Source organism: Mesorhizobium sp. M4B.F.Ca.ET.089.01.1.1 (assembly GCF_004022605.1).
In the GTDB taxonomy this organism is placed as follows: domain Bacteria; phylum Pseudomonadota; class Alphaproteobacteria; order Rhizobiales; family Rhizobiaceae; genus Mesorhizobium; species Mesorhizobium abyssinicae.
The window spans coordinates 1-47,234 of the sequence record NZ_RZOS01000005.1 but is presented as its reverse complement, the minus strand read 5'-3'; the positions used below and the strand labels follow the sequence as shown (position 1 = coordinate 47,234).

Below are 47,234 nucleotides of genomic sequence, written 5' to 3'. Positions count from 1 at the left end.
ATCCTGGGCGCGGCGCTGAAGAAGCAGGGCAACTAAAGCATTCCAGGAAAACCGCGCAGCGGTTTTCCGTCCGGAATTGCTTGAGCCTCTTCGCCCAAGCCAAACAAAAACCCCGCCGGAGCGATCCGGCGGGGTTTTTCTTTTGGCCGCTCGACCGATATCAGGCCCTGCCGTAGAGCGGCACCAGCGTGCCACTCATGGCCATATTGGTGGGCGAGGCGAGATAGGCGATCGCCTCGGCGGCGGCTTCGAGGCTCACCCATTTGGTGAAATCGGCGTCCGGCATGTCGGCACGGTTGGCCGGCGTGTCGAGCGTCGAAGGCGCCACCGCGTTGACCAGTATGCCCTTGTGCTTCAGCTCCTCGGCCATCGCCACCGTCATCGCCGCGACCGCCGCCTTGCTGGCGGCATAGGCGACCATGCCCGAACCGCGCCGCGGATCGAGCCCGGCTCGCGCCGTGACGTTGACGATGCGCCCGGCCGTGCCCGAAGTCAGCATCGAGCGGATCGCGGCACGGCAACAGAGAAAGGTGGTGCGGGCGTTGGTGTCCATCATCTCGGCGAAGGAGGCCGATTCGATCTTCTCCACTGGCGCCATGGCAAAGCCGCCGGCGAGGTGAATCGATCCCCACAGGTCCGCCACCTGGTTGTAGAACGCCTCGACCTTGGTCGAATCCGACAGGTCGACATTGTGCGCCAGCCTGACGCGATCATGGGCGGCGAACGGAAAGTGCGGCGGCGCCGCGGCATGGGCGTTGGGGACATGGCAGACCGCGCCCTGCTCCAGGAGCTTGCCGACAACCGCGCCACCCAGCGCCCCCGTGCCGCCGGTCACCACGATATGCCTGCCGTCCAGTGTTTCCGTCATATTCGACTGCTCCAGTCCATTTCACGCTTGCGCCACGCCGGCGCCGAACCTCGCGCCTTTCGCGCCGTCACTCAACTGAAATTTCGTTGACGCTAATTCACCGTTTCAGTTCGCCGGCCAACCGTCGAGGATCGCATCCCAGAGCAGGCGTTTCTCGGTCGGCGGACGCTCGGCCTTGTGCGTCAGCTTGTGCAGCCAGAAACGATCATGGACCGCGCGATGCGCCGCCTCGTCGAGCGGCTCGAAGAGCAGCCATTGCAGCTCGTGCGGCCGGACGGCGCCGACCTGCGGCCTGGCCAGGAACTCACGCCGAAGCCGCCGATGCAGGAGAAGCGCAGCCTCGAAATGGTAGGGGAACATGAAGTAGTCATGGAGCCCGTCATGGGCCTTCCAGTAGTCGGCCAGGCCGCAAAGAACGGTCTCGACCAACGGGTGCCCCTTGCGGGCGTGAATGAACCAGGTCTCCACGAGCCGGGGATGGCGACCGGTCTCGCGCAGGATGTAGAAATCCTCGCGCTCGATCTCCGGCGGCACAGGCTGCCGCAGCAGGATCGTGGCATCGAGCCATGTCCCGCCATGCCGGGCAAGCAGATCCAATCGGATGAAGTTGGAAAAATGCTGGCTGTTCATCAGCCCACGCCGCCGCTTGTCCCAGATATGGCCGGGCAGGTCGACATGGTCCTCGACGGTCCTGTCGTCGAGGATGACGAGCTGGCGCTCGCCCCTGTGGCGGGCGACCGAGCGCAGGCATGCCTTGACCACCAGCGGCGCCGCCTCGACGCCTTGCGCCCAGTATTGCCAGATCGGACCAAGATCGCCGGGCGCGCCGGAGGAGCACCACCGCGAATGATCGACGGCGATGTGCCGCACCCGATGCAGCCGCTTGCGGGACCAGGTCATGCACAGCTTGGCGGCGCGCTTGCGCAGCGGCCAGGGCAAGAGGCGCGAAGACGCTGCCAGGCGCAGCGGCGCAAGATAGGGAAGCCTGAGCGGGTCGCGGAACGGCACTGCCTCGCTGAAGAACGAGCCCGCCGGGCCATCGCCTGACATCACGGCGCTCAATCCACCGTGACTTCGATGACCCGTGGCTTGCCTGCCGCGCGGGCGCGCCTTAGCGCATCCGCCAGGCCTTCCGTGCCGGCAAGCCGCTCGGCGACGATGCCATAGGCCTCGGCCAGCTTGCAGAAATCCGGCGGCGCGGGAGACACGCCGACCGGCTCGACGCCGACGTCGAGCATCGAGGTCTCGATCTCGCGATAGCCGCGATTGTTCCAGACGACGAAGATGACAGGCGCATCGGCATCGAGCGCCGCGCCGAGTTCCGGCAGGGTGAACTGGAAGCCGCCGTCGCCGGTCAAGCAGACGATGGAGGCCTCGGGCACGGCGAGCGCCGCGCCGATCGCCGCCCCCGGCCCGTAGCCCAGCGCGCCGAAGCCGGTCGCGGCGTTGAACCAGCCGCCCGGCCGGTCATGGTCGTAATAGAGGTTGGCGGCATAGATCGGCTGCGTCGAGTCGCCGACGATGATCGCGCCGGGCAAGGTGTCGCGGATCGTCTCCACGGCGTGCATCTGGCCGGTCAGGGCCGGGCTCAGTTCGGCGAGCGCGGCCTTTCGCACGGCAGCCGCTCGGGCATCGCCGTCCTTTGCGGCGACATGAGCGGTACCGAGCTCGCCCAGCAGGGCACGAAGAGCCTCGGCGCAGTCGGCCTGAATCCCAACCGTCACCGGGCGGCGCACGATCTGGTCGGCGCCGATGTCGATGCGGATCAGATTGGCGGGCAGGACAAAGCCGCCATCGCCATAGCCGTCATAGTCGGTCGGGCCGAACTCGGTGCCGGCGGCAATGACCAGATCGGCGTCCGCCATCAGCGCGCGCACCGGCTTGAGGCTGGGGCTCGCCGGCACGCACAGCGCGTGGCCGTGCAGCAGGCCGCGTGCGTTGGTCGTCTCGACGACCGGGGCGCCGAGCCTCTCGGCCAGCAGCCGCAAGGGCGCCTCGGCCCATTTGGCGCCGCCGCCGGCCAGGATCAGCGGACGGCTTGCGGCCTTGCAGAGCCCTGCTGCCTGCTCGATCGCCGCCGCATCGGGCGACGGCGGCGGCGCATTGCTGAGCGAGGCGACGATGCCATTGCCGGGCTTGACCATGACGTTGGTCGGGATCTCGATATGGACCGGACCGGGACGAGATGACGAGAACAGCGCGAAGGCGCGCTCCAGCACGCCGGGAAGCTCCTCGGCTTCGGTGATCCGGTACGAGAACAGCGCCACCTTCTCCATCATGCCGCGCTGGTCGGGCAGTTCGTGCAGGAAGCCGAGGCCCTTGCCAAGCGTGTCGGTGGCATTGACGCCCGAGATCACCAGCATCGGCACCGAATCGGCGCGCGCCTGGCCCATGGCGGTGATGGTGTTGGTCAGCCCCGGACCGGTGATGACGAAGGCGACGCCCGGCCGGCCACTGGCGCGGGCATAGCCGTCGGCCATGAAGCCGGCGCCCTGCTCGTGGCGCGGCGTGACATGGCGGATCCGCGAACGCGCCAGGCCGCGATAGAGCTCGACGGTGTGGACCCCCGGAATGCCGAAGACCGTGTCGACGCCATGCGCCTCGAGCAGTGTGATGAGCGCTTCGCCGATGGTGGTCATTGTTCTCCTCTTTCCGGCGCAAGGCCGAGTTCGGCCTCGACAGCCCTGATGCCAATCGCCGCCAATTCGTCGGGCGCGAACATCTCGCCCGCCAGGCAGCCTTCGATCCAGAGCCCGTCGATGAGCGCGTTGATCGCGATGGCATGGTGGCGCAGCTGGCTTGCGTCCGGTTTGCGCTGTTCTGCAGCGAGCACTTCGGCCACAACCGCTTCCACCTCGTTGCGAAAACCAAGATAGCCCTCGCGGTGGGCATGGGCCAAGGTCGGATCCGCATTGGCGCGGCCGATGAAGGTTGCCCAGAGCGAAAACACCCGCGCGTCGATGATCGGCGTGCTGAGGTTGGCGGTGACGAAAGCCGCAAGACGCCGGCGCGGCGAGGCGCCTTCCATGGCCAATGCTGCTTTGGCCTGCTCGGTCATGCGGCCGACCAGTGCTGCATATGCCGCCTGCAGCAATTCTTCCTTGCCGGGAAAATAATGCCGGATCAGCCCGGCAGTGACGCCGGCACGCAACGCGATGGTGCGCAAGGTGGCGCCCTGCAGGCCATATTCCGCCACGCTGTCCAGGGTCGCTTCGATCAAATCCTGCCGCCGCCGGTCCTCGCCTTCGCGACGGAACTTGCGGCGGGATGGCGCATTCATTGGCGCAGGATCGGCCGCGTCAGGCATGTCGGCCCGCCTTCGCAAGCGATGCAGAGCGCGTCCGCCTCGAATATCTCAACCGTGCAGCCGGCGGCTTCCATCGCGGCCTTGGTCTTGGGAAAGCCGGCAACGGCAATGACTTTGAGCGGGCTGGTCGGCAGCACGTTCAAGCTGAGGCCGTTCGACGCGGCGAACTCTTCGGCGTCGCCTTCGACCAGCCGGATGCCTCGCGCCTTCAGCATCTGATAGAACGGGGCCGGCAAAAGCGGTGAATAGACCAGTGCGAGGTCGTCGGCCAGCGGACTGATCACCGACATCAGATGCAAGCAAGCCTCTTCGCCCTGCCACAGCGGCAGATCAAAACCGTAGACGGAAATGCCAAGCGGCGTCAGCAGGTTTGAAACCTGCTGGATGCCTTCCTGGTTGGAGCGCACGCCGCGCCCGATCGCGAGCGTGCGGCTGTCCACCCATACGCAATCACCGCCTTCGACCTGGCCAGGGGCCTCGACGCGGCCCAGGATCGGAATGCCCAGTCTGCTGTAGGTTTCCTCATGCAAAGAGGGCTCGCTGGCGCGCAATGACTTGCCCATGGACAGGATCAGCGCGCCGCGGTCGGTCATCAGCGACGGGTCGTGCGTGAACACCGAATCCGACAGGCCGTCGGGCTTGTCCTCTATCCATTCGATTTCGGCGCCGGAAGCCGCCACAAGTTTAGCAAGGACCGCGTGCTGCAAGGCCGCTTTCGCAGGGTTGAAGCCCGCGCCATAGTGCCAGGCAGCCCTGTTGGCGTCACGCATGGCGTTGGCCGCCGACCGCATCAGCACGCGCCGCAGCGGCGCCGCCATGGACTGGGATCCGAAAGCGCTCATCGATGACCTTCTAAGATGAAAAAAACCGAGAAAATTTCATGAAAGGCTATTTATACACTTGCGCAACAAGGCCGCAAGTGCCGTAATGAGCGGGATTGACGGGCTCGCGCTGTTGGGTCCATGCTGAAGTCTGGAGCGGGACAGTGCAGCGTATGTTGATTAGCCGGATGGACGTTCGACGACCTGCCGTAGCCCCTGCAGAGGCCACCTGGTGAGCGCGGTGGAAGCTGCCGCAGCGCGATCCGGCGAGGCGCAGAGCGGCGCCGCCGAAGCCATCCATGTCGAAAACCTGCATAAGAAATTCGGCCAGCTGCATGTGCTGAAGGGCGTGTCGCTGTCGGCGCGCGACGGCGAGGTGATCGCCATCATCGGCGGCTCGGGCTCGGGCAAGTCAACGCTCTTGCGCTGCATCAACTGCCTGGAGAACCCGACCAGCGGCATCATCCGCGTCAATGGCGAGGAGATCAAGCTGAAGGCCGACAGCCACGGCCACACTGTTCCCGCCGACCGCAAGCAGATCGAGCGCATCCGCTCCAGGCTGGGCATGGTGTTCCAGAACTTCAACCTGTGGAGCCACATGACGCTGATCGAGAACGTCATCGAGGTTCCGGTGCATGTGCTGGGCGTCAAGCGCGACGAGGCGATCGCCCAGGCCGAGAAGCTGCTCGCCCGCGTCGGGCTGGCCGAGAAGCGCGACGTCTATCCTGCCTATCTGTCGGGCGGCCAGCAGCAGCGCGCGGCGATCGCCCGGGCGCTGGCGATCAATCCGCGCGTCATGCTGTTCGACGAGCCGACCTCGGCGCTCGACCCGGAACTGGTCGGCGAGGTGCTGAAGGTGATCGGCGACCTGGCCCGCGAAGGCCGCACCATGGTGCTGGTCACCCACGAAATGAAGTTTGCCCGCGAGGTCGCGACGCATGTCGTCTATCTCTACAACGGGCTGGTCGAGGAGGAAGGACCGCCAGAACAGCTGTTCGGCGCGCCAAAATCCGAAAGGCTCAAGCAATTCCTCCGCAACGTCGGCTAGTGCTGGCGTGAGGCGGGGCGAAAACCGGGAACACAACAAAATGGGAGTCCTGAAATGAAGACTGTTCTGAAAGCATTTGCCGCGGCGCTGCTTCTCGGCGTCGCCGCGATGGGCGTGGCCAAGGCCGATCCGGTCAAGATCGGCGTCGCCGCCGAGCCCTATCCGCCTTTCACCTCGCCGGATGCGTCGGGCAAATGGGTCGGCTGGGAGATCGACTTCATCGACGCCGTCTGCGCCGAGGAGAAGCTCGAATGTGTCATCACGCCCGTTGCCTGGGACGGCATCATCCCGGCGCTGACGACCAAGAAAATCGACGTCATCGCCAGCTCCATGTCGATCACCGAAGAACGCAAGAAGACGATCGACTTCTCGGACAAGTACTATAACACGCCGACCGCCATCATCGGCCCGAAGGACCAGAAGTTCGGCGCCGGGCCGGACGATCTCAAGGGCAAGGTCATCGGCGTGCAGGTCTCGACCGTGCATGCCGTCTACGCCAAGAAGCACTTCACCGGGGCGGCGGAAATCAAGGAATACCAGACCCAGGACGAGGCCAACCAGGATCTCGCCGCCGGCCGTCTCGACGCCGTCCAGGCCGATTCGATCGCGCTCGGCGAATTCCTCAAGACGGACCAGGGCAAGGCCTGCTGCGACCTGAAGGGCATGGTGGCCCAGGACGACGAGGTGCTTGGACCGGGCGTCGGCGCAGGCGTGCGCAAGGAGGACACCGACCTGAAGGAAAAGATCAACGCCGGCATCAAGGCGATCCGCGCCAACGGCAAGTACGACGAGATTTCGAAGAAGTACTTCGATTTCGACATTTACGGCGGCGCCGCGCAGTCGAACTGACCGCTGATGAGCGAATGACCACGCGGCGCCTTTGCGCGCCGCGTGGGTTCGCCGCAACCTGTCCATGCAGGCTTTCCGCAGGTGCATCCACCGGGCGGTCCTGGCTCCAGCAATCCGGGGGCGAAGCTGATCGACGCATTTCTTCCGGCCTCGGCGGCCGGCATCATGGAACTCCTCTCACCCGTGCCGCCGGGCTGGGGCGGAACCCTGTTGGTCGGGCTGCTGCATTCGATCGAGATCGCGGTCGGCGCCACCTGCCTCGGGCTTCTGATCGGCACCGGCGGCGCCTATGGCAAGCTCTATGGCGGTCCGGTGGTGCGCGATCTGCTCGCCGTCTATACGACGGTGGTGCGCGCCGTGCCGGAACTGGTGCTGATCCTGCTGCTCTATTATGCCGGCACGGACCTGATCAACCAGGTGCTGACCGCGATGGGCTATCAGCGCGTCGACATCAGCGGCCTTGCGGCCGGCATTTTCGTGCTCGGCTTCGTGCAGGGCGCCTATTCGACCGAGGTCATCCGCGGCGCCATCCTGTCCATTCCGCAGGGTCAAATCGAAGCCGCCCGCGCATATGGCATGCCGCCAAGCCTGCTTTTGCGACGCATAACGCTGCCGGCGATGCTGCCGTTTGCCATTCCCGGCCTTGCCAATCTGTGGCTGATCGCCACCAAGGACACGGCGCTGCTGGCAGTCGTCGGCTTCTTCGAGCTGACGCTTGCCACGCGGCAGGCCGCGGGCGTCACCAAGGCCTATCTCACCTTCTATGTCGCGGCGGGCGCTCTCTACCTTATGCTGTCGCTGTTCTCCAACTTGATCATCGGCCGCGTCGAGGCGTGGGCGCGGCGCGGCATGCCTTCGGTCAAGGAGGCGCGCTGATGGCCAACGAAGCCGTCGTCATCAACGCCGTGGCACGCGCCTCGCTGTGGCTGCAGCCGCATCGCGTCGTGCTGATCCTGATCGCGCTGGGCCTGGTCCTCGGCGCCGCCTTCTTCATGCGCTGGGACTGGCTGCCGCAATATTGGGAAATGGGTCTCATCGGCATCTGGCGGGCGCTGTGGATCCTGGCCGTCACCTGCACGCTGGGCTTCCTGCTGGCGGCGCCGCTCGGCCTGGCGCAGGCCGGCGGCCCGTTCTGGTTCGCCATGCCGGCCAAGGTGTTCTGCACCATCATCCGGGGCACGCCGCTGTTGCTGCAGCTCTGGCTGCTCTACTACGGCCTCGGTTCGCTGTTTCCGCAATATCCATGGATTCGCGACTCCTGGATGTGGCCCTATCTCAGGCAGGCTTGGCCCTATGGCGTGTTGGCGCTGACCTTGTCCTTCGCCGGCTATGAGGGCGAGGTCATGCGCGGCGCCTTCGCCGGCGTGCCGAAGGGGCAACTGGAAGCGGCACGCGCCTTCGGCATGAGCCGCTGGAAGATCTTCCGCCGCATCTGGCTGCCGCAGGCCTTCTACAGGGCGCTGCCGACGCTGACCGGCGAAACGGTGCTGCAGTTGAAGTCGACGCCGCTGGTGGCGACGATCAGCGTCATCGACATCTTCGCCGTCTCGTCCAAGGTGCGGCAGGATACCTACCTCACCTATGAACCCTTGCTGCTGCTGGCGTTGATCTATATGGCCATCACCGGCATTCTCGTCTTCGCCTTCAGCCGGATCGAGGCGCGGATTCCGGTCAAGATCGGGTAGGAATTAGTGAGTAGTCATTAGGGAGTAGGACACAGGCGCTCGCTTCCACTACTCACTAATCCCTACTCGCTACTCACTAAAGGCACTGCAATGCAACTCAGTCTCGACCAGGCAACAGGACTGTGCCGGATGGCGGCGCTCGGCGCCGGCGCCAATGAGGAAAACGCACAGTCGCTCGCCGCCTCGATCGTCGCGGCCGAGGCGGAAGGGCTTGTCGCGGTCGGACTGTCGCATTTCATCGATTATCTCGAAGCGATCGAAGCCGGTCGTATCGACGGCAATGCCGATCCGGTCATCACCAGGCCGGCGCTCGCGGTCTATCTTTCCGACGCGCGCGGCGGCCTCGCCCATACCGGCTTTGACCGCACGGTCGAGGATCTCGCCAAGGCGGCAAAACTGTTCGGCGTCGCCATCTTCTCGCAGAAGAACGCTTACACCTGCGGCGCGCTCGGCTATTTCACCGGGCGGCTGGCGGCACAGGGGCTGGTGTCTTTCGCCGCCACCAACGGGCCGGCGGTGCTGGCCGGCTCCGGCTCGGTGAAACCGGTCTACTGCACCAATCCGATGTCGTTTGCCGCTCCGTCCGCCGACGGATCGCCGCTCGTCATCGACCAGTCGTCAAGCGCCACCGCCTTCGTCAACATCCGCAAGGCGGCCGAGGAGGGCAGGAAAATCCCCGAAGGCTGGGCGCTGGACGCCACCGGCAACCCGACCACAGACCCGGCGGCCGCCATGAAAGGCGCCATGCTTGCCTTCGGCGGCCAGCGCGGCGCCAACATCGCGCTGATGGTCGAAGTCCTGGCGGCGGGCCTTTCCGGCGCCAACTGGTCGCTTGACGCGCCCTGGTTCACCGGCGGCCCGGACAGCCCGGGAACGGGCTTGTTCGTGCTCGCCGTCGAGCCCAAGCTGCTCGACCCCGATTTCGAGCAGCGCATGCGTGACCAGCTCGACCGCCTGCGCCGCCGCTATGGCGTGCATGTGCCGGGCCGCGCCCGGGCGGAGGCGGCGGAGAAGGCCGTGGCGCGCGGCATCAATGCGCCCAAGGCGGTGATCCAGCGCATCTCCGAATTCGCCGAGCGCTATTCGGCTTGAGCAAGTCATCAAACGGCCCAGGCCTGCCGGCGATAGGCACCCTTGCAGCGGGTTCGGTCTGTGCCTAACATAAGCACAGACAGAAAAGACTGTTTCCATGAATACCCGCTTTGCCGTTGCCGTCCATATTTTGACGTTCCTTGAGAGCCAGGCCGGCGCGCCGGCTACGTCGGAATTGATCGCGTCCAGCGTCAACACCAACCCAACCCTGATCCGTCGGCTTCTGTCGCAGTTGGCCAAGGCGGGACTGACAACATCGCAGATGGGGTCCGGCGGCGGGGCGCTGCTTGCCCGACCGGCGAGTTCCATCACACTTCTCGATGTCTGGCGCGCAATGGATGCGGCGCAGGAGGTGTTTGCCATGCATGAGGCGCCGAACCCGATGTGTCCTGTCGGCAGAAACATCAAAAGGACGCTCGGACTAAGAATCGCGAGGGTCCGCTCGGCAATCGATGCCGAACTGGCCAAAACCACGATCGCCGCGATGGCCAGCGATGTTTCCCTGAACGCAGAAGAGCGCCTCACAGCGCTGCCCTGACCCGGCCGTCACGCTGAGAAATCGGCTTGACGCCAATATGTATCCATATTAGTCACATAAATGTGCAACTAATTTGGATACATATATGACTCCTTCAGCTCGCCGACACATGGCCGCCCTGGCGCTCGGCATCACCGCACTTGCCACGCTTTCGGCCGTCATACCCGCAAACATCGCCCTTGCTCAAACGGAGACCGCTATGTCGATTCAGAAGAAGCAGGTCGTGGACCTGCTCAAAGCCATTGAAACCGCGGCCGCCGAGACGGTCGGCGTGATCAATCCCGACAAGTACATCCAGCACAATCTCGGCGCGGCCGACGGCCTTGTTGGCTTCGGCGCCCTGCTTGCGGCGCTGCCTCCGGGCTCGGCGAAAGTGAACACGGTACGTGTGTTCCAGGACGGCGATCTGGTCTTTGCCCACACCGCGTACGACTTTTTCGGTCCGAAGATCGGCTTCGACATCTTCCGCTTCGAGAACGGCAGGATCGTCGAGCATTGGGACAATTTGCAGGAGACCGCCGGTCCCAATCCGAGCGGCCGTACGATGATCGACGGGCCGACCGAATTGAAGGATCTCGACAAAACCGAAGCCAACAAGGCGCTCGTCAGCGCATTCGCCTATGACATTCTTGTCAATGGCCGCATGGACAGGCTTGCCGGCTATTTCGATGGCAACGGCGAAAGCTACCGCCAACATAATCCGCAGATCGCCGACGGCCTTTCGGGGCTTGCCGCGGGGTTCGCGGCCTTGGCGGAAGCCGGAATTGCAATCAAATACGATCGCATCCACAAGGTGCTTGGAGAAGGCAATTTCGTCCTGGTCGTGAGCGAAGGCTCTCTCGGCGGAAAGCCGACTTCCTACTACGACCTGTTCCGCGTCGAGAATGGCAAGATTGCTGAGCATTGGGACACGATCGAGGCGATCCCGCCGAAGGCTGAATGGAAGAATGGCAACGGCAAATTCTGAGATCGCCTAGCGTTGAACCTTTTTGCCCGACGCCACGACCCATGCATGCCGGGGTGGGTGCCCGGCCGGTGGCATACAGTCGAATGTGTCCAGGGCTGAGGCGGGGCGTGTTTGCTTCACGCCAAACTTGATGCCGTCTCAGGTCAGGCCGTCTCGTCAGACCCTGTTTCGGCGCGTTCGTCACCCGGAAAACCCCGCTTCGGCGGGGTTTTCTGCGTTTCGGGCCTGACGCTTCTTCGTCATCCGCGGCGGCAACGGCCAATCGGTCGACGCGCGTATCGGCAGGGCGTTCTGACGAGGGCCGAAACAAGCTCGTGATTGGCTCCGCCTGGCCTTTGCCTTTGACGCGAAACCGACTATGAAACGGCTTCAGCCAGCCTGAGTATTGGGCTCAAGACCATCGGGAAAGCGCGCCGGAGCCAGCCATGACCGAAATCCTGCAGATCCCAAAGCTCGTCGTCGTCTTCGGCGGCTCCGGCTTTGTCGGCCGTCATGTCGTGCGGGCGCTGGCCAAGCGCGGCTATCGCATCCGGGTGGCGTGCCGCCGTCCCGACCTGGCCGGCCATCTGCAGCCGCTCGGCAATGTCGGCCAGATCCAGCCGGTGCAGGCCAATGTGCGGGTGCGCTGGTCGATCGACCGCGCCGTGCAGGACGCCGACCATGTCGTCAACCTGGTCGCCATACTGCATGAGAGCGGACGGCAGAAATTCGGCGCCGTGCACGAATTCGGCGCCCGCGCCGTGGCCGAGGCCGCGCGCTCGGTCGGGGCCGGCCTCACCCATATCTCGGCGCTGGGCGCCGACCTCAATTCGGCATCCGTCTACGCGCGCACCAAGGCGCTCGGCGAGAAGGCGGTGCTGGAGACGATCAGCGACGCCGTGATCTTCCGGCCCTCGATCAATTTCGGCCCCGAGGACAGCTTCTTCAACCGCTTCGCCAACATGGCGCGCTACTCGCCGGTGTTGCCGCTGCTCGGCGGCGGCCAGACCAAGTTCCAGCCGGTCTATGTCGGCGATGTCGCCGAAGCCATCGCGCGCTCCGTTGACGGCAAGGTCGAGGGCGGCCGCGTCTATGAACTCGGCGGGCCGCAGGTGCTCACCTTCAAGCAGTGCATGGAAGAACTGCTCACCGTGATCGACCGCAGGCGGATCCTGGCGCCGGTGCCGTGGTGGGTGGCGAACCTGCAAGCCTCGATCCTCGGCCTGCTGCCCAACCCGCTGCTGACCAAGGACCAGGTGCTGCAGCTTCGCGAGCACAACATCGTGTCCGATCAGGCCGCTAGGGAAAACAGGACGCTTGCGGGCCTTGCCATCCAGCCGCAGTCGATCGGAACCATATTGCCGAGCTATCTCTGGCGCTTCCGCGCCGCCGGCCAGTTCCAGCGCAAACCCGCGGCCTGACCACAAGTCTGGACGGCTACGAGCCTCGCGCGGTGACCTGCATCGGCAGGCCGCCCTGCGGCTGCGTCGTCAGCTTCTGCACCGGCCATGGCCTGGTTTCGGCGGTGCTGTCGAAACGGAAGCGCGACAACAGGATGGCGAGCGCGATGATCGCTTCCTGCATGGCGAAGCTGGCGCCGATGCAGACGCGCGGGCCGGCGCCGAACGGCAGATACTGGAAGCGGTCGATCCGGTCGCGGTTTCCGGGATGGAAGCGCTCCGGCATGAAGGCGTCCGGCCTGCCCCACAGCTTGCGGTGCCGATGGACGACCCAGGGCATCACCAGCACGGCGGCGTATTTGGGTATGTGCAGGTCGTTCCAGGTCTCCGGCTCGATCGGCTCGCGGTTGATCGACGGCGCCGGTGGATAGAGCCTGAGCGCCTCCTCGAAGGCGGCGCGGGTGAGCGGCATGGCGTCCAGCCATTTCGTCGGATCGGGCTCGCGCGCCAGCACGTCGTCGATCTCGCGCTCGATCTTGTCGCGCTCCCAGGGCGCCTCGGCCAGGCAATAGAGCGTCCAGCCGAGCGCGCGGGCCGTCGTCTCGTGGCCGGCGCCGATGAAGGTGATGATGTTGTCCTCGACTTCGGCGCGGGTCAGCCCGTCCGGCCCCTCGGCCCTGAGCAGAAGCGTCAGGAAATCCTGCGGCGCATGATCGGGGTCGCGCTTCAATCGCTCCTCTCGCATCCTGACGGTGCCGGCGACGATGTCGCGGAAGTAGGCCATGGTCCTGCGGCCGCGGATCCGGGTGAGGCGCGGCAGCCATAGCGGAGCGCGCAAGAGGTCGAGCGGATCGACGCGGCCCATGGTCTCGAACAGGCGGTCGATCTCCTTGGCGAAGCTGCCTGGCTCGCCGGCGATCTCGCCGGAAAACAGCGTCTCGGCGAGGATGTCGAAGGTGAGCAGCGTCATGTCATGGGCGACGTCGGTGGTGCCGCCCGCCTCGTAGCGGGCGACGAACTCCAGCGTGCGCTTCAGCATCGGCTGGGCGAAGCCGAAAATGTGACGCGGCGTGAACACCGGCGCCATCGCCTTGCGCGAGCGCTTCCACACCTCGCCCTCGGCGGTGAGCAGGCCGTCGCGCAGGATCGGGCGCAGGATCATCTGGCGCACCGTCGCCATCTTGTAGTTGCGGGCATTGTCGACCAGCACATGGCGGATGAGGCCGGGGTCGTTGGCGATGACCAGCGGCCCGCCGACGCCGTTCACCGAGATCCAGGGTTCGTTGTAGGTCGGCTCGCCCCACAGTTCGAGCGGGTTGCGGTAGACGATGCGCATCATCTGCAGCGTCGAGGGCGGCGAGGTGCGCGGCTTCGGCGCCGGCGGCACGAAGGGGGCGGGCTGGGTGTCCATCGGCTTGCTCCGCTTGTCGCCTCGAATGTAGTGCCTGCCCCGCCCGGCGTCCATGCGGCCGAAGGGCCAGCCGTGATCGCCCTCGCCTCCGCAATGTCCGCTCTCCGGAATGTGACCGTCCGCTCGCCACGGCTTCTTGCCGCCCGCCGCCGCATGCCTTAGGGGGCAGTCACCGACAGATACCTGGCCGCAGGAGCCCGCCTTGAAACACCGGTTGAACATCATCATCGGCAGCACGCGACCGGGCCGGGCCGGGCCGGTCTTCGCCCATTGGCTGGACGGCTTCGCGCGCGAGCATGGCAAGTTCGAGCCGGTGCTGACCGACATCGCCGCATTCGACCTGCCGATACTGGATGAGCCGCACCACCCGAGGCTTGCCAAATACGAGAAGGACCACACCAAGGCATGGTCGAAGGCGATCGATGCCGCCGACGCTTTTGTCTTCGTGGCGCCGGAGTACAACTATTTCGTTGCGCCGGCGATCGTGAATGCGGTCGACTATCTCTCGCGCGAGTGGAAGTACAAGCCCGCCGCCATCTTCAGCTATGGCGGCGTCTCCGGCGGCCTGCGCGCGGCGCAAGCCGTCAAGCCGCTGCTGACATCGGTGGGCGTAATGCCGATTCCCGAGGGCGTTGCCCTGCCGCTCTACCAGAAGCTGCTCGAGAGCGACGGCTCTTTCCGGCCGAGCGAGCAGGTGCAGGGCGGCGCCAAGGCCATGCTGGACGAGCTGTTGCGCTGGAGCGAGGCGCTGAAGCCGCTGCGCGCCGGCTGAGGCTCATTCAAGGCCGAACTACCCGGCTTGTTCGCGCCATAAAGAGATGAAATGCTCCGGCAGATGACCGGCCGGGGCGGTTTGGACTTTGCGTTTTCTTCTTGCGCTATTGCTGATCCTTTGGACGAGCGCCGCCGCCCTGGCGGAGCGGCGCGTGGCGCTGGTCATCGCCGATGACGACTACCGGCTGATCCGGCCGCTCGCCAACCCCGTCAATGACGGCGAGGCGATGGAAGGCGCGCTGAAGAAGCTCGGCTTCGAGGTGGTGCTCGAGACCAACCGGGACCTGCGCCGCACGCGCCGCGCGCTCGACGATTTCCGCGAGGACGCCAGGGGCGCCGACGTGGCGCTGGTCTATTTCTCCGGCCATGGCGTCGAGATCTCCGGCGACAACCGCCTGCTGCCCGTCGATGCCGATGCCTCCTCGCTCGACGCGCTGGAGAAGACCAGCCTGCCGCTGGAGGAGGTGCGCGAAGCGGTCGCCGCCACGGCCAAGGTCGGGCTGATCGTGCTCGACGCCTGCCGCAGCGATCCCTTCGCAGGCGCGGGCAGCGAGGGGCGTGGCGCGACGTCGCTGGCCAAGGACGCAGCCGACAAGGTCCGGCCGGGCCTCGGCCGCGTCGGCCGGGCGGAGAACATCCTGTTCGCCTTTGCCGCCGCCCCCGGCGAGACGGCCGCCGACGGAACCGGCCAGAATTCGCCCTTCACCGCGGCGCTGACGAAATACCTCGGCACCGACGGGCTCGAAATCCGCTCGGTGCTGACGCTCGTGCAACAGGAAGTCTACGACCTCAGCCGCGGCAAGCAGCTTCCCTATGTCGAAAGCGGCCTGCCACAGCTCTTCTTCGCCGCCTCGACCAAGGAGCAGTTGCCGGAGCGCGAGCGGCTGCTGCTGGCCATGGCCGACGTGACGCCGCAGATGCGCGGCGAGGTCGAGCAGATCGCCAGCGACGCCGACATGCCGCTAGCGCCGCTCTATGGCGCGCTGATCAGCACCGACACCAGCCACCTTTCCGCCGAAAGCCTGAACGCCAGGCTGCGCGAGGCGGCGGATGCCTTCGTCAAGGTGCGCGGCGAGATGAAGACGCTCGCCTCGGACGACCCGCAGGTGACGGCGCTGCGCCGGCAGGCCGAGGAGCAGCTCTCGCTCGGCGCGTTCGACGCGGCGCGTGAAAAACTCGCGGCGGCGGCCGAGATCGACAGCACCTCGCGCAAGGCGCTGAAAGCCAATTTCGTCAGCCGCACGCTGTCTGAAGCCGCAACGCGCTATCTGTCGGCGGGCGCGGCGCGCGCCGACCTCGACTACACCGCGGCGATCAGGGACTACGAGGAGGTGCTGTCGCTTTTTGGCGAGGCCGGGCAGTCGGCGCTCAAGCTCGACGATGCCGACCGCCAGATCCGCACGCTGGACGAGCTCGGCAAGCTCTACATCACTGTCGGCAACACTGCCGCCGCGGGTCGCGCTTACGAGGCGCTGCTGGCCAATCTCGAGCAGCGCGTGCGCCAGGAGACCGACCCCAGCGTGCGGCGCGACCTCGCCGTCAGCCACACCAAGCTCGGCAATGTCAGGATGACGCAGGGCGACCTGCCGGGGGCGCTGGAGAACTACCAAACGGCGCGAACGATGCTGTCGGAACTGACGGCGGCCGATCCCGGCCGTCTGGATTGGTTCGGCGACCTTGCCATGAACGACGACAAGATCGGCAATGTGCTGGTGACGCAGGGCAATCTGGCCAGTGCCGCGCAAGTCTATCAGGAAAGCCTGTCGATCAAGAAGGAACTGGCCGGCCATGAGCCGGAGCGCGACGACCTGCAGCGCGAGCTGACGATCTCCTATGACGAAATCGCCGGCCTTGCCCGTAGCGCCGGCCGGCTGGACGATGCGCAGACGTCCTATGAGGAAAGCCTGCGGATCCGGCTGGCACTGGCCGCGAAGCAGCCGGACGACGCCGAGCGGCAGCGCGACGTCTCGGTCAGCCATGACACGATCGGCGACTTGAAGCGCGAGCGCGACGATGCCGCCGGCGCGCTCGCCGCCTACCGGGACAGCCTGGAGATCGTCGAGCGGCTGGCAAGCCGCGACCCCGACAATACCGAACTGCAACGCGACCTGTCGGTCGGCAACACCAAGGTCGGCAATGCGCTGAAGGACCAGGAGAACTGGCCGGCGGCGCTTTCTGCCTACCGGCAGGCGCTGGCTCAGGCCCAGGCGCTGGCCGACAGCGATCCGGACAATACGGAGTGGCAGCGCGACCTATCGGTCAGCCTGGAAAAGGTCGCCGGCGTGCTCGCCATCCAGGGCGACCGCAAGGGCGCGCTGAAACTCTATCTCGACAGTTTCACCATCGTCGACAGGCTGGCCAGGCTCGATCCCGCCAATTCCGACTGGCAGCGCGACCTGTCGATAACGCTGTCCGAGATCGGCATGCTGAAGGCCAAGCAGCGCGACATCAAGGGTGCGCGCAAGGCCTTCGAGGACAGCCTGGATATCCGCCAGCAGCTTGCCCAATCCGACCCCGAAAACGCCACCTGGCAGCGCGACCTGGTGGTCGCGATGATCGACTATTCTCAGGTCGCGACGAACCCGAAGGCCGTGCTTTCCGAGGCGCTCGAGCGGACGCTGGAGCTCGATCGCAGCGGCCGGCTGGCGCCGCGATACAAGTTCATGATCAAGTTTCTCCAGGATCGGCTGGCCAGGACAAAATAGCCTGCGGCGGGGCTAGCTCCGGACAGCCGGCTTTCCCGCCCGGAAATGCCGGCAAACCTTGGAAAAACCGGCATTTGCGCCTATATCTAGGACATCAAAACGGCGCGATTCGGAGCCAGTTTCCAGCGCTGGACCAGCAGCCATCAATCAGACAGGTTTTCATGAGCGATCAGACTGAAAGCGCCAATGGCGCGGAAGCCGAGTACGGCGCCGATTCCATCAAGGTTTTGAAGGGGTTGGATGCCGTCCGCAAGCGGCCGGGCATGTATATTGGCGACACCGACGATGGCTCTGGCCTGCATCACATGGTCTATGAGGTGGTGGACAACGCCATCGACGAGGCGCTGGCCGGCCATGCCGACCTGGTCTCGGTGACGCTCAACCCCGACGGTTCGGTCACCGTCATCGACAATGGCCGCGGCATTCCGACCGACATCCACCCCAGCGAAGGCGTCTCGGCGGCCGAAGTGATCATGACGCAGCTGCATGCCGGCGGCAAATTCGACCAGAACTCCTACAAGGTATCTGGCGGCCTGCACGGCGTCGGCGTCTCGGTGGTCAACGCGCTCTCGGCCTGGCTGAAGCTCAAGATCCGCCGCAATGGCGAGATCTTCGAGATGGGCTTCACCCACGGCAATGCCGACGCGCCGCTGAAGGTCACCGGCAGCTACGCGCAGGACAAGCAGCCGGGTACCTATGAGGGCCGCAGCGGCAGCGAGATCACCTTCTTCCCGTCGGCCGAGACCTTCACCATGGTCGAGTTCGACTATGGCACGCTGGAGCACCGGCTGCGCGAGCTCGCCTTCCTCAATTCAGGTGTACGCATCGTGCTGACCGACGCCCGCCATGCCGACCTGGTCCGTCACGAGTTGCACTATGACGGAGGCCTCGAAGAGTTCGTCAAATATCTCGACCGGGTCAAGAAGCCGCTGATCCAGACGCCGATCGCGATCCGCGCCGAGCGCGACGGCATCACCGTCGAGGTGGCGATGTGGTGGAACGACAGCTACCACGAGAATGTGCTGGCCTTCACCAACAACATCCCGCAGCGCGACGGCGGCACCCATCTGGCCGGCTTCCGCGCCGCGCTGACCCGGCAGATCACCGGCTATGGCGAATCCTCCGGCCAGACCAAGAAGGAAAAGGTTTCGCTCACCGGCGACGACTGCCGCGAGGGCCTGACCGCCGTTCTCTCGGTCAAGGTTCCGGATCCGAAATTCTCCTCGCAGACCAAGGACAAGCTGGTCTCCTCCGAAGTCCGTCCGGTCGTCGAAAGCCTGGTCAACGAAGCGCTGGGCACCTGGCTCGAAGAGCATCCGAGCGAAGGCAAGGTGGTGGTCGAGAAGGTGATCCAGGCGGCGGCTGCCCGCGAGGCGGCGCGCAAGGCACGCGACATCACCCGCAAGAGCACGCTCGGCGTCACCTCGCTGCCCGGCAAGCTTGCCGACTGCCAGGAACGCGATCCGGCGAAGTCCGAGATCTTCATCGTCGAGGGCGACTCGGCCGGCGGCTCGGCCAAGGGCGGCCGCTCGCGCCAGAACCAGGCGATCCTGCCGCTGCGCGGCAAGATCCTCAACGTCGAGCGGGCCCGCTTCGACCGCATGCTCTCGTCCGACATGATCGGCACGCTGATCACCGCGCTCGGCACCTCGATCGGCAAGGACGAGTTCAACGCCGACAAGCTGCGCTACCACAAGATCATCCTGATGACCGACGCCGACGTCGACGGCGCGCACATCCGCACGCTGCTGCTCACCTTCTTCTTCCGCCAGATGCCGGAGCTGATCGAGCGCGGCCATCTCTACATCGCCCAGCCGCCGCTCTACAAAGTGACGCGGGGAAAGAGCTCGCAATACCTCAAGGACGAAAGCGCCTATGAGGAATACCTGATCGATTCCGGGCTGGAGGAAGCCTCGCTGACGCTGGGCTCGGGCGAGGTGCGGACCGGCCAGGACCTGCACAGCGCCATCGACGATGCGCTGGCGGTGCGCCAGCTGATCAACGGCCTGCACACGCGCTATAACCGCAGCGTGGTCGAGCAGGCGGCGATAGCGGGCGCGCTGAATGCCGATGTGCTTGCCGATCTCGGCCGCGCCAACGCCATGGCCGAGCGCGTCGCCAAGCGCCTCGACCTGATCGCCGAGGACACCGAGCGCGGCTGGACCGGCCGGCTGTCGACTTCCAATGACGGCGTCGGCGGCTATGTGTTCGAGCGCACGGTGCGCGGTGTGAAGGAATTCGTGCAGCTCGACGCCGGGCTGATCAATTCGGCCGACGCGCGCCAGCTCGACCGCTATGCCTCGCGCCTTACCGAGGTCTACAGCGAGCCGCCGGTGCTGCGCCGCAAGGAGGTCTCCGAGACCATTGCCGGGCCGCTGGCGCTGCTCAACGCGGTGTTCGCGACCGGCCGCAAGGGCCTGACCATGCAGCGCTACAAGGGCCTGGGCGAGATGAACGCCGAGCAGCTGTGGGAAACCACGCTGGACCCGAACGTCCGCTCGCTGCTGCAGGTCAAGGTCACCGACGCCACCGACGCCGACTCGCTGTTCTCGCGACTGATGGGCGACGAGGTGGAACCGAGGCGCGAGTTCATCCAGGACAATGCGCTGTCGGTCGCCAATCTGGACATCTGAAGCCGGCTTATCTTCGTGCCTCGGCGAAGCAAATTGCTCGCCGAGGTACCGATTTAACTAACGGGTCGACTTCTCGATTGCGCTCAAGGTGGAGAGTCGGCCGGCCGGTCTACCAGCCCTATCCTGCATCGACGCCGAACATCTCCCTCGCCTGCTCGGCCGTATAGTAGCCCAGCCTGACATCCTCGGCGACCAGCTTCGGGTCACGCTCGCCCGGATCGCCATAGCCGCCGCCTCCCGGCGTGCCGACGCGCACGCGATCGCCAGCCTTGAGGGAAATGTCCTGCTCCTTGGACAGATGCGGCGGCACATGCGCCTCGCCGCCTCGGAACACGGTCACCGTATTGGGCGCGCCGTCCTTGCCGCCGAGCGCGCCTTGCGGGCCGAAGCGGCCATGGTCCATGACGAAGGAGGCGCGGGCATCGCCGCGCAGGATCTCGACCTCGTAGGCCAGACCGAAGCCGCCACGCTGCTTGCCGGCGCCGCCCGAACCTTCGCGCAGCGCATAGTGGCGGTAAAGCACCGGAAAAGCCTGCTCCATGATCTCGACCGGCGGCGATTTGGAGATGCCGATCGTCGAGCAGCCATTGGTGAGGCCGTCATGGCCGGCATTGCCGCCATAGCCGCCGCCGGAGATCTGGTACATGACATAGTCGCGACCGCGCGCCGGATCGTTGCCGCCGAGCGCGAAATTGCCGCTGGAGCCGGCGGGAGCCGCCGTCACCTTGTCGGGCAGCGCCTGCACCATGGCCGCGAACACGGCCTCGGCGATGCGCTGTGAGACCTCCGCCGCGCAGCCCGAGACCGGACGCGGATAGCGGGCGTCGAGGAAGGTCCCCTCCGGCCGCTTGACGTCGAGCGGCTCGAAGGCGCCGGCGCTGATCGGCACATCCGGGAAGATATGGCGCATGGCGAGATAGACCGACGACAGCGTCGTCGCCAGCACGCTGTTCATCGGCCCGGCGCAGGGTTTCGAGGAGCCGGCGAAGTCGAAGGTGAGCGTGTCGCCCTTTTTCTCGACGGCGAGCGCAATCGTCAGCGGCTCGTTTACCACGCCGTCGGAATCGACGAAGGCCTTGGAGCGGTAGACGCCGTCCGGAATGGCGGCGATGTTGGCGCGCATCTGGTCGGCGGCGCGGCGGCGCAGCTCGGCGATCGCCTCGACAACCGTTTCATCACCGTAACGATCGAGGATTCCGTTGAGCCTATCCTGCCCGATCAGCAGTGCCGCGGCCTGGGCGCGGATATCGCCGATGCGCTGGTCGGCGACGCGGATGTTGGAGCAGATGATGGCGTAGATCTCCGGGTCGAGCACTCCCTTCTTGAACAGTTTCACCGGCGGCAGCCGCAACCCCTCCTGCTCGACGGCGGTGGCCGAAGCGGAAAAGCCGCCCGGCACCGAGCCGCCAATATCCGGCCAGTGGCCGGTGTTGGACAGCCAGCAGAAGATCTTGTCGCCGCGGTAGACGGGCATGACGAAGCGCACGTCCATCAGATGGGTGCCGCCGAGATAGGGATCGTTGACGATGTAGATGTCGCCCGGTTCGGGCGCCAGGCAGCGGCCGTCGGCGATCATCTCGATCACGGTTTTCGTCGAATACTGCATGACGCCGACGAACACCGGCAGGCCCTGGCTGCCCTGCGCGATCAGCGAACCGTCGACCGCCGAATAGATGCCGTCGGAGCGGTCGTTGGCCTCGGCGATGACGGGCGAGAAGGCGGCACGCGAAAACGTCAAATCCATCTCGTCGCAAACCTGCTGCAGCGCCGCCTGCAGCACCGAAAGCGTGATGGTGTCGAGCGTGCTCATCTCAGGCCTCGCCGATGTCGATGATGATGTTGGCGTCGGCATCCGCGCGTGCCGTGTCGCCGGGCTCGAGCACGGTGGTGGCGTCCATCTGTTCGAGGATCGCCGGTCCTTCGATGACGGCATCGAGCGGCAGTTTTTCGCGGGCATAGACCGGCGTGTCGTGCCAGGTGCCGTGATACCATACCGGCCGGGTCTCGCGCCGGGCTTCCTCAAGCGTCGCCGCGCGCCCCGCCGGGTCGATCAGCCGCGACAGATCGATCGCCGGGCGCACGCCGGTGACCGAGGTGTTGAGGTTGACGAGGTTGGCGCGGATCTCCGGCAACTCGACCTTGAAGCGGGCGAAATAGGCTTTTTCGAACAGAAGCTGCAGCGTGGCGCGGGTCACGGTAGACGATGGCAGCGGCACGTTGATGATGTGCGTCTGGCCAACGAACTGCATGTCGGCTGAGTGGGTGACGCGGATCGTGTCCGGCTTCACCGCTTCCTTGGCAATCAGTTCCTCGCCTTCGCTCCGGTGCCGTTCCAACACCTTGTGAAGCAAGGCTTCATCGAGCAGCGCCACCGGCTGGTTGATCGTGTTGACGAAGTCATGCCGGAGATCGGCGACGACGCAGCCGAGCGCGTTGGTGATGCCTGGCCGCGCCGGAACCAGCACCTTTGGCAGGCCAAGCTCGCGGGCGAGTGCCGTCGCGTGCAGCGGCCCGGCGCCGCCGAAGGCGAACAGCGCGAAATCGCGCGGGTCGTGGCCGCGCGCTACCGAGACCATGCGGATGGCGCCGGCCATCTTGATGTTGCCGAGCCTCAGGATCGCGCCCGCCGCCTCGACGCCCGAGAGGCCGGTGGGCCTGCCGATCCTGTCCTCGAATATGCCGGTGACGCGCTCGACGGTGACCGGATTGTCGACGGCGAGCAGCTTCTTCGGCGCCAGCCGCCCCAACACAAGATTGGCGTCGGTGATGGTCGGCTCGGTGCCGCCGCGCCCGTAGCAGATCGGGCCCGGATTGGCGCCGGCGCTTTCCGGGCCGATCTGGATCAGGCCGGCCGCGTCGACACGCGCGATCGAGCCGCCGCCGGCGCCGACCGTATGCACAGCCACCATCGGCACATGGATCGGCATCGCATATTCGATCTCGATCTCGTTCGACACCGCGGGCTCGGCATTGCGGATCAGCGCCACGTCGGTCGAGGTGCCGCCCATGTCGTAGGTGACGAGGTTCTCGAAGCCGGCGCGCTTGCCCGTATAGGCGGCGGCGATGACGCCGGAGGCCGGGCCGGACATCACCGTCTTTGCCGATTCCCGGGTGACGAAGCGGGCCGAGATCATGCCGCCATTGCCGTTCATGATCAGGAAGTCGCGGGCATAGCCCTTCGCGGCGAGCTCCTTGCGCAGCCTCTCGACATAGCGCTCCAGGATCGGCTGCACCGAGGCGTTGACCGAAGCCGTCACGCCGCGCTCGAACTCGCGCGCTTCCGACAGCAGCGCATGGCCGGTGGTGATGTAGCCGTTCGGCCAGATCTCGCTGGCGATCTCGGCCGCGCGCCGCTCATGCGCCGGATTGGCGTAGGAGTGCAAGAAATGGATGACGAGCGACTCGCAGCCGGCGTCCAGCAGCTTCTTCACCGCATCCCGCATGCCGGCCTCGTCGAGCGCGACGCGCACCGCTCCCGAGGCCTCGACGCGCTCCGCGACTTCAAGCCTGAGATCGCGCGGAATGACCGGAATGAATGTCCCCGTCATGCCATAGGGCTGCGGCCTGGTGCGCCGGCCAAGTTCGATCACGTCGCGAAAGCCGAGCGTGGTGATCATGCCGGTCCTGGCCAGGCGGCGCTCCAGCACGGCGTTGGTGGTGGTGGTCGTGCCGTGCACGATGAGGTCGATGCCGTCGATCGCAAAGCCGGTGGCGCCGAGCGCCGAAACGACGCCGAAAGCCTGGTTTTCGACCGTCGTAGGGGTCTTGGCGATATGCACCCTTCCGCCGTCCTTGCCGTCGATCAGGATGAGGTCGGTGAAGGTGCCGCCAACATCGATGCCGGCAACGACGCTGCCCAGGGAATCCCGCGGTTGCGCCGAAAAATTCTCTTTCATTGTCGAAACCCGAAATGCGCGGCCTACGGATATGGCTTGGTTTGGAACGGTGTTTTACGCTCGCATCTTGACGCCGAGATCATTTGTATACTAATAAATTTCCGACACAAGAGCTTACCGCTTGGCAGTGTACAAGGAGCGCATCGGAACCTGACCGGTTCGGACGCGCAGGAGAAGGTTTGGCGTCAGCGCCGTGAGCCTGGGCCAGAAGGTTGGGTTTGATGAACACGACATCCGCGTTGAACGCTGCCGGCGCCAAGCCGCTGCAGTTCCCTATCCCGGCCAATGTCTATGCCGAGACCGTCGTCTCGGTGAAGCATTACACCGACCGCCTGTTCTCGTTCCGCATCACCCGGCCGCAGTCGCTGCGCTTCCGTTCCGGCGAGTTCGTGATGATCGGCCTGCCCAATGCCGAGAAGCCGATCTTCCGCGCCTATTCCGTCGCCAGCCCCGCCTGGGACGACGAGCTGGAATTCTTCTCGATCAAGGTGCCGGACGGTCCACTGACCTCCGAGCTGCAGAAGATCCAGGTCGGCGACACCGTCATCATGCGTCAGAAGTCGACGGGCACGCTGGTGCTCGACGCGCTGACGCCCGCCAAGCGCGTGTTCATGATCTCGACCGGCACCGGCATCGCGCCCTTTGCCAGCCTGCTACGCGATCCCGACACCTATGAGAAGTTCGACCGGGTCATCCTGACCCATACCTGCCGCGACAATGCCGAGCTCACCTATGGCCAGGAACTGGTGGCGGCACTCGAGAGCGATCCGCTGATCGGCGAACTGACCGGCGGCCGCGTCACGCTTTACAACTCGACCACGCGCGAGGACTCGGCGCGCATGGGCCGCATCACCGCGCTGATCGGCTCCGGCAAGTTCTACACCGACCTCGGCATCGACAAGCTCAATCCCGAGACCGACCGCATCATGATCTGCGGCTCGATGCACATGCTGAAGGACGTCAAGGAACTGGCCGAAAGCCTCGGCTTCCAGGAAGGTTCGCTCAGCCATCCGGCAACCTTCGTCGTCGAGCGCGCCTTCGTCGGCTGAGCCGTAGCCGGGAGGCTTCAGCTCCGCCCAAATCCGTTTTGACCATGCGGTCAAAAATCAGCTGCTTTCGCGGCCTTTTTCCGCTATGAGCCTTTTGAGGACTCGTGGAGCACTGCTTCACGGGCTATCTTCTTGCGTGTCGCCCAAACCGTCGAGCGGTTTTGAGGAACGACGCGCACGAAGCATTAAGCGCAAGCCGCTGAATGGAAGGGCAGGAGATGAGCAGCATAATCCGCGACGCCGACCTCGGCACGTCCAAGGTCACCTCGCTGCCGGCGCGCGCCGCCGCCAACACGCCCGTGCCGCAAGGCCATATTGCGCGCAATCCCGGCATGCGGCTCGATCTCGGCTTCCTGGAATCGGTGCGCAGCGTCAACCGCTCGGCGCTGGAGCGCCGCGTCGCGACGCTGACCAAGCGGCGCTCGATCAAGGCCGACAACCAGGCGGCGTGGCTGCTGCGCGCCGTCGCCTGCATGGACCTGACGACGCTGAACTCCAACGACACCGACGAGCGTGTGCGCCGGCTCTGCGCCAAGGCGATCAACCCGTTCCGGCGCGACATCGTCGAGGGGCTGGGCATTGAAGGCGAAACCATCCGGCCTGCCGCGGTCTGCGTCTACCATCCCTTCGTCGCCACCGCTGTCGACGCGGTACGCGGCACAGGCATCCACGTCGCCGCCGTCTCCACCGCCTTCCCGCACGGCCTGGCGCCATTGTCGACGCGCCTGCAGGAGATCGAGGCCTCGGTCCGCGACGGCGCCGACGAGATCGACGTCGTCATCCCGCGCGGCCTGGTCTACGGCGCGAAATGGCAGGAGCTGTTCAACGAGATCGTCGCCATGCGCGAAGCCTGCGGCGATGCGCATCTCAAGGTCATCCTAGGCACCGGCGACCTCGCCACGCTGCGCAACGTCATGCTGGCCTCGATGGTGGCGATGATGGCGGGCGCCGACTTCATCAAGACCTCGACCGGCAAGGAGAGCGTCAACGCCACGCTTCCCGTCGGGCTTGCCATGGTGCGCGCCATCCGCGCCTATTTCGAGGAGACCGGCTACCTCATCGGCTTCAAGCCGGCCGGCGGCATTTCTACGGCCAAGGTCTCGCTCGACTGGCTGGTGCTGATGAAGGAAGAGCTTGGGCGACCGTGGCTGGAGCCGGAGCTGTTCCGCTTCGGCGCGTCGAGCCTGCTCACCGACATCGAGCGTCAGCTCGAGCATCATTTGACCGGGCACTATTCGGCCAACCATCGCCACGCGATGGCCTAGCCCGCGAAGTCGCCCGCCAAGAACCAAAAACCTCCTGCGGTAGGAGCGCCCCATGAACATTCTCGAACGCTATCACGCCATGGAGTACGGCCCGGCGCCGGAGGCGCGCAACGAGGCGGATGCCTGGCTCGCCGCGCGCGATTTCTCAAAGGCGCTTTTCATCGGCGGCGAATGGAAGGCCGCCGCCGGCGGCAAGACCTTCGAGACCAGCGAGCCGTCCTCTGGCAAGCTGCTGGCCAAGCTTTCGGATGCCGGTGCGGCCGATATCGACGCGGCTGTGGCTGCGGCCGCCAAGGCGCTGCCGAAATGGAGCGCCAGCTCTGGGTACCAGCGCGCCAAGGTGCTCTACGCCATCGGCCGCGCCATGCAGCGCCACCAGCGCCTGTTCGCGGTTCTGGAATCGATCGACAACGGCAAGCCGATCCGCGAAAGCCGCGACATCGATGTGCCGCTGGCCATCCGCCATTTCATCCACCATGCCGGCTGGGCGCAGGCGCTGGACAGGGATTTTCCCGATCACAAGGGTGTCGGCGTCGTCGGCCAGATCATCCCGTGGAATTTCCCGCTGCTGATGCTGGCCTGGAAGATCGCGCCGGCACTCGCCGCCGGCTGCACAGTGGTGCTGAAGCCGGCCGAATTCACGCCGCTCACCGCCGTGCTGTTCGCCGAGATCTGCGAACGCGCCGGCGTGCCGAAGGGCGTCGTCAACATCGTCCAGGGCGGGCCGGAAGCCGGCGCGGCCATCGTCAATCATCCGGGCATCCAGAAGATCGCCTTCACCGGCTCTTCCGAGGTCGGCAAGATCATCCGCAGGGCGACCGCCGGATCGGGCAAGAAACTGTCGCTGGAACTCGGCGGCAAGTCGGCCTTCATCGTGTTCGAGGACGCCGATCTCGACAGCGCCGTCGAAGGCCTGGTCGACGGCATCTGGTTCAACCAGGGCCAGGTCTGCTGCGCCGGCTCGCGGCTGCTGGTGCAGGAAGGCGTCGCCGATGCCTTCATCGCCAAGGTCAAGGTCAGGATGAGCCGGCTGCGCCTCGGCAGCCCCCTCGACAAGAACACCGATATCGGCCCGCTGGTCGACCGCAGCCAGCTCGACCGCGTCAAGGGACTGGTCGCCGAAGGGGCGAAACAGGGCGCCGTCTGCTGGCAGCCGGACGCGGCCTTGCCGTCTTCCGGCTACTACCACCTGCCGACGCTCGCCACCGGTGTTTCGCCGGCTAATATACTTGCTCAGGAAGAAGTCTTCGGCCCGGTGCTGGCAGTCATGAGCTTCCGCAACACCGAGGAAGCGATCGAGCTCGCCAACAACACACGCTATGGGCTCGCCGCCTCGGTGTGGAGCGAGAACGTCAACCTTGCGCTGCATGTCGCGCCGCAGCTCAAGGCCGGCGTCGTCTGGGTCAACGGGACCAATATGTTCGACGCCGCCTGCGGCTTCGGCGGCTACCGCGAAAGCGGTTTTGGCCGCGAGGGCGGACGCGAGGGCATGTATGAATATCTGGCGGCGAAGCTGCCGCTCGGGCCGGTCATCAAGGCAGCGGCCGCCGCGTCAGCTCAGCCCGTTGAACAGGCCGATGGCACCGTCATCGACCGCACGGCAAAGCTGTTCATCGGCGGCAAGCAGGTCCGGCCGGACGGCAACTATTCGCTTGCCATCGCAACCGCCAAGGGCAGGCTTGCCGGCGAAGTCGGTCTCGGCAACCGCAAGGACATCCGCGATGCGGTTTCCGCTGCCCGAGCATGCAAGGCGTGGCCGGAGGCGACCGCGTTCAATCGCAGCCAGGTGCTTTACTATCTCGCTGAAAACCTGTCCGGCCGCGCCGACGAGTTCGCCGCCCGACTCGTCCAGCTGACCGGCGTGACGGCGAAGGCCGCGCGCGAGGAGGTCGAGCAGTCGATCGAGCGATTGTTTCTCTATGCCGGCCTGACCGACAAGTTCGAGGGCCGCGTGCACCAGCCGCCGGCCCGCGCCGTGACGCTTGCCCTGCACGAGCCGGTCGGCGTCGTCGGCGTCGTGGCGCCCGACAATCAGCCGCTGCTCGGCTTCATCTCGCTGGTGGCGCCGGCGCTCGCCATGGGCAACACCGTGGTCGCCGTGCCCTCGGAGCGCTATCCGCTGCTGGCCACCGATCTTTATCAGGTGATCGAATATTCCGACATTCCGGCCGGCGCCATCAACATCGTCACCGGCCGCGGCGCCGAGCTCGCCGGCGTGCTGGCCAAGCATGACGATGTCGATGGGCTGTGGGTGTTCGCCGATGCCGAGACCTGCGCCAAGGCGGAGGCCGACTCCATCGGCAACCTCAAGCGCGTCTGGAGCGGCAACGGCCGCGGCCTCGACTGGGCCTCGGACGATGCGGCCGGCAAGGCGTTCCTGCGCCGCGCCATCGAGGTCAAGAACGTCTGGGTGCCCTACGGCGACTGACACCTGACAGGTGCCGCGTTTGTCGCAGCCTTCGGGCTTGACTGGTTCAGAAATGTTCTTTAACGAGAAAAAACAATTGGCCTCCAGCAGACAGCGGCTCAGGCGGGACCATAGTGTCCGCCTGGCACATTGCGTCCCGCCTGGCTGCCGCTAAAACGCTCGCAAGAACCTGGAGAGAAACGATGGCGGATCTGGCAGGCAAGGTGGTTGTCGTCACCGCGGCGGCGCAAGGCATCGGCCGGGCGAGCGCGCTGGCGTTCGCCAAGGCCGGCGCCACGGTCTATGCCACCGACATCAACGAGGCGCCGCTGGCCGAACTCGCCAAGACGCCGGGTATCAAAGCCCGCAAACTGGACGTGCTCGACGACGCGGCCGTCAACGCCGCGTTCGCCGAGATCGGCCCGGTCGACGTGCTGTTCAACTGCGCCGGCTTCGTCCATGCGGGCTCGATCCTCGAAATGAAGGACGCCGACCTCGACTTCGCCTTCAACCTCAATGTGCGCGCGATGATCCGCACCATCCGCGCCGTGCTGCCGGGCATGCTGGAGCGCGGCGACGGATCGATCATCAACATGTCTTCGGTCGCCGGCGCCGGCAAGGGCGTGCCCAACCGCTTCGCCTATGGTGTAACCAAGGCCGCCGTCATCGGCCTGACCAAGGCGATCGCCGCCGACTATGTCGCCAAGGGCATTCGCTGCAATGCCATCTGCCCGGGCACGGTCGAGAGCCCGTCGCTGCAGGACCGCATGCATGCGCAAGGGGATTACGAAGCGGCCCGCGCCGCCTTCATCGCCCGCCAGCCGATGGGACGCCTCGGCACGCCGGAAGAAATCGCCGATCTCGCCGTCTATCTGGCCGGCGCCACCTACACGTCGGGGCAGGCCTACAATATCGACGGCGGCTGGTCGATCTGACCTCGGTCCGGCGCGGTCCGGATCGAGAAGTCTGAAAATCCCGCGCGCCGGCGGCCAGACGCAGTGACCGTGCTTGCCCGGGACCGGGGCGATGGATACGGTCCGCCCGGTTTCCGCAAGGGAGCCGTCGCTTCGGCGGAGAGTTTGCAAACGGCCACGGGCCGCAAGTAGGAGAAGGATTTAGATGAAACTGCTGCGCTATGGCGAGGTGGGGAGCGAACGTCCCGGCCTGCTCGATGCGGATGGGACCATCCGCGACCTCTCGGCCCACGTCGCCGACATTGGCGGCACGGCGCTTCATCCGGCTTCGCTGGGCATGCTGGCAAAGCTCGATGCGAAATCGCTGCCGGCGGTTTCCGGCAGCCCGCGCATCGGCGCCTGCGTCGCCGGCACCGGCAAGTTCATCTGCATCGGCCTCAACTATTCCGACCACGCCGCCGAAACCGGCGCCACGGTGCCGCCGGAGCCGATCATCTTCATGAAGGCGAGCTCGGCGATTGTCGGGCCTGACGACGACGTGCTGATCCCGCGCGGCTCGGTCAAGACCGACTGGGAGGTCGAACTCGGCGTCGTCATCGGCAAGACCGCGAAATATGTCTCGGAAGCCGACGCGCTGGACTATGTTGCCGGCTATTGCGTCTCGCACGACGTGTCCGAGCGCGCCTTCCAGGCCGAGCGCCAGGGCCAGTGGACCAAGGGCAAGAGCTGCGACACGTTCGGCCCGATCGGCCCGTGGCTGGTCACCAAGGACGAGGTGGCCGACCCGCAGAACATCAAGATGTGGCTGACCGTCAACGGCAAGACGATGCAGAACGGCTCGACCAAGACCATGGTCTACGGCGTCGCCTATCTGGTCTCCTATCTCAGCCAGTTCATGTCGCTGCATCCTGGCGACATCATCTCCACCGGCACGCCGCCCGGCGTCGGCCTCGGCATGAAGCCGCCGGTGTTCCTGAAGGCCGGCGACGTGGTCGAGCTCGGGATCGAAGGGCTGGGCCAGCAGAAGCAGACGTTTAGGGCGGACGCGTAAAGCGCCGCCTCCCCTTCTCCCCTGTGGTGTTGCGGAAGGAGAGAAGGCGGTTTCGCGCCCTTCCTCTCCCCCGTCGATCGGGGGAGAGGTGTCGAGCGAAGCTCGACGGAGTGGGGGTCGACCTGGCTCGACCATTGTCATTTCAAGCTAAGCAATGATCAGGGCTCGTCAGCGGCGGCGCATTTGAGGACCTGCCTTCCCCCACTCCGTCGCCGCTTCGCGGCGCCACCTCTCCCCCCTCCGGAGGGAGAGGAAAGACGCACCTACTTCAGCACCTTCCCATCCGCTCCGAACCGATAGGTCTTCGCCGGATCCGGCGTCGCGTAGAGCGTCGAGCCCGGCTCGGCGTTGTAGACGCCGAAGATGCGCACGGTGAGCAGCCCGGCCTTCTCGCAATCGAGATAGAGGTTGGTGTCGGCGCCGAGATGCTCGGCATGCACCACCGTGCCCTTCCAGGCGCCTGATGTCGTGTCGACGGTCAGGTGCTCGGGCCGCACGCCGACGGTCTTGGCCGTCTCGCCGAGCCTGGCGCCGTCGATGAAGTTCATCTTCGGCGAGCCGATGAAGCCGGCGACGAATTCATTCGCCGGCGAATTGTAGAGCTCCATCGGGCCGCCGATCTGCTCGATGCGGCCGGCGTTGAGCACGACGATCTTGTCGGCCAGCGTCATCGCCTCGACCTGGTCGTGGGTGACGTAGATCATCGTCGCCTTCAGGCGGCGATGCAGCTGCGCGATCTCCAGCCTGGTGTTGACGCGCAGCGCCGCATCGAGGTTCGACAATGGCTCGTCGAAGAGGAACAGCTTCGGCTCGCGCACCACGGCGCGGCCGATGGCGACGCGCTGGCGCTGGCCGCCCGACAGTTCGGCCGGACGCCTTTCCAGATAGGGCTCCAGCGACAACATCGAGGACGCGATGCCGATGCGGCGGTCGATCTCGGCCGCCGGAGTGCCGGCCTGCTTGAGGCCGAGGCCCATATTGTTCTTCACCGTCAGATGCGGATAGAGCGCATAGGTCTGAAACACCATGGCGATGCCGCGCTTGGCGGGCGGCGTGACGGAGACGTCCTGGCCATCGATGACCACCCGGCCGGAGGTCGAATCCTCAAGCCCGGCGATGACCCGCAGCAGCGTCGACTTCCCGCAGCCGGAGGGGCCGACGAAGACGACGAACTCGCCGTCATTGACCTCCAGGTCGATGCCTTTCAGCACCTCGACCGGCCCGAAAGCCTTTTTCACATTCTCGATGTTCAGCGAACCCACGGCGTCGTCCCTGTTTTGACTGGTTCTAGAGTTTGACGGCGGCGCCGCTGCGCACGCTTTCGTCGGCGGCGAGGCAGACGGCGAGCGACTTGACCGCGTCGTCCATATGCCTGGTGAGGTCGATGTCCTCGCGGATGGCCTTGAGCAGGAAGGCCTGTTCGAGGTCGCAGAGCTCCTGGTGGCCGGGCTCGCCTTCCATCGACAGCAACTCGTCCTGTTTCGCAAACCTGCCGTCCGGCCCGGTGGCGGCGCTATGCAAGCGGATGGTCGAGGTCTTGGTGTGGGTGTCGATGTCGTCGGACTTGATGCCTTCCCTCATGACGATCGACACGCAGCCCTTGGGCGAGATGACGTCCTTGACGAAGAAGGCGGTCTCCGAGATCATCGGACCCCAGCCGGCCTCATACCAGCCGACCGAGCCGTCCTCGAACAGCACCTGCAGGTGGCCGTAATTGTACATGGAAGGGGCGACCTCGTCGGTCAGCCTGACTCCCATGCCGCGCACCTCCACCGGATTGGCGTCGGTGATCTGCAGCATCACGTCGAGATAATGCACGCCGCAATCGACGATCGGCGACGTCGTCTGCATCAGCTGCTTGTGCGTGCCCCAGGTATGGCCTGACGATTGCTGGTTGAGGTTCATGCGGAACACGTAAGGGCCGCCGAGCTTGCGCGCCTCGGCGATTAGCCTGACCCAGGACGGGTGGTGGCGCAGGATGTAGCCGATCACCAGTTTCCTGCCGTTGGCCTTGGCGGCGGCGACGACGCGCCTGGCGTCCGCCACTGTGGTTGCCAGCGGCTTCTCGACGAAGACATGGCAGCCCGCCTCGAACGCTCGCACCGCATAATCGGCATGGCTGTCGGAATAGGTGGCGATCGCGGCGACGTCGGGCTTCTCCTCGCGCAACGCCTCCTCGAAGGAGCGCCTTATGCCGTAGCCGGCGAGCCCGTCCTGCAGCGGCACGTCGGAGCGGTTGACGAGTGCTGCGATCTCGAAGCCCGGATTGTTGTGATAGGCCAGCGCATGGCTGCGGCCCATATTGCCGAGCCCGGCGACGACGACGCGAAGGGGTTTGTCGCTCACCTGGTTGCTCCACTTTTTCTTGGGAGGGTGTCACCCCACCCGGCGCTTCGCGCCGACCTCCCCATCAAGGGGAGGTAGGGCGTTGGCGTGAACATCCTCATTGCCGAAGAAGTTGCTCTGAATAGAAACGAGGGGCGGTCGATGAAAAAGCGACGACCTTCTACCTCCCCTCGATGGGGAGGTCGGCGCGCAGCGCCGGGTGGGGTGAGGCACGGCCCCACGGAGAATTGGCGGTCCGCATTCACTTGACGGCTCCCGACGTGATGCCGCGGATCAGCTGCCGCGAGAAGATGACGTAGAGGATCAGCACCGGCAGGATCGCCAGCGACAGCGCCGCCAGGATTGCGTTCCAGTTGGTGACGAACTGGCCGAGGAAGAGCTGGGCGCCGAGCGTCACCGTCTTGGTCTCCTCCGATGGCGCCAGGATCAGCGGGAACCACAGATCGTTCCAGATCGGGATCATGGTGAAGACGGCGACGGTCGCCATCGATGGGCGCACCAGCGGCAGCACCAGCCGGAAGAAGATCGTGTATTCCGACAGGCCGTCGATGCGCCCCGCATTCTTCAGGTCGTCCGACACTTGCTTCATGAATTCCGACAGGATGAAGATGGCGAGCGGCAGGCCCTGCGCGGTGTAGACCAGGATCAGCGCCGTCAGTGTGTTGACCAGCCCGCTTGCCACCATCAGCTGCAGGATGGCGACGGTGCCGAGGCGGATGGGGATCATGATGCCGAGCGCGAGATAGAGCCCCATCATCGTGTTGCCGCGGAAGCGGTATTCCGACAGCGCGAAGCCGGCCATGGCGCCGAACAAAAGCACGAAGAACAGCGAGGCGACAGTGACGACGAGGCTGTTCTGGAAATAGTGGATGAAGTCGCCCTGGCCGATCACCGTGGTGTAGCCGATCAGGTCGAAGGTCTTCGGCGTCGGCGGCGTAAGCGGCGCGCCGAAGATGGCGGCGCGCGACTTGAACGAGTTGACGATGACCAGGATGACCGGAAACAGCGCGATCGCCGTATAGGTCAGCAGGACCGCGTGGGCGCCGATGGTGCGGGGAAGCGAATGGGTTGCAGTGCTCATGGCTCGCCTCCTCAGAACTGGTAGCGACGCAGGCGCGTCTGGATGAGGAACAGGTAGACGCAGACGCCGCCGAGGATGATCAGGAACATCATCGTGGCGATGGCAGCGCCCATGTTGGGATCGCCGATCTGCAGTTGGAAGCCGAAGAAGGCGCGGTAGAGGAAGGTGCCGAGGATGTCGGTCGAATAGTTCGGCCCGGCGAGCGCCCCTTGCGCGGTGTAGATCAGGTCGAAGGCGTTGAAATTGCCAACGAAGGTGAGGATCGAAATGATGCCGATCGAGGGCAGGATCAGCGGCAGCTTGATCTTCCAGAACTGGGCCATGCCGGTGACGCCATCGCATTCGGCCGCCTCGATCACTTCGTCCGGGATCGACAGCAGCGCGGCGTAGATCAGCATCATCGGGATGCCGACGAACTGCCAGACCGAAACCAGGCTGAGCGCGGTCAGGGCGTATTGCTCCTTGCCGAGCCAAGGCGTGAACAGGCTCTTCAGGCCGACGAAGTCGAGCAAATGCGGCGCCACGCCCCACAGCGGCGACAGGATCAGCTTCCAGGCGAAGCCGACGATGACGAAGGACAGGATGGTCGGCACGAAGATCGCCGTGCGGTAGAAGGCGGCGAAGCGCAGCCTCGGGCTGGACAGCAGCGCCGCCAGCAGCACGCCGATCGGGTTCTGCACCAGCATGTGGATGATGAAGAACCAGACATTGTTCCTCAGCGCGTTCCAGAAATTGACCGACCAGTTGGGATCGCCGAACAGGGTGCGGAAATTGTCCAGCCCTACGAAGACCTGGGACTGGTCGACGTTGCGGAACAGCGAAAGCTGCAGCGTGCCGGCGAGCGGCAGGATCATGATCGCCGTGTAGACGAGCACGGCCGGCGCCAGGAAGATGGCGATGTGCCAGCGGATCGGTCTTTTCGGTCGTGTTTGTGCGGCCATGAGTTCGGTCCCCGCCGTCTCTCTCGGTTCCAAATCGTATGATGCTAGATGATGCCTCTATGCACGGCCCGATCGTCCCCTGCGGGAGAGGACAAGGCCCGCGATTGCGACTTCGTCTTCCCCGCTCGATGAGAGGGTAAGACCGAGAGGCGGCGCCGACAATCGCTATCTAAAAACTGTCCGAATGCCGGCCGGGCAGATGCCCGGCCGGTCCGTTGCCTGAGCTCTTACTTCGCCGGCTTGTACCAGCTGTCGAGGCCGGTCTGCAGCTTCTTGGCCGCGGCCTCCGGCGTGTCGGTGCCGTTGATGACGTTGGCCGATTCAACCCAGGTCTCGTTCTCGAGGTTCGGCGTGCCGCGCGACAGGATCTGGTAGGTCGAGCGGATGGTCGACTTGCACTTGCCGCGCCAGGAGACGAATTCCTGCGCCAGCGGGTCTTCCATCTTCACCGGCGTGTTGTTCAGGCTGAAGAAGCCCGGCAGCGCGTTGGCGTAGATGGTAGCGAAGTCCGGCGAGGCGACCCAGGACAGGAACTTCTTGGCCGCGTCGGCATTCTTCGACGCCGCGTTCAGACCCATGCCGATGTCGGTGTGGTCGGAGATGTAGCAGGTGTCGCCGGCCTTCTGCACCGGCGGCGGGAAGGCGCCCATCTTGAACTGCGCCTGGGTGTTGAACAGGCCGATCTCCCACGAGCCGGCCGGATAGATGGCGGCGCGGCCGAGCGTGAACAGGTTCTGGCTGTCCGGATAGATCTGGGCCTCGAAGCCGTCGCCCAGATAGGGCTTCCACTTGGCCAGTTCCTTGTAGGGCTCGACCCAGTCGGCGTCGGTCAGCTTCTGGTCGCCCTTGATCAGCGCCAGACGGCCGTCCTCGCCCTTCCAGTAGTTCGGGCCGATGTTCTGGTAGCCCATGGTCGCGGCTTCCCAGAGGTCCTTGGTGCCCATCGCCATCGGGATGTAGGTGCCGTCGGCCTTGATCTTGTCGAGCGCGGCGTAGAACTCCTCATTGGTGGTCGGCACCTTGATGCCGAGCTTGTCGAAGGCGTCCTTGTTGTAGATGAAGCCGTGGATGACCGAGGCCATCGGCACGCAGAAGCTCGCCTTGCCGTCGTCGGTCTGCCAGGCCGCCTTGGCGACCGGCGAGAAGTTCTCCATGCCGGGCAGCGCCGAGAGATCGGCGAGGTTGCCCTTCTTGAAGAGTTCCAGCGACTTGTCGAAGGGGCGGCAGGTAATCAGGTCGCCCGCCGAGCCGGCGGCGAGCTTGGCGCCGAGTGCGGCGTCATACTCAGTCGGCGCCGAAGGCGCGAACACCACCTTGATGCCGGGGTTCTTGGCTTCGAAAGCCGGGATCAGCTTGTCCTTCCAGATGGTCAGGTCGTCGCCGCGCCAGCTTTCGATGTTGAGCGTAACGTCATCGGCATAGGCCACCCCGGCGGAGCCGAGGATGCTGGTGCCGAGCAGAAGGGCCGTCAGTAGTTTGGTCGTCATTTTCAGTCTCCCTGTTGACCTTTTTCAGGTTCGGTTTTGATGAGAACGGGGGGCTAGCGCCCCTTGCTCCCCTCGATCGCGGAAAGGGCCGGCCGGAGCTTCCGCCCGGTCCCTTCCAGTATCTTCTCGGCCGTGTCGGCGTTGGCGGCGCCGGCGGCGAGCAGAATGGCGGTCTTGACCACGCCGCCGCTCTGTTCGAGCAGGCGCGCAGCATCGTCCCTGCCGCGCCCGCTGATGGCGGCGACGATGCGGATGGCGCGGTCGCGCAGCTTGATGTTGTCGGCGGTGAGGTTGACCATGTAGCCGTCATGGACATGGCCGAGATGGATGGCGGCCAGCGTCGACAGCATGTTGAGGGCGATCTTCTGGGCGGTGCCGGCGCCCATGCGCGTCGAGCCGGCAATCAGTTCGGGCGGCGTCTCGAGCACGATCGCGACATCGGCCGACCGGAACAGCGGCACGTCCCGGTTGTTGGCGATGGCGATGGTTGCGGCGCCCCGGCTCCGTGCGTGCTCCAGTGCGGCGACCGCATAAGGCGTCGAGCCGCTGGCCGAAATCGCGATCAGGCAATCGCGCTCGCCGATGCCGGCGGCGGCGACGGCGGCCGAGGCTTCATCGGTGTCGTCCTCCGGCCCGCCGGCAAGGGTGCGGAAGGCCTCGTCGCCGCCGGCGATCAGGATGGCGATGGGGTCGCGCCCGATGCCGAAGGTGCCGGGCAGTTCCAGCGCGTCGGCCAAGGCCATCAGACCCGAACTGCCGGCCGCCGCATAGGCGAGCCTGCCGCCATCCTTCAGCCGCTCGGCGACGATTTCGGCTGCAGCGGCTATGGCGGGGATGGCGCCGCGCACGGCCTTGGCGGCCTCGATCTGCGCATCGGCAAGAAAGGAAAGGATGGCGTCCGGAGCCTGGATATCCAGCCCCTCGGCATTCTGGTGATGCGCTTCGGTGCGCTTCTCGGCCATCCGTTGTCCTCCAACTGACGAAACAATACCAAAAAAATACCACTTGTCCACACGGATTAACGAATTCGCCGCGCGAAATTCGCCTTGCCGGCAAAATATCGTGGTTTTTCAATAAAATACGCCTTAATCTTTTTGAAAGCGAAATTAACTCTTGGCTATTGGTATTTTATTGGTATTATCCGTCCGGAGGAGAAATCGCGTGAATTTCGTACTTGGCATCGATGGCGGCGGCACCAGCTGCAGGGCGGCCCTTGCGACCGCTGACGGCGTCGTGCTTGGCCGCGCCAAAAGCGGCGCCGCCAACATCCGCACCGACCTCACCGGCGCCAGGACCAACATTGTCGAGGCGGCACGGCAGGCGTTCGTCGCCGCCGGCAAGAATCCGGAACTCATCCCGCAAACGCCCGCCATTCTCGGCCTCGCCGGCGCCAATGTCGGCACTTACAGGCAGCAGCTCGAGGCGATCCTGCCGTTCAGCGCCAGCCAAGTCGAGACCGACGCCGAGATCGCGCTGGAGGGTGCGGTCGGGCCCAGCGACGGCGCCATGGCCATCCTCGGCACCGGCACCGCCTATATGGCGCGCAAGGCGGGCAAGTCACACGCCATTGGTGGCTGGGGTTTTCAGGTCGGCGACCAGGGCAGCGGCGCGCGCATCGGCCGCGACCTGCTGGAACAGACACTGCTCGCCTATGACGGCATCCGTCCGGGCTCGCCGCTGACCGATGCGATACTCGCCGTCTTCCGCAACAACCCCGAGGACGTCGTCGAGTTCACCACCAATGCCAAGCCCGGCGATTTCGGCGGTTTCGCGCCAAAGGTCTTCGACCATGCCGCCAAGGGCGATCTTGTCGCCAACTGGATCCTCGACAAGGCGGTTGCCGACGTCGAAGCCTCGCTCGGGGCGCTCGATCTTGCCGGCAATGCGCCGCTCTGCCTGCTTGGCGGCCTGGCGCCGCTCTATGCGCCGCGGCTTTCGGCGCGCTACCAGGCGCTGCTGAAGCCGGCGCTCGACGATGCGCTGGGCGGCGCCGTGCAGATGGCGGTGCGCATCTTTGCGCGCGGTTCGGAGGTTGCCCAATGAGCGCCGCCGACCAGATTTTCGCCATGCTGAAGGAATCGTCGCAGAGCGGCGCGCCGCTCTATCTGCAGCTCAGGAAGAGCATCGAGGAAGCGGTCAACCGCGGCCTGATCGGGCCAGGCGACGCGCTGCCGTCGGAGCGCGACATCGCCAGCAAGGCCGACATCTCGCGCGTCACCGTGCGCAAGGCGGTGCAGGATCTGGTCAAGGGCGGCATCCTCGTCCAGCGTCACGGTTCCGGCACCTTCGTCGCCCCGCGCATGGAGCGCGTCGAGCAGTCGCTGTCCAGGCTCACCTCGTTCACCGAAGACATGGCGCGGCGCGGCATGGTGGTGCGCTCGGCCTGGCTCGATCGCGGCCTCTACGCGCCTTCGCCCGACGAGACGATGGTGCTCGGCCTGTCGTCAAACGAGCTGGTGGCGCGGGTGGCGCGCCTGCGCATCGCCAACGACACGCCGCTGGCGATCGAGCGCGCGTCGCTCTCGGCCAGCGTGCTGCCCGATCCCGAGGCGATCGGCTCCTCGCTCTATGCCGCGCTGGAACTGACCGGCAACCGGCCGGTTCGCGCCGTGCAGCGCATCTCGGCCGCCAATCTCGGCGACGGCGATGCGCGCCTGCTGGAAGTGCCGCCGGGGGTTGCCGGCCTGCATATCGAACGTATTTCCTATCTTGCGAGCGGCAAGGTGATCGAATTCACCCGCTCGATCTACAGGGGCGACGCCTATGATTTCGTCGCCGAACTCCGGCTGACCGGGCCGGGAGAGGAGAGCCGGCCATGAGCGCGACCCCCACCCATATGCGGCGCGAGATCGAGGAGATTCCGGAGGCCACGGCCCGCCTGCTCGATGGCTCGGCCGCCGTGCTGAGCGAGGCCGGGCGCGGCATCCGCGAGCGCGATCCGAGCTTCGTCGTCACCGTGGCGCGCGGTTCATCCGACCATGCCGCCACCTTCATGAAATACGCCGTCGAACTGACCGCCGGCCTTGCCGTCGCCTCGGTCGGCCCGTCCATCGCCTCGATCTATGGCGCCAGGCTGAGGCTCGCCGGCTCGGCCTGCCTGGCGATCTCGCAATCGGGCAAGAGCCCCGACATCGTCGCCATGGCGGAGACGGCGCGGGCCGGCGGCGCGCTGACCGTCGCCATCACCAACACCGCCGATTCGCCGCTGGCGCGGGCGTCGGACTTTGCCATCGACATCCTGGCCGGGCCGGAGCGCAGCGTCGCGGCGACCAAGACCTTCGTCAATTCGGCGGTCGCCGGCCTGGCGCTGATGGCGCATTGCACCGGCGACGATGCGCTGCTCGCGGCATTGGCGCGCCTGCCGGAGCATTTCGAGAAGGCAATCGCCTGCGACTGGATGGCGCTGGCCGGCGCGCTGGAGACGCCGCGGTCGCTGTTCATCCTCGGCCGCGGTCCGTCCGCGGCGATGGCCAACGAGGCGGCGCTGAAATTCAAGGAGACCTGCGGCATGCATGCCGAGGCCTACAGCGCGGCCGAGGTCATGCATGGGCCGCTGGCGCTGGTCGGGCCGGGCTTCCCGGTGCTGGCGCTCGCCGCGCGCGACGCTTCCGAACCGTCGGTCGCCGAGGCGGCCGACAATCTGGCCGGCAAGGGCGCGGCCGTCTTCGTGACATCCGGCAAAGCGACCAAGGCACGGGCCCTGCCCTATGTGGCGACCGGCCATCCGCTGACCGATCCACTGGCGCTGATCGTGTCGTTCTATGGCTTCGTCGAGGCCTTTGCCCGCCATCGCGGCCTCGACCCCGATACGCCGCGCAATTTGCGCAAGGTGACGGAAACCGTATGAGCGACCGTTTCGCCCTCACTGGCGCCCGCATCTTCGACGGCGCCGACTGGCACGACAATGCGGCCCTCGTGGTGAGCGGCGGCCTGGTCGAGGCCATCCTCCCCGCCGGCGCCATTCCGGCCGGTGTCGATCGCATCGAGACCGACGGCCTGCTGGCGCCGGGCTTCGTCGACCTGCAGGTCAATGGCGGCGGCGGCGTCATGCTCAACGACCATCCCGACGTCGCCTCGATCGAGACCATTTGCCGGGCGCACGCGCCGTTCGGCACCACGGCGCTGTTGCCGACGCTGATCACCGATACGCCAGCGATCACGGCGGCTGCCGTCGCGGCCGGCGCCGCGGCGGCGCGGCAGAAGGTGCCGGGCTTCCTTGGCCTGCATCTCGAGGGGCCGCATCTGTCGGTCGCCCGCAAGGGCGCGCACGACCCGGCGCTGATCCGGCCGATGACGGACGCGGACCAGGCAGCGCTGATCGCGGCGCGGAAGGAACTCCCGGTCTTGCTGACCACGATCGCGCCCGAATCGGTCGAGCCGGCGCGTGTCGCGGCCCTGGCAAAGGCCGGCCTCATCGTCAGCCTCGGCCATTCCGACACCGGCTATGCCACGGCGAGCGCCTTCGCCGCGGCCGGCGCGACCGTGGTGACCCATCTCTTCAACGCCATGAGCCAGATCGGCAACCGCGAGCCGGGGCTGGCGGGCGCGGCCATCGACACAGGCGGGCTGTCGGCCGGCATTATCGCTGACGGCATCCATGTCGATCCAGCCACTATGGCGATCGCGCTGCGCGCCAAGAAGGGGCCGGGAAAGATCGTGCTGGTCACCGACGCCATGGCGACGATCGGCACCGACATGACGTCGTTCACGCTGAACGGCCGCACCATCTACCGCAAGGACGGCAGCCTCAGGCTGGCCGACGGAACCCTGGCCGGGGCCGATCTCGACATGATCTCGGCCGTGCGCTTCATGCACCGCGTCGTCGGGCTGGAGCTTGGCGAGGCGCTGCGCATGGCTTCGCTCTATCCAGCCGAGGCGATCGGCCAGGCGCACCGGCTCGGCCGCTTCGCCAACAGCACCGCAGCCGACATTGTTGGTCTGTCGGACGATCTGAACGTGAAGAGCGTCTGGATCGGCGGGAAGAAGGTGTTCGGAGCGTAGGCCCTCGATCCTACCGTCAATTAGGAACCAACGTTCGCAATTGGCCGGAGCCCTTCGCGCATCGTCATCGAAAACTATTGGCCGTAGAGATCTCTGTAGGTCTCGCGCAAAAGGTTCTTCTGCACCTTGCCCATGGTGTTGCGCGGCAGCTCGTCGACGAAGATCACCTGCTTTGGGTGCTTGTATTTCGCCAGCCGACCCGCGATGGCGTCGAGGACATCGGCCGCGCCGATGGCCGAGCCCGGCTTGCGCACCACGACCGCGGTGACACCCTCGCCGAAGTCCGGATGGGCGACGCCGATCACCGCGCTTTCGCTGACGCCGGCAAGCGCATCGATCTCGCCCTCGATCTCCTTGGGGTAGATGTTGTAGCCGCCGGAAATGATCAGGTCCTTGCCGCGCCCGACGATATGCACGTAGCCGTCCTGATCGACGAGGCCGAGGTCGCCAGTGATGAAGAAGCCGTCGGGACGGAATTCGGCCTTGGTCTTTTCCGGCATCCGCCAGTAACCCGCAAAGACGTTCGGGCCCTTCACCTCGATCATGCCAACCTCGCCCTGTGCGAGCGACCCGCCGCCGTCGGGATCGGCGATGCGCAGCGAAACGCCCGGCAAGGGAAAGCCAACCGTGCCGGCGCGCCGCTCGCCATCGTAGGGGTTGGATGTGTTCATATTGGTTTCGGTCATGCCGTAGCGCTCGAGGATGGCGCGGCCGGTGCGCTCTCGCCAGGCGGCATGCGTCTCGGCAAGCAAGGGCGCCGAGCCGGAAATGAACAGGCGGATGGTTTTCGCCGCCTGGGCGTCCAGGCCCTGCTGCTGCAGCAGGCGCACGTAGAAGGTCGGCACGCCCATCAGCGCGGTGGCGCGCGGCAGCAGCGAGACGATGCGGGCCGGATCGAATTTTGCCTCGAACAGCATCGAGGCGCCGGCCATCAGGATCACGTTGGTGGCGACGAACAGGCCATGCGTGTGGAAGATCGGCAGCGCGTGGATCAGGACGTCTTCGGCGCTGAAGCGCCAATGCTCGACCAGCACGCGCGCGTTCGAGGCGAGGTTCTCGTGGCTGAGCATGGCGCCCTTCGAGCGGCCGGTCGTTCCCGACGTGTAGAGGATCGCGGCAAGGTCGTCCGGTCCGCGCGCCACATCGTCGAAATCCGCCTGATTTCCGGAAGCGCTTTCGGGCAGCGAACCGTCGCCGTGCTGGCCAAGCGTCGCCAGCGCCGCGCCGGACGCCTGCGCCAGCGGGCCGATATCGGCCGCTCTTGCCGGGTCGCAGACCACCAGCCGCGGTTCGGCATCGCCAAAGAAATAGCGGAGTTCCGGCAGTGTGTAGGCGGTGTTGAGCGGCAGGAAGACGGCGCCGGCGCGCAGGCAAGCAAGGTAGAGCAGCACCGCTTCCGGGCTCTTCTCGACCTGCACGGCGACGCGGTCGCCCGGCGCCACGCCGGATTGCACCAACGCATGCGCCAGCTGCGCCGAGCGCGCCAGCATGTCGCCATAGGTGAGGGATCGCCCGTCATCCGTCTGCATCAACAGCCGCCGAGGTGCCGTGACGCGGACGCGAAAAGCGTCGAACAGGTGATTGCTCATTGTTGCTCCCGCGTGGCGCGGCGAATCCTGAATTCGCATCGTTTCGGCGAGAGCGAATATCAGATTTGAGGCTGGAAGAGCAGCTATTTGCGGCCGCGCAACGCCTTGGCCGCGGTTGCCTTGGGATCGCCGTCCTGGCTGAAACGCGCCATGCACATGGCCGCCGTCAGCCGGTAATGGTTGAGCAAGGCCTCGACCGCGCCGTCGGCGTCGCCATCGAGGGTGCGTTCGGCGATCTGGCGGTGTTCGGCAAGGTCGTCGCGCTCGTCACCCGGGCCGTGCTGCGAGATCAGCCGGTAGCGGGAAGCCTGGTCGGAAAGCTGGTCGCAGAAACCGACCAGCCAGTGCGACCGGCAGCCGGCGATCAGCGCGCGATGGAAGGCACGATGCAGCTTCTCCCAGTCCGGATTGTTGGTCGAGGGCTCACCCGGCAGGCGGCGCTGGGCGCGCGCCAGGCGATGCAGCGCCAGCACCAGTTGCTCCTCCCATTCGCCGGTGCGGTGCTCGATCGATTCGCGCAGCGCCCTTTCCTCCAGCCAGCAGCGGGTGCGAGTCAGCTCATCCAGCTCCTCGGCGCTGACCGGCATGAGGAAGAAGCCGCGCTGGTCGTGGCGGCCGAGCAGGCCTTCCGAAGCCAGACGGTTAAGCGCCTCGCGCACGGGCGAGGCGCCGGCGCCATATCGCGAAACCACCCATTCGACCCGAAGCTTGCTTTCGGTCTCCAGCACACCGCGCAAGAGATCGTCCCGAAGTTGATGATAGACCGTGCTGGCAAGGGTGCTCTTGGGTCCGGCACCTTCATCGCCCGGATCGGCGGTTCCGTACGTCAATATCGCTCCTGTTGCCTGCCTTGGCCTGTTGTTGGTTCTTGTTGCGAAGCAGTCTCAATCCCGTAGGCGTACTATACCGTGCCACACTTCGCGGCCTCAAGCGGAAGATGATGGTATTGGACTTAAAGAGGATAGAGCGCAGTGGCTCGCCGAAGTAACGGGCGGCTCAAGAATATTGAATTTTCTGAGAAGCTTGAGGCGCTGAACAGCGAAGCTACTCATTTCGGTGATCAATCAGACTGGGTATCCAGCCGAGATACGGTCAACGGCCAGGATCAGGCGGCGGCGCTGTCCGCCGCGGTCCTGATCGCCTCGATGTTGGCCCGATAGGCCTCGACGCTGTCGCCCTTGAAGATGGCGGCGCCCGCGACCAGCACATCGGCGCCCGCCGCGGTGACCAGCGGCGCCGTCTCCGGCGACACGCCGCCGTCGATCTCGATGCGAATCGGACGGTTGCCGATCAGCGCCTTCACCCGCTTCACCTTGTCGACCATTGCCGGAATGAACGCCTGACCGCCAAAGCCCGGATTGACGGTCATGATCAGGATCAGGTCGAGCCGGTCGAGCACGTATTCGACAGCGCTTTCGGGTGTCGCCGGGTTGAGCGACACGCCGGCCTTCTTGCCGAGGTTCTTGATGGTCTGCAGCGAGCGGTCGAGATGCGGGCCGGCCTCTGCATGCACGGTCAGGCCGTCGCAGCCGGCCTCGGCGAAGGCGGCCAGATAGGGATCGGCCGGCGCGATCATCAGATGGCAATCGAAGAAGGCCTTGGTACGGTTGCGGATCGCCTTCACCACCGGCGGGCCGAAAGTGATGTTGGGGACGAAATGGCCGTCCATGACGTCGAGATGGATCCAGTCGGCGCCGGCCGCCGCGACGGCTTCGACCTCGTCGCCGAGCTTCGAGAAATCCGACGCCAGCACCGATGGCGCGATCAGGGTTTTCTTGGCCATGTCCGCTTCCCGTTCTTCAAGTCCGCTCCGCCCTAGCGCATCGGCTGCAAAATCGGAACCGATTTTCGGAAAGGACAATGCCCGATTTCGTGTTGGAGGGCAGCTAGCGCCAAAAGGACGCACGTCGCTGTAGACCAGGATGACGTTTAGTGATCCCCGCAAAGGAGAGAGGCGGCACCGCCTCTCTCCTGATTTGCAGCGGGATTCAATTCACCTGAAGCCGTGACCTGGCCTGCCCCGGCAGAAACGACTGGCCTCTGCCTTGCTTCAACTTCTGCAGCCCAAGCGTCTTCGAAGCCGGCCTGGGCACGCAATGTCCGCGCACCGTCATTTCGGTTGGCCGGCAGCCCGTGGTGATGATTGCGTCCCTCACGCACGCCTTGCCGACCAGATGGTAGCCGCGTTTGCAGTCGATGATGATGGAAGGCTTGCGCACGCATTCGCCATTGACGCGCTGTTCGTCACGCCGGCATTTCCCGGCGATCACGGCATTCTTCACGCATTTCAGGCCAAGCTGATGATAGCCGGGCAAGCAATGGATGCTGACGCCGATGCACAGGCCGTCGACCAGCTTCTCGGTGCTCTTGCATGCGGCCACCAGCGGCCTGTCGACACATTTGCCGCGCAGCAGACTTTGGCTGGGCAGGCATTTGCGGCCGGGATCGACGACGACCGGCGGCAGCCTGGGCTTGCCGAAGTCGGGGCGCGGGCTTGAGACCAGATCGTCGACCTTGGGCTCGACTGTGCGTCTTATGCAGGTGAAATCCTCCGCATCCATGTCGATGGTGGCGATGGATCCATTCGGTTTGATCTCCTGCAAGGTGCACTGGATCGAGCGGGTCCTGCTAATGCTGAGATCGTGCGCGGCACTGGCCTTGAACACACCGCCTTCGTTGAAGGCGACCGCGGTCCCGGTGAAGAAGGCGCCATTCGAGCAACCGATCCGATAGTGCAACGCGCCGGGAGCATCGCGGCTCGCTTCGAACGCGACCTGGCCTTTGCGCGGGCAAAGTTTCCTGGATCCGGCGCTGTCGGAAACGGTCACTTCGCCTTGCCAGTCGGCCTTTGCCGGCGGGTTGTCGGGATCGGCCTGCGGTCCATCGGTGAAGCCGCCGCCGCCCGCGCCAGTGCAATGGACGGTGATGTCCTTCCAGCCGTCGAAGGGCTCGAACGGGCCGTTGCCGACTATTTCGGTCTTGTACTGGAAGTACGCGGTCGCTCCGACATTCTCCCATCTCTCATAAGTGGCGAAATAGCCGTTCTTGCCCGCGTCGAAGGACGCCCAGACCTGCTTGAACTCCGATGTGATCGGCCCATTGTCCTTCTGCCGCCAGATGCGCATCGATACCGGCCCGGCCTTGTTGGCCTGCGCGCGGCTGGTCACCTTGAGCGCCGGGCACACTGTGCCGGGTGTCGAGCCGGGCTGGTTCGAGCGGTAGGTGGTCAGGAACAGCTTGACGTTCTTTGTCTCGAATTCGCCGAAGTCGACGGCGATGTCCTGAGCCGCCGGTTTGACGACGGGATCGCAGACGACCTGAACGTCGAACGAACCGTGTTCGGCATAGTGCGATTCGTAGATCGGATAGGGCCAGCTGCCGCCCGTCACCTCGGTGGCGGCATTGTGCATGTCGAGCGCCTTGTCGGTCAGCGCCGAAAAGGTCGCGTGGAAAGTGTGTGTGAACGAATAGGACTTCGTCGGCCCATCGGGCTGGAGGTGCTGGTTGCACTTGGCGATAATCTGATCGCCATAGGGCACCGACGCGATGTCCGCATTCGAAGACAGCGCCATGATCGAGGGATCGAAGGAGAAGTTCTCCTGGTGATCATAGTCGCGGCTGACCGGCGATGCGCTCCAGATCGGCGGAAACGCCCCGCACTGGCTGGGGCCGCATACGCCGAGCGATACACCGACCTGCTGCACGTAGCCTGGCCAGCGTGTGTCGATCTTCATGTGGCCCCAGAACTGGACCGTGCCGCTTTTCAGCCTGTCCCATTTCTGTTTGTCGCTCGAAACGACATGAAGCGTGGTGTTGACGCTCTGCGTGTCGAACGACATCGACTTGATGTTGGCCTGTGTGGCGAAAGCGGAGGTGCTGACTAGTCCGGCTGCGAACAGGGCAACAGTCGCAACCGTATTGCGAAAGGCATAGCTGACTGAAGACATCTCTCTCTCCTGATGTGTTCCTTCAGCGATTGGTCGCCGCTCGCGGCATCAAGGTTCACGCGGGCGATCCCGCCAACGAAAAACCCCGCCGGATTGCTCCGGCGGGGTTCTGGTTTTCCTATCGCTAGATCACGGCTTGGAGTTCTGGATGTTCGCTCCCGCCGGATCCTGCTGCACCTGCGG

The 47,234-nt window shown here is 65.5% G+C and carries 38 protein-coding genes; 20 read left to right on the top strand and 18 right to left on the bottom strand.

Annotation, left to right across the window (positions count from 1 at the left end; translation table 11 throughout):
* Positions 1-160 precede the first annotated feature (160 nt).
* The 5 genes from EN780_RS01200 to EN780_RS01180 all read right to left on the bottom strand — a co-directional run bounded on the left by EN780_RS01200 (position 161) and on the right by EN780_RS01180 (position 5,017).
* Positions 161-868, bottom strand: a complete 708-nt coding sequence (locus EN780_RS01200) for an SDR family NAD(P)-dependent oxidoreductase (protein ID WP_128271697.1) — start codon at positions 866-868, stop codon at positions 161-163.
* A 105-nt stretch (positions 869-973) separates the two neighbouring features.
* Positions 974-1,918 carry a capsular polysaccharide synthesis protein gene (locus EN780_RS01195; RefSeq protein ID WP_245499840.1) on the bottom strand — a complete coding sequence of 315 codons (945 nt, stop codon included), beginning with the start codon at positions 1,916-1,918 and terminating at the stop codon, positions 974-976.
* An 8-nt stretch (positions 1,919-1,926) separates the two neighbouring features.
* A complete protein-coding gene (locus tag EN780_RS01190; protein WP_128271695.1) occupies positions 1,927-3,507 on the bottom strand; it encodes a 5-guanidino-2-oxopentanoate decarboxylase in 1,581 nt (526 codons plus the stop codon).
* Positions 3,504-4,148, bottom strand: coding sequence for a TetR family transcriptional regulator C-terminal domain-containing protein (locus EN780_RS01185; RefSeq protein ID WP_189556330.1), 645 nt, complete (start codon positions 4,146-4,148; stop codon positions 3,504-3,506). Before EN780_RS01185 ends, EN780_RS01190 begins: the two co-directional genes overlap by 4 nt.
* Positions 4,145-5,017 carry a dimethylarginine dimethylaminohydrolase family protein gene (locus EN780_RS01180; RefSeq protein ID WP_128271691.1) on the bottom strand — a complete coding sequence of 291 codons (873 nt, stop codon included), beginning with the start codon at positions 5,015-5,017 and terminating at the stop codon, positions 4,145-4,147. Before EN780_RS01180 ends, EN780_RS01185 begins: the two co-directional genes overlap by 4 nt.
* Before the next feature lie 211 nt (positions 5,018-5,228).
* Here EN780_RS01180 and EN780_RS01175 point away from each other — a divergent pair, with 211 nt between their 5' ends.
* The 8 genes from EN780_RS01175 (at position 5,229) to EN780_RS01140 (ending at position 12,575) form a co-directional block, all read left to right on the top strand.
* On the top strand, positions 5,229-6,044 hold the full coding sequence (locus tag EN780_RS01175) for an ABC transporter ATP-binding protein (RefSeq protein ID WP_128271689.1): 816 nt from the start codon (positions 5,229-5,231) through the stop codon (positions 6,042-6,044).
* Between the two features lie 54 nt (positions 6,045-6,098).
* On the top strand, positions 6,099-6,893 hold the full coding sequence (locus EN780_RS01170; protein ID WP_128271687.1) for a transporter substrate-binding domain-containing protein: 795 nt from the start codon (positions 6,099-6,101) through the stop codon (positions 6,891-6,893).
* Between the two features lie 210 nt (positions 6,894-7,103).
* Positions 7,104-7,769 carry an ABC transporter permease gene (locus EN780_RS01165; protein ID WP_127286876.1) on the top strand — a complete coding sequence of 222 codons (666 nt, stop codon included), beginning with the start codon at positions 7,104-7,106 and terminating at the stop codon, positions 7,767-7,769.
* Complete coding sequence (locus tag EN780_RS01160; protein ID WP_128271685.1) at positions 7,769-8,578, top strand: ABC transporter permease; 810 nt, start codon at positions 7,769-7,771, stop codon at positions 8,576-8,578. Before EN780_RS01165 ends, EN780_RS01160 begins: the two co-directional genes overlap by 1 nt.
* Positions 8,579-8,668: 90 nt before the next feature.
* Positions 8,669-9,670, top strand: a complete 1,002-nt coding sequence (locus EN780_RS01155) for an Ldh family oxidoreductase (protein WP_127286874.1) — start codon at positions 8,669-8,671, stop codon at positions 9,668-9,670.
* 97 nt (positions 9,671-9,767) lie between these two features.
* Positions 9,768-10,208 carry an Rrf2 family transcriptional regulator gene (locus tag EN780_RS01150; protein ID WP_127286875.1) on the top strand — a complete coding sequence of 147 codons (441 nt, stop codon included), beginning with the start codon at positions 9,768-9,770 and terminating at the stop codon, positions 10,206-10,208.
* Positions 10,209-10,407: 199 nt separating this feature from the next.
* Positions 10,408-11,175, top strand: coding sequence for a nuclear transport factor 2 family protein (locus EN780_RS01145; protein WP_210215012.1), 768 nt, complete (start codon positions 10,408-10,410; stop codon positions 11,173-11,175).
* A 425-nt stretch (positions 11,176-11,600) separates the two neighbouring features.
* Positions 11,601-12,575 (top strand): complex I NDUFA9 subunit family protein, encoded by a 975-nt coding sequence (locus EN780_RS01140; RefSeq protein ID WP_127310142.1) that lies wholly within the window; start codon positions 11,601-11,603, stop codon positions 12,573-12,575.
* A 16-nt stretch (positions 12,576-12,591) separates the two neighbouring features.
* Here EN780_RS01140 and EN780_RS01135 read toward each other — a convergent pair whose 3' ends face one another.
* Entirely contained in the window at positions 12,592-13,965 is a 1,374-nt protein-coding gene (locus EN780_RS01135) for a cytochrome P450 (protein ID WP_128271681.1), read from the bottom strand.
* A gap of 202 nt (positions 13,966-14,167) precedes the next feature.
* Here EN780_RS01135 and EN780_RS01130 point away from each other — a divergent pair, with 202 nt between their 5' ends.
* The 3 genes from EN780_RS01130 to gyrB all read left to right on the top strand — a co-directional run bounded on the left by EN780_RS01130 (position 14,168) and on the right by gyrB (position 20,077).
* Positions 14,168-14,737 carry an NADPH-dependent FMN reductase gene (locus tag EN780_RS01130; protein WP_128271679.1) on the top strand — a complete coding sequence of 190 codons (570 nt, stop codon included), beginning with the start codon at positions 14,168-14,170 and terminating at the stop codon, positions 14,735-14,737.
* Between the two features lie 88 nt (positions 14,738-14,825).
* Positions 14,826-17,444 carry a caspase domain-containing protein gene (locus EN780_RS01125; RefSeq protein WP_128271677.1) on the top strand — a complete coding sequence of 873 codons (2,619 nt, stop codon included), beginning with the start codon at positions 14,826-14,828 and terminating at the stop codon, positions 17,442-17,444.
* Between the two features lie 161 nt (positions 17,445-17,605).
* The gene (gene gyrB / locus EN780_RS01120) at positions 17,606-20,077 is read left to right on the top strand and encodes a DNA topoisomerase (ATP-hydrolyzing) subunit B (RefSeq protein WP_127283418.1); all 2,472 of its coding nucleotides are present in this window, start codon (positions 17,606-17,608) and stop codon (positions 20,075-20,077) included.
* Between the two features lie 118 nt (positions 20,078-20,195).
* Here the strand turns inward: gyrB and EN780_RS01115 are convergent, their stop codons facing one another.
* A complete protein-coding gene (locus EN780_RS01115; RefSeq protein ID WP_128271675.1) occupies positions 20,196-21,887 on the bottom strand; it encodes a hydantoinase B/oxoprolinase family protein in 1,692 nt (563 codons plus the stop codon).
* Between the two features lies 1 nt (position 21,888).
* On the bottom strand, positions 21,889-23,973 hold the full coding sequence (locus EN780_RS01110; RefSeq protein ID WP_128271674.1) for a hydantoinase/oxoprolinase family protein: 2,085 nt from the start codon (positions 23,971-23,973) through the stop codon (positions 21,889-21,891).
* Positions 23,974-24,194: 221 nt separating this feature from the next.
* Between EN780_RS01110 and EN780_RS01105 the strand changes: the two genes are divergently transcribed.
* From EN780_RS01105 to EN780_RS01085, 5 genes are all read left to right on the top strand, one after another.
* A complete protein-coding gene (locus EN780_RS01105; RefSeq protein WP_128271672.1) occupies positions 24,195-25,022 on the top strand; it encodes a ferredoxin--NADP reductase in 828 nt (275 codons plus the stop codon).
* 218 nt (positions 25,023-25,240) lie between these two features.
* A complete protein-coding gene (gene deoC / locus EN780_RS01100; protein ID WP_128271670.1) occupies positions 25,241-26,287 on the top strand; it encodes a deoxyribose-phosphate aldolase in 1,047 nt (348 codons plus the stop codon).
* Positions 26,288-26,339: 52 nt separating this feature from the next.
* Positions 26,340-28,715 carry an aldehyde dehydrogenase family protein gene (locus EN780_RS01095; RefSeq protein WP_128271668.1) on the top strand — a complete coding sequence of 792 codons (2,376 nt, stop codon included), beginning with the start codon at positions 26,340-26,342 and terminating at the stop codon, positions 28,713-28,715.
* 182 nt (positions 28,716-28,897) lie between these two features.
* Positions 28,898-29,629 carry an SDR family oxidoreductase gene (locus tag EN780_RS01090; protein WP_128271666.1) on the top strand — a complete coding sequence of 244 codons (732 nt, stop codon included), beginning with the start codon at positions 28,898-28,900 and terminating at the stop codon, positions 29,627-29,629.
* 184 nt (positions 29,630-29,813) lie between these two features.
* Positions 29,814-30,659, top strand: coding sequence for a fumarylacetoacetate hydrolase family protein (locus EN780_RS01085; protein ID WP_128271664.1), 846 nt, complete (start codon positions 29,814-29,816; stop codon positions 30,657-30,659).
* Between the two features lie 263 nt (positions 30,660-30,922).
* Here the strand turns inward: EN780_RS01085 and EN780_RS01080 are convergent, their stop codons facing one another.
* From EN780_RS01080 to EN780_RS01055, 6 genes are all read right to left on the bottom strand, one after another.
* Complete coding sequence (locus tag EN780_RS01080; RefSeq protein WP_127283410.1) at positions 30,923-31,921, bottom strand: ABC transporter ATP-binding protein; 999 nt, start codon at positions 31,919-31,921, stop codon at positions 30,923-30,925.
* 25 nt (positions 31,922-31,946) lie between these two features.
* The gene (locus EN780_RS01075) at positions 31,947-33,005 is read right to left on the bottom strand and encodes a Gfo/Idh/MocA family oxidoreductase (RefSeq protein ID WP_128271662.1); all 1,059 of its coding nucleotides are present in this window, start codon (positions 33,003-33,005) and stop codon (positions 31,947-31,949) included.
* Between the two features lie 241 nt (positions 33,006-33,246).
* Entirely contained in the window at positions 33,247-34,086 is an 840-nt protein-coding gene (locus EN780_RS01070) for a carbohydrate ABC transporter permease (RefSeq protein WP_126056910.1), read from the bottom strand.
* Positions 34,087-34,097: 11 nt separating this feature from the next.
* Positions 34,098-35,027: a sugar ABC transporter permease gene (locus EN780_RS01065; protein ID WP_128271660.1), complete on the bottom strand. Its 930-nt coding sequence runs from the start codon at positions 35,025-35,027 to the stop codon at positions 34,098-34,100.
* Between the two features lie 227 nt (positions 35,028-35,254).
* Positions 35,255-36,514 (bottom strand): ABC transporter substrate-binding protein, encoded by a 1,260-nt coding sequence (locus EN780_RS01060; protein WP_128271658.1) that lies wholly within the window; start codon positions 36,512-36,514, stop codon positions 35,255-35,257.
* A gap of 53 nt (positions 36,515-36,567) precedes the next feature.
* Positions 36,568-37,476 (bottom strand): N-acetylmuramic acid 6-phosphate etherase, encoded by a 909-nt coding sequence (locus EN780_RS01055; protein WP_128271656.1) that lies wholly within the window; start codon positions 37,474-37,476, stop codon positions 36,568-36,570.
* A 199-nt stretch (positions 37,477-37,675) separates the two neighbouring features.
* Between EN780_RS01055 and EN780_RS01050 the strand changes: the two genes are divergently transcribed.
* Genes EN780_RS01050 through nagA form a run of 4 tightly spaced genes read left to right on the top strand, consistent with a single transcriptional unit; the run spans position 37,676 to position 41,515 of the window.
* On the top strand, positions 37,676-38,557 hold the full coding sequence (locus EN780_RS01050; RefSeq protein ID WP_128271654.1) for an N-acetylglucosamine kinase: 882 nt from the start codon (positions 37,676-37,678) through the stop codon (positions 38,555-38,557).
* Positions 38,554-39,333, top strand: coding sequence for a GntR family transcriptional regulator (locus EN780_RS01045; protein ID WP_127287221.1), 780 nt, complete (start codon positions 38,554-38,556; stop codon positions 39,331-39,333). Before EN780_RS01050 ends, EN780_RS01045 begins: the two co-directional genes overlap by 4 nt.
* Positions 39,330-40,361 carry an SIS domain-containing protein gene (locus EN780_RS01040; protein ID WP_128271652.1) on the top strand — a complete coding sequence of 344 codons (1,032 nt, stop codon included), beginning with the start codon at positions 39,330-39,332 and terminating at the stop codon, positions 40,359-40,361. Before EN780_RS01045 ends, EN780_RS01040 begins: the two co-directional genes overlap by 4 nt.
* A complete protein-coding gene (gene nagA, locus EN780_RS01035; RefSeq protein ID WP_128271650.1) occupies positions 40,358-41,515 on the top strand; it encodes an N-acetylglucosamine-6-phosphate deacetylase in 1,158 nt (385 codons plus the stop codon). The genes EN780_RS01040 and nagA overlap by 4 nt, the downstream gene beginning before the upstream one ends.
* A 74-nt stretch (positions 41,516-41,589) precedes the next feature.
* Here nagA and EN780_RS01030 read toward each other — a convergent pair whose 3' ends face one another.
* From EN780_RS01030 to EN780_RS01015, 4 genes are all read right to left on the bottom strand, one after another.
* Positions 41,590-43,104, bottom strand: coding sequence for a malonyl-CoA synthase (locus EN780_RS01030; RefSeq protein WP_128271648.1), 1,515 nt, complete (start codon positions 43,102-43,104; stop codon positions 41,590-41,592).
* 83 nt (positions 43,105-43,187) lie between these two features.
* Positions 43,188-43,934 carry a GntR family transcriptional regulator gene (locus EN780_RS01025; RefSeq protein WP_127391743.1) on the bottom strand — a complete coding sequence of 249 codons (747 nt, stop codon included), beginning with the start codon at positions 43,932-43,934 and terminating at the stop codon, positions 43,188-43,190.
* 275 nt (positions 43,935-44,209) lie between these two features.
* On the bottom strand, positions 44,210-44,887 hold the full coding sequence (rpe, locus tag EN780_RS01020; RefSeq protein WP_127286292.1) for a ribulose-phosphate 3-epimerase: 678 nt from the start codon (positions 44,885-44,887) through the stop codon (positions 44,210-44,212).
* Positions 44,888-45,092: 205 nt separating this feature from the next.
* Complete coding sequence (locus tag EN780_RS01015; protein ID WP_128271646.1) at positions 45,093-47,051, bottom strand: EB domain-containing protein; 1,959 nt, start codon at positions 47,049-47,051, stop codon at positions 45,093-45,095.
* Positions 47,052-47,234 lie beyond the last annotated feature (183 nt).

What these genes read in the sequence shown, in the direction of transcription:
- EN780_RS01200 (WP_128271697.1), bottom strand. Translation starts at nt 868, where the DNA reads ATGACGGAAACACTGGACGGCAGGCATATCGTGGTGACCGGCGGCACG.
- EN780_RS01195 (WP_245499840.1), bottom strand. Translation starts at nt 1,918, where the DNA reads ATGTCAGGCGATGGCCCGGCGGGCTCGTTCTTCAGCGAGGCAGTGCCG.
- EN780_RS01190 (WP_128271695.1), bottom strand. Translation starts at nt 3,507, where the DNA reads ATGACCACCATCGGCGAAGCGCTCATCACACTGCTCGAGGCGCATGGC.
- EN780_RS01185 (WP_189556330.1), bottom strand. Translation starts at nt 4,148, where the DNA reads ATGAATGCGCCATCCCGCCGCAAGTTCCGTCGCGAAGGCGAGGACCGG.
- EN780_RS01180 (WP_128271691.1), bottom strand. Translation starts at nt 5,017, where the DNA reads ATGAGCGCTTTCGGATCCCAGTCCATGGCGGCGCCGCTGCGGCGCGTG.
- EN780_RS01170 (WP_128271687.1), top strand. Translation starts at nt 6,099, where the DNA reads ATGAAGACTGTTCTGAAAGCATTTGCCGCGGCGCTGCTTCTCGGCGTC.
- EN780_RS01160 (WP_128271685.1), top strand. Translation starts at nt 7,769, where the DNA reads ATGGCCAACGAAGCCGTCGTCATCAACGCCGTGGCACGCGCCTCGCTG.
- EN780_RS01155 (WP_127286874.1), top strand. Translation starts at nt 8,669, where the DNA reads ATGCAACTCAGTCTCGACCAGGCAACAGGACTGTGCCGGATGGCGGCG.
- EN780_RS01150 (WP_127286875.1), top strand. Translation starts at nt 9,768, where the DNA reads ATGAATACCCGCTTTGCCGTTGCCGTCCATATTTTGACGTTCCTTGAG.
- EN780_RS01145 (WP_210215012.1), top strand. Translation starts at nt 10,408, where the DNA reads ATGTCGATTCAGAAGAAGCAGGTCGTGGACCTGCTCAAAGCCATTGAA.
- EN780_RS01140 (WP_127310142.1), top strand. Translation starts at nt 11,601, where the DNA reads ATGACCGAAATCCTGCAGATCCCAAAGCTCGTCGTCGTCTTCGGCGGC.
- EN780_RS01135 (WP_128271681.1), bottom strand. Translation starts at nt 13,965, where the DNA reads ATGGACACCCAGCCCGCCCCCTTCGTGCCGCCGGCGCCGAAGCCGCGC.
- gyrB (WP_127283418.1), top strand. Translation starts at nt 17,606, where the DNA reads ATGAGCGATCAGACTGAAAGCGCCAATGGCGCGGAAGCCGAGTACGGC.
- EN780_RS01115 (WP_128271675.1), bottom strand. Translation starts at nt 21,887, where the DNA reads ATGAGCACGCTCGACACCATCACGCTTTCGGTGCTGCAGGCGGCGCTG.
- EN780_RS01110 (WP_128271674.1), bottom strand. Translation starts at nt 23,973, where the DNA reads ATGAAAGAGAATTTTTCGGCGCAACCGCGGGATTCCCTGGGCAGCGTC.
- EN780_RS01105 (WP_128271672.1), top strand. Translation starts at nt 24,195, where the DNA reads ATGAACACGACATCCGCGTTGAACGCTGCCGGCGCCAAGCCGCTGCAG.
- deoC (WP_128271670.1), top strand. Translation starts at nt 25,241, where the DNA reads ATGAGCAGCATAATCCGCGACGCCGACCTCGGCACGTCCAAGGTCACC.
- EN780_RS01095 (WP_128271668.1), top strand. Translation starts at nt 26,340, where the DNA reads ATGAACATTCTCGAACGCTATCACGCCATGGAGTACGGCCCGGCGCCG.
- EN780_RS01090 (WP_128271666.1), top strand. Translation starts at nt 28,898, where the DNA reads ATGGCGGATCTGGCAGGCAAGGTGGTTGTCGTCACCGCGGCGGCGCAA.
- EN780_RS01085 (WP_128271664.1), top strand. Translation starts at nt 29,814, where the DNA reads ATGAAACTGCTGCGCTATGGCGAGGTGGGGAGCGAACGTCCCGGCCTG.
- EN780_RS01070 (WP_126056910.1), bottom strand. Translation starts at nt 34,086, where the DNA reads ATGAGCACTGCAACCCATTCGCTTCCCCGCACCATCGGCGCCCACGCG.
- EN780_RS01065 (WP_128271660.1), bottom strand. Translation starts at nt 35,027, where the DNA reads ATGGCCGCACAAACACGACCGAAAAGACCGATCCGCTGGCACATCGCC.
- EN780_RS01060 (WP_128271658.1), bottom strand. Translation starts at nt 36,514, where the DNA reads ATGACGACCAAACTACTGACGGCCCTTCTGCTCGGCACCAGCATCCTC.
- EN780_RS01055 (WP_128271656.1), bottom strand. Translation starts at nt 37,476, where the DNA reads ATGGCCGAGAAGCGCACCGAAGCGCATCACCAGAATGCCGAGGGGCTG.
- EN780_RS01045 (WP_127287221.1), top strand. Translation starts at nt 38,554, where the DNA reads ATGAGCGCCGCCGACCAGATTTTCGCCATGCTGAAGGAATCGTCGCAG.
- EN780_RS01040 (WP_128271652.1), top strand. Translation starts at nt 39,330, where the DNA reads ATGAGCGCGACCCCCACCCATATGCGGCGCGAGATCGAGGAGATTCCG.
- nagA (WP_128271650.1), top strand. Translation starts at nt 40,358, where the DNA reads ATGAGCGACCGTTTCGCCCTCACTGGCGCCCGCATCTTCGACGGCGCC.
- EN780_RS01030 (WP_128271648.1), bottom strand. Translation starts at nt 43,104, where the DNA reads ATGAGCAATCACCTGTTCGACGCTTTTCGCGTCCGCGTCACGGCACCT.
- rpe (WP_127286292.1), bottom strand. Translation starts at nt 44,887, where the DNA reads ATGGCCAAGAAAACCCTGATCGCGCCATCGGTGCTGGCGTCGGATTTC.
- EN780_RS01015 (WP_128271646.1), bottom strand. Translation starts at nt 47,051, where the DNA reads ATGTCTTCAGTCAGCTATGCCTTTCGCAATACGGTTGCGACTGTTGCC.